Here is a 57,671-nt window from a genome sequence, read left to right on the forward strand (position 1 = left end):
TCCAGTTCGCGAATCCGGCGAACAGCGGCGTCGCGAACATCAGCAGCATGATCGTGCCATGCATCGTGAACGCCTGGTTGAACTGCTCGTTCGTCGTGATCTGCAGGCCGGGACGGGCCAGCTCGGCGCGCATCAGCAGCGCCATCAGGCCGCCGACACAGAAGAACGCGAACGACGTGACCAGGTACATCGTGCCGATGGTCTTGTGGTCAGTGGTGGTGAGCCACTTCACCACGGCGATGCCGGGTTGCTTCTTGCGGACGGGCGGTGCTGCCGGAGCCTTGTCGGCGGCGGCACCCTGAGGTTCGTTGAGGATGCTCACTGGTTCTTGGTCTCCGCATTCCTGGCGTGATCCGTCTGCTTGATGCCCGACGGCAGGTATCCGGTCTGGCCCTTCTTCGCCAGTTCCTTCAGGTGCTCCCGGTACTTGGCCGGGGAGACCACCTTGACGTTGAAGAGCATCCGGGAGTGGTCGACGCCGCACAGCTCGGCGCACTTGCCCATGAAGGTGCCCTCCTTGTTGGGAGTCACCTCGAAGACATTGGTGTGACCCGGAATCACGTCCTGCTTCATCAGGAACGGCACCACCCAGAAGGAGTGGATGACGTCACGCGACGTGAGGACGAACTGAACGCTCTCGCCCTTCGGCAGCCACAGGGTCGGACCCGGGTTGCCGGTCTGCGGGTTCCGTTCGCCCGGAGTGCCGGCGTCGTAGACGCCGTCGGCGCCGGCCGGAGCGGACTTCTTCCACTTGTCCGGGATCGCGGAGAGTTCGCTGGAGTTGATGTTGGACTTCTTGCCCTCGACGTTCTCCAGGTAGTTGAACGCCCAGCTCCACTGGAAGCCCACCACGTTGATGACGTGGTCCGGCTTCTTGGAAGTCTTGAGAACAGCGCTCTCATCGCGCGCGGTGAAGTAGAACAGCACCGCGATGATGATGAACGGGACGATCGTGTACAACGCCTCGATGGGCATGTTGTAACGCGTCTGAGTGGGGACCTCCACCTTGGTCCTGCTGCGGCGGTGGAAGATCACGCTCCAGATGATCAGGCCCCACACCAACACGCCCGTTGCGAGGGCGGCGGCCCAGGAGCCCTGCCAAAGAGAGAGGATCCGCGGCGCCTCGTCGGTGACGGGCGTTGGCATGCCGAGGCGGGGGAAGTCCTTATATGTGCAACCAGTAGCGGTCGCCAGGACCAGGCCCGCAGCAAGCACCTGCGGCAGCTTCCGCCGCATCGGGCGCCGCGACGAGCGGTCGGAGCCGTTGGGACTCACGTAGCGCCTTCCCGAGAGTCTCGCCCGCGCGGTCGGCTGCGGCCTTACTCGCTGGTCGGTCGCCGCCCTGCGTCGGGCAGGGGTTTGGATGTTTATGCGGACCAAACCCTACTGGACGCTATTTGGGGTCGCGCGGGGAGGGTGCCCAACGCGCCGCGAGCCACCCCGATGGGGTGGACGCGCCCTTCCGGGGGCGGGCGCCCGGACCCCGATTACCCGCCACCACCAGGCATCTGACGCCGCGCCGAGCGTCCGGTGCGGCGTGGTGTTCTAACGTCTCGTCCGTGCCCTACTTCGACGCCGCGTCCGCCGCCCCGCTGCATCCCGTCGCCCGCGAGGCCCTGGTCGCCTCACTGGACGAGGGCTGGGCCGATCCGTCCCGCCTCTACCGCGAGGGGCGGCGGGCGAGGATGCTGCTGGACGCGGCGCGGGAGGCCGCGGCGGAGGCCGTGGGCTGCCGTCCCGACGAGCTGGTTTTCACTCCTTCGGGGACGCAGGCGGTGCATTCCGGGATTTTCGGGGCGCTGGCCGGTCGTCGGCGCGTCGGCCGCCGCCTGGTGCACTCCGCCGTCGAGCACTCCGCCGTCCTGCACGCCGCCGAGGCCCACGAGGCGGCCGGGGGCGCGGTCTCCGAGGTCGGTGTGGACCGTAGCGGCCGGGTCGCGGCCGGGGAAGTCGCCGCGGCGCTGCGCCCGGACACCGCGCTCGTCTGTCTTCAGTCCGCGAATCACGAGGTGGGAACCGAACAACCGGTCGAGGAGGTAGCGGCGCTGTGCCGGGAGGCGGGGGTGCCCCTCCTGGTGGATGCGGCGCAGTCGCTGGCCTGGGGGCCGGTGCCGGGCGCGTGGTCGCTGGCGGCGGCGAGCGCCCACAAGTGGGGCGGTCCGCCCGGTGTCGGATTGCTGGCCGTCCGCAAGGGCACCCGCTTCTCGCCCCAGGGGCCCCTGGACGAACGGGAGTCGGGCCGCGTCCCGGGGTTCGGCAACCTCCCGGCGATCGTCGCGGCCGCCGCGTCGCTGCGCGCCCTGCGCGCCGAGGCGGGGACGGAGGGGGGCGAAGCGGCCCGGCTGCGGGGGCTGGTGGACCGGATCCGCCGCCGGGTACCGGAGCTGGTCCCGGAGGTGGAGGTGGTCGGCGACCCGGAGCGCCGCCTTCCCCACCTCGTCACCTTCTCCTGTCTTTACGTGGACGGCGAGACCCTTCTGCACGAACTCGACCGCGCGGGCTTCTCGGTCTCGTCCGGCTCGTCCTGTACGTCCAGCACCCTGACGCCGAGCCATGTGCTGCGCGCGATGGGGGTGCTCTCGGAGGGGAATGTCCGGGTATCGCTCCCGTACGGAACGCCGGAGGCGGAGGTGGAGCGGTTCCTGGAGGTGCTGCCGGGGATCGTGGGGTCGGTGCGCGAACAGCTGGGGGTGCCGGCTGCCGGGCCGGGACCGGCGTCCGCGGCGGATCCCTCGTCCGCGTCCGTCCCCTCGCCCGCGCCGGAGAAGCCGGAGGACGGGGAGCACGGGGAGGTCGGGGAGGTCGGGGAGGTGGTGGACGCGCTCGGCAGGCGCTGTCCGATTCCGGTCATCGAGCTGGCGAAGGTCATCGACCGGGTGCCGGTCGGCGGCACGGTGACGGTGCTGTCCGACGACGAGGCCGCGCGGCAGGACATCCCCGCCTGGTGCGCGATGCGCGGGCAGGAATACGTGGGTGAGGAGAGCGCGGAACGCGGCGCCGCATATGTGGTGCGGCGCCGCGTCTGAGGCGGAGCGGTTCAGGTCAGGTGCTGCTGGACCTCGGTGGCGGCCTCGTGGCCGTACGCCTTGGTGAAGCGGTCCATGAAGTGGCTGCGGTGCAGCTCGTACTCCTGGGTGCCGACGGTCTCGATGACGAGCGTCGCCAGCATGCAGCCGATCTGGGCGGCGCGCTCCAGGCCGACACCCCAGGCCAGGCCGGCGAGGAAGCCGGCGCGGAAGGCGTCGCCGACGCCGGTCGGGTCGGCCTTGGCGTTCTCCTCCGGGACGCCGACCTCGATGGCCGGCCGGCCGACCCGCTCGATGCGGACGCCGTTGGCGCCGAGGGTGGTGACGCGGGTGCCGACCTTGGCCAGGATCTCGTCGGCGGTCCAGCCGGTCTTGGACTCGATCAGGCCCTTCTCGTACTCGTTGGAGAAGAGGTAGGCCGCGCCCTCCATCAGGGTGCGGATGGCCTCGCCGTCCATCCGGGCGATCTGCTGGGAGAAGTCGGCGGCGAAGGGGATACCGCGGCTGCGGCACTCCTCGGTGTGCCGGATCATCGCCTCGGGGTCGTCCGCGCCGATCAGGACGAGGTCGAGGCCGCCGACCCGCTCGGCCACGTGCTGGAGCTCGATCAGTCGGGCCTCGCTCATGGCGCCGGTGTAGAAGGAGCCGATCTGGTTGTGGTCGGCGTCGGTGGTGCACACGAAGCGGGCGGTGTGCAGGACCTCGGAGATGCGTACGGAGCGGGTGTCGACGCCGTGGCGGTCGAGCCAGGCGCGGTACTCCTCGAAGTCGTTGCCCGCGGCACCGACCAGGACCGGCTTGATGCCGAGCTGGCCCATGCCGAAGCAGATGTTGGGGGCGACGCCGCCACGGCGGACGTCGAGCTGGTCGACGAGGAAGGAGAGGGAGACCGTATGCAGCTGGTCGGCGACCAACTGGTCGGCGAAGCGGCCGGGGAAGGTCATCAGATGGTCGGTGGCGATGGAGCCGGAGACTGCGATACGCACGGCTGGTCTGCTCCTGCGGGAGGCGGAGGGACGGGCGGACGTAAAGCAACGCTACCGGGCACGGTGCCGCGCCACTCGGTCATCCCGGACCTTTGGCCATACAGAAACTACCCAATAGTAGGTCTTTCTTCGTGATACGGGGCTGCGTACGGTGCCCCTATGACCAAGCCTGTGAAAGCCGTCACACCGTCCGCGCCGGCCCGCGCCCTCACCGCTCAGGATCCGGAGTCGCTCGACCAGCTGCGCGGGGACTGCGCACGGATGGCGCCACGCTTCGCGGCCGGGCGCTCCGGCGCCCCCGCTCCGGGTCGGGCGTCTGATCTGCACGGCATCAGGGTCCCCGCGAAGTCGGCCGCGCTCGTGGACGGCATGTCCGACTACGGCGACTGAGCGGCGGCCCGACAGCCCGCTGGGAACCGCGCGCACCCCGGCCCCGTCACATCCGTGTCCAGCCCTCCGGGAGGATGGCCTCCTGGAGGCTGGCACGTCAGATGTTCAGCGGAGCTGAAGGAGCGATGCGGTGAACACCGAGGAGACCGAGGGCACCCCCGAGACCCCGGAGACCACAGAGCGCAGGCGGCGTAGTCCGGTCCTTATCGCCTCGATGGCCGCCGCGGTACTGCTCGCCGGCGGCGGCGCGGCGTACTGGGCCTCGTCCGCTTCCGACCACGAGGGCTCCGGGGCGGGGGCCGCGCCCAAGGGAGACCCGCCACCACTGGCCCTCGACGGCCTCACGGGCGGCGGGATAGCGGCGGGTGAGCCCAATCCGCAGGGCGCCCACTACAAAGCGGTGCACAAGCTGCCGGGCGGGCCGGATTCCGCGCCGGTGTACCGGCCGAAGGGGCAGATCGGCAAGGCGGCCGTCGAACGGCTGGCCAAGGCGTTGGATGTGGCCGGAAAGGTGCGGTCGGAAGGTACGTCGTGGAAGGTCGGCGGGCTGACGCGGGACGCGCGCAGCCCCGTGCTCCAGGTCCGCAAGACCGGTTCGGGCGCCTGGACGTACTCGCAGTACGGCACGCCGGGCGGCACGAACTGCGCACTGCCGTCCTCGCCGAAGGGCGACACCGGGGCGGACAGCTCGGCGTCCGGCCGTCCCGGCTGCCCCTCGTACCGCGGTGGCGGGGACGCGTCGACGGAGGACGACGGCAGCGGCAAGGGCGCGGTCTCGGCGGAGAAGGCCCGACAGGCCGTGCGGCCGGCGCTGAAGGCGCTCGGCCAGGAGGACGCGAAGCTGGACGCGAGCGGGCTGTCCGGCGCGGTCCGGATCGTGACCGCCGACCCGGTGCTCGGCGGGCTGCCGACGTACGGCTGGCAGAGCGATCTGCAGGTCGGCTCGGACGGTCAAGTGGTCGGCGGCAGCGGCCAGTTGGCGCATCCGTTCAAGGGCGCCGACTATCCGGTGCTGAGCGCGGACAAGACCCTGGACCGGCTGAATTCGGGCGATGGGCGCAAGCCGGCCGGCTGCCCCTCGACGCCCCCCGCGAAGAAGGGCGACGCCCCCGTCGCGCCGTGTGAGCCCGCGCCGACGAAGGGCCAGCGGCCGACCGAGGTGACCGGCGCGGTCTTCGGGCTCGCGGTGCAGTACGTGGACGGCCGCCAGGCGCTCGTTCCGTCCTGGCTGTACAAGGTGCGCCAGCCCGGCGCCGGCGAGGGGCCGGACGCGGCGTCGACGGTCGCGCACCCGGCGGTGAACCCGAAGTACCTGGCGCACTCCCCCGGCGGCTCGTCGCAGGGTCCGGGCAAGCCGCCGCACAAGCCGTCCGGCAAGCCCGGCGCGATGGCGCTGGAGTCGTACGCCGTGTCCGGGGGCGGCAAGAAGCTGACCCTGCACTTCTGGGGCGGGGTGTGCAGCACGTACACGGTGAGCGCCGAGGAGTCGGGGACGACGGTGAAGACCAAGGTCACCGGCAAGGACAAGCGGCCGCACCAGGTCTGCGTGAAGATCGCCAAGGAGTTCACCCGGTCGGTGACGCTGGACAAGCCGCTGGACGGTCGCAAGGTGGTCGATGTCTCGACCGGTGAGTCGGTGCCGAAACAGTAGCGGCGCCGAAGCAGTAGCGGCGGGCCATGAGGCGGCGGCCGCGGGAGCCGGACTCCCGCGGCCGCCGCCTCATGTCCGGTAGAACTCCTGGGTGCGGGCCGGGTCGACGGGAGCCGCGCCGATGTCCAGGAAGTGGTCCAGCTGCCAGGTCTGAGTGGCGCGGGCCTGGCGGCCGGTGGTGCAGGCCCACGGCGGGTAGACGCGGAAGGCGCGCTTGCCGCCGGTGCCGTCGGCCGACACGATGCCCCGCCGGCGGAGGACCTCCCACGGAAAGACGAACTGCCCGAAGCGGCCGGCGTCCCGGGTGCTGATGACGAAGAGGTCGATGCCGTCACCGGAGTCGAAGGGCGCGATCGGTCCGTCGGGCGATCTCTTCCAGACGGTGACGAACTGGCCGGTCTTCGTCGGGGTGATGCGGGCCGCACGGAAGCGAACGGAGCGGCCGTCCAGGGTGAAGGAGTACGCGCCGTACGCGGCGCTCTCCGGTTCGGGCCGCGGGGTCGAGCAGACGAATCCGCTCGGGTCGTAGACCAGCGTCCTCGCCGCCAGCAGGTCGGCGTGGACCGGTTCCCCGCCGTGCCAGGGCCCGGCGGCGGCCCGGCCGGAAGTCTCGTGCTCCGTCGTCATGGCGCCATCCTGACAGCCCCGCGCCCGGCGCCCTGCGGGGGCGGCATCCCGGGACGCAGTGAAGGCGGTGCACCCCGGCCGGGGTGCACCGCCTTCATCCTGCCCGCTGCTCCTCTTAGCTGAAGGAGTCGCCGCAGGCGCAGGAGCCCGTGGCGTTGGGGTTGTCGATCGTGAAGCCCTGCTTCTCGATGGTGTCGACGAAGTCGATGGAGGCGCCGCCGAGGTACGGGGCGCTCATCCGGTCGGTGACGACCTTGACACCGTCGAAGTCCTTGACCACATCGCCGTCGAGCGAGCGCTCGTCGAAGAAGAGCTGGTAACGCAGTCCGGAGCAGCCGCCGGGCTGGACCGCCACCCGCAGCGCGAGGTCGTCCCGGCCCTCCTGCTCCAGCAGGGTCTTGACCTTCGACGCGGCCGCGTCGGACAGGATGATGCCGTCGCTGACGGTGGCCTGCTCGTCCTGAACGCTCATCTACATCTCTCCCGGGTTGTACGGACCGCTTGCCCTCGGCTGTAACCGAAGGGCCCCCGGATCTATTCCGGCAGCGCGCTACTTGTCCTTGGTCTTCCTTCTTCATGCTCGCACACGCCCGCGCGGACGACGGTGGCTGCCCGGTTTTTCGGAGGGGCGCACCGGCGAGGCGGATGCGTCACATCGACATGATGGCCATCGTCAAAGTGACGTGAAGCGGCTATGATAGATAATGTCAAATAGACGAAAAGGCTGTGCCAAGAGCCGTTCGCAGAAAAGAGAGGGTGCGTGTCGTGACCACCGCCCAGCCCCTGGACGTCCAGCCGAGCCCGCTGGCGCTGCTCCTCCTCGGCCGCGAGGCCGACCCGAAGAGCGAGCGTGGCGTGGAGTGCCCCGGCGATCTGCCGGCGCCATCCGACCCCGACCTCGTCGAGCGGGCCCGCGCGGCCAAGGAGAAGCTCGGCGACAAGGTCTTTGTCCTCGGGCACCACTACCAGCGCGACGAGGTGATCGAGTTCGCCGATGTGACGGGCGACTCCTTCAAGCTCGCGCGGGATGCGGCCGCCCGGCCCGACGCGGAGTACATCGTCTTCTGCGGCGTGCACTTCATGGCCGAGTCGGCGGACATCCTCACCGGCGACGACCAGCAGGTCATCCTCCCCGACCTGGCCGCCGGCTGCTCGATGGCCGACATGGCCACCGCCGAGCAGGTCGCCGAGTGCTGGGACGTCCTGACCGAGGCCGGCGTCGCCGACCAGGTGGTCCCCGTCTCGTACATGAACTCCTCCGCCGACATCAAGGCCTTCACCGGCAAGCACGGCGGCACCATCTGCACCTCCTCCAACGCCAAGCGGGCGCTGGACTGGGCCTTCGAGCAGGGAGAGAAGGTCCTCTTCCTGCCCGACCAGCACCTGGGGCGCAACACCGCCGTCCGCGACATGGGCATGTCTCTGGACGACTGCGTGCTCTACAACCCCCACAAGCCCAACGGCGGCCTCACCGCCGAGCAGCTGCGGGACGCGAAGATGATCCTGTGGCGCGGTCACTGCTCCGTCCACGGCCGCTTCTCCCTGGACTCGGTCGACGACGTCCGCGCCCGCATCCCCGGCGTGAACGTCCTCGTCCACCCCGAGTGCAAGAACGAGGTCGTGGCCGCGGCGGACTACGTCGGCTCGACGGAATACATCATCAAGGCGCTGGAGGCGGCCCCGCGCGGCTCGAAGTGGGCCATCGGTACGGAACTGAACCTGGTCCGCCGCCTCGCCAACCGCTTCGCGGCGGAGGACAAGGAGATCGTCTTCCTCGACAAGACGGTCTGCTTCTGCTCGACCATGAACCGCATCGACCTCCCCCACCTGGTGTGGACCCTGGAATCGCTGGCGTCCGGCAAGGTCGTCAACCGCATCCAGGTCGACAGGGAGACCGAGAGCTTCGCGAAGCTGGCGCTGGAGCGGATGCTGGCGCTGCCGTAGCCGCCGGCGGCTGGCCCGCTGTCGTGGGGCGCCCCTTCTTCGGAGGGGCGCCCCACCGCCGTTCCGGCACCGCCCGTCCTTGCCGGGGAGACGACCGGCGACCTCCCGGGACGAACCGATCATCCGTGGCCCTCAGTAGTCCTCCACATAGCGCCGCATCCAGGCGTCGAACGTGCCCCCCGACTCCTCGTGGGCCGCGTCGATGACGGCGTCGGGATCGGCCACGGGGTCCAGGCCGAGCTCCTCCTTCAGCCACGCCACGTAGTCCTCGTGGCGCTCACTGGGCTCGTCGTCGTCATCGGGGTAGAAGTAGGCGCTGTCGATCGTGGCCCACATCCAGGCATCGCAGGCGAGCAGTTGGAACAGCTCACGCAGACTCCGGGCGACGACGTGGACACCGCCCTCGTCCCCGAACACCACGACCGGCAGCGCGGCCAGGTCGGTACGGTCGTCCACCCGCCAGAGAGCGTAGATCGATCCGCTCCCGTTGGCCTGGGCGAAGGCGATGAAGCACCGGAGGAACTCCGGTTCGTCCGACCATGTGCGGATGCCGGCGGTGTCGCCGTAGTCGGCGGGCGGGTGCAGCTCGAAGCCGTTCGCGTACCACTCCCCCGGAACGCGTTGCTCGAACTGCCGGAGCCGTTCCAGCTCGGGTATGGGCAGGGGGGTGGGGTCGTTCAACGGTCTCTCCGTACAGGGCGGGGCAGCGCAGGGCAGGGCAGGGAGTGTCCCCGTCGGGCGTCAGGCTACCTATCGGCCTGCCGGCGTGTACCCAAAAGCTGCTTGCGGCGGGGGAGTTGCCCCGGCCGACGGGAGCGTGGACGACGGCAGGAACCCCAACGGCCCGGCGCTGCCCCTCCCACGCCCAAGGGATGTCGCAGACCGCCCCGGTGCCGATGATGCGGTCGGAGCGCCGACGCTCGCCCTAGTACGGCCCCACGAGTTCCCGGTACGCGGCCGCGATGTCCTCGCCGAGGACCGTGGTGATGTGTTCGCGGGTCAGGGTGCCGCCCTGCTCGTACACGGCAGCGAGGCGCAGATCGCGTTGGGCCGTGGCCTTCTGGCAGAGTTCGCGGGCGAATCGGCCGTTGCCGAGTTTGTCGGTCAGGTCGCTCTCCGCGGCTGCGGTGAAGCATTCTTCGAGTGCCGCGTTGCCGTCCGGGGAGAGGGTGTCGCCCTGACCTACGAGCATCGACTCGGCGATGGCGACGAGTTCCGGAACGGAATAGGACGGAAAGTTGACCCAGGTGGTGAATCGGGAAGCCAGGCCGGGGTTTGCCGCGATCAGCTCGCCCATTTCGTCCCGATAGCCGGCCAGGACGACCATCAGCCGGTCGCGGTCGTCCTCGGCGCGCTTGAGGAGTACCTGGAGTGCTTCGTCTCCGAAGGCGTCACCGCCGGAATATCCGCTGTTGGAGAGTGCGTATGCCTCGTCGATGAACAGGACGCCGTCCAGGGCCGAATCGATCCGCTGTCCCGTTTTGATGGCAGTGGAGCCGAGGTGCTGGCCTACGAGGTCGACCCGCTGCGATTCCACCACATGGCCGCGGTCGAGCAGGTCCAGCCCGGCGAATACCTTGCCGATGATGCGGGCGACGGTGGTCTTTCCCGTACCCGGCGGGCCCGCGAAGACGAAATGCTGGGGACGAGCGGCGGACGGCAGGCCCTGTTCTGCGCGAAGTGCCGCCATGCGCAATTGGGCGATAAGGGTGCGGACCTGGCGTTTCACCGGTTCCAGGCCGATCATGCCGTCGAGGGACTGCTGGGCTTCCGCGAGGAGGTCGGCCCGCTGTTCGGCGGAGAGGCTGCCCGCTGTTCCTTCCTCGCGGGCGGGTGGTGCGTCCGGGACCGGGGCCGGATCGGCTTCGGCGGTTGCCGCGGTCGTGGTCGCGGTCGTGGTCGTCGCAACCCGGGCCTGTGCGCGTTCCGCCACATCCAGTAATCCCGGGACGAGACGGTAGGCGTATTGGTAGTGCTCCAGGGCGTCGTCGGCATTTCCGAATTCTTCGAGGACCCGTCCCCTGAAATACGCGACCTCGGCCTCGAAGCGACCGCCGGCCTCGAGGCGTTGCGGCAGCGGGGCGAGCACGTTCAATGCCTCGCGGAATACCCGCTGGTTGATGAGCGCGATGGCCACGTACAGCTGTGACTCGTCACGGAAGAAGGCGTCTTGGATGTCCCGGGCGAAGGTCAGCACCGACGACCAGTCGCGCTTGAGGAAGGCATAGCGTGTGCAGACGAACCGGGTTTCGTCGCAGTCCAGCATGGCCTCGGACAGGTTCGCCCAGGCCACGTCGAGTTTCTGGGTATCGAGCAATTCGGTCATGGTCGCCAGCCACAGGTCGCGGGCGTTCTCCAGTCGGAAGGTGACGTAGTAGCCGATCTGGAAGCGCGACTTCACCGGCATGCCGAATTTATTGCGGAGGACCCCGAAATTCGCCGCATTGCGGTTCATTCCTTCGAGGGCTTCTTTCTGGCGCCGACCCGTCGCGTGCAGACCCAGCCAGGCGTCCGCGGCGGTGGGGTCGTGCCGCACCGCCTCCTCGAAGTACCGGGCGGCGGCATCGTTCTGCCCCTGTTGCAGCGCCCTCACCGCGCAGATCCACGCGTCTTCGGCCTTCTTCGCGGCGCGCCGCGGCACGGAAGCTGCCGGCACAGTGCCTCCCCCTCGATCAGCAACTGAGCGCAGGATAGTCGTCACGGTGGGCATGACACACGCCGGAGCCCCCGCGGCCATGTGACATGGCCGCGGGGGCTCCGGGTCGGGAGGCCCGTGGGTCAGACCCCGGCGGGCTCCGGGGTGCGCTCGGTTTCGTCGGCCGGTGTGCCGTCCTTCTTCGCGCGCTTGGCCGCCTTCTTCTTCGTCCGGCGTTCCTTGCGGAGCTCGATGATCGCGTAGAGCGTCGGGACGAGGAGGAGGGTGAGCAGGGTGGAGCTGATCAGACCGCCGATCACGACGACGGCGAGCGGCTGGGATATGAAGCCGCTGTTGCCGGTGAGGGACAGCGCCATCGGGAGCAGCGCCATGATCGTCGCCAGGGCCGTCATCAGGATGGGGCGGAGGCGGTGGCGGCCGCCCTCGATGACGGCCTCGACGACCGAGTAACCCTGCGAGCGGTACTGGTTGATCAGGTCGATCAGCACGATGGCGTTGGTGACCACGATGCCGATCAGCATCAGCATGCCGATCATCGCCGGGACGCCCAGCGGGGTGCCGGTGGCGACCAGCAGGCCGATCGCGCCGGTCGCCGCGAAGGGGATGGAGACCAGGAGGATCAGCGGCTGGACGAGGGACCGGAAGGTGCCCACCAGGAGCATGAAGACGATGGCGATGGCCGCGAGCATGGCCAGGCCGAGCGACGCGAACGCGTCGGTCTGGTCCTGGGAGACGCCGCCGATCTCAGCGGTGGCGCCGTCGGGCAGCTTGAGGCCGTCGATCCTGCTCTGCAGCTTGGTGCTGACCGCGCCGGTGTTGTCGCCGGTCGGCTTGGCGCTGATGGTCGCCGAGCGGGCGCCGTCGATCCGGGTCATCCGGACCGGGCCGGGGACCGTCTTGACGGTGGCGATGGTGCCGAGTTTGACGGTGCCCGACGGGGTCGGCACGGCGAGGTTCTTCAGCTGCGCCTCGGTGGTGGCCGAGTGGGCCGCCTTGATCACGACATCGCGCTCGGTGTCGTCCAGGACCGCCTTGCTCTGGCTGGTGGTGCCGCGGACCGCCTGGGCGACCACGCCGCCGAGGGTGGTCTGGTGGTAACCGGCCGCCGCCGCCTTGGCGTTGGGGGTGACGGAGATGCGCGGCACGCTCTGGGCGAGGTCGCTCTGGACGTCCGTGACGTCGTCCAGCGAGGCGACGGCCTTGCGGACCTGTTCGCTCGCCCGGTCGAGGACAGCGGCGTCGCCGGCCTTGACGACCACGCTCAGGTCCTGGTTGCCGAAGCCGCCGCCGCCCGCGGTGACGGTCGTGTCGCCGATGGATGCGCCGAGCTTGTCCAGGCCGGTGCGCAGATCGGTGGTGACCTTGTCGGAGTCGTCGGAGTTCTTCAGCTTCACCTGGTACGTGGCTTCGTTGGCGCCGCTGCCGCCGCCGAAGGCGGCCATGAAGCCGGAGGAGCCGACGGTGACCTGGTAGTCCGCGATCAGGTCGTTGCCCGCGAGGAGCTTTTCGACCTTCTTCGCCTGGGCGTCGGAGGCGCCGAGGCTCGTCCCGGGCTCGAGCTCCTGCTTGATGCTCAGGGTGTCCTGTTCGCCCTGGTCGAAGAAGTTGGTCTTCAGCAGCGGGCCCATGCCGAAGGTGCCGACGAGGATGACGGCGGCGATGAGCAGGCTGGTGAACCGGCGGCGGGTGGCGAAGCGCAGGACCGGGACGTAGAGGCGCTGCAGCGGGCTGCGGCTCTCCTTCTCCTCGGCCGCGCGGCGCAGCTCGTCCACGGTGGTGCCCTCGGGGATCTTCGGGGCACGCAGGAACCAGTACGAGAGGACCGGGACGACGGTGAGCGAGACGATCAGGGAGGAGAGCAGCGCGACCGTCACCGTGATCGAGAAGGAGCCGAAGAGCGCGCCCACCATGCCGCCGACCACACCGATCGGGAGGAAGACCGCGACCGTGGTGAGGGTGGAGGACGTGATCGCTCCGGAGACCTCCTTGACGGCGGTGAGGATGGCCTCGCGGCGTTCCTCGCCGTAGCCCAGGTGCCGCTTGATGTTCTCCAGGACGACGATGGAGTCGTCGACGACGCGGCCGATCGCGATGGTCAGCGCGCCGAGGGTGAGCATGTTGAGGGAGAGGTCGCCGGTCCACAGGACGATCAGGGTGATGACGACCGAGAGGGGGATGGAGACCGCGGTGACGAGGGTCGAGCGGAGGCTGAGCAGGAAGAGCAGGATCACCACCACGGCCATGATCAGGCCGAGCAGCCCCTCCGTGGTCAGCGACTCGATCGACTTCGAGACGGCCGGGCCCTGGTCGGAGGCGACGGTCACCTCGGCGCCCTTGCCAAGGTCCTGACGGATCTTGGGCAGCTTGTCCTTGACCGCGTCGGATATGGCGACCGCGCTGCCGTCCTGGTCCATCGTCATGGTGATGGCGAGGCTCGGCCTGCCGTTGGTGCGGGTGAGGGAGGTCGGGGTGGCCGACTCCTCCTTGACGGTGGCGACGTCACCGAGGCGGACCGGCTTGGCACCGGCGGCCGCACCAGGGGCACCCGCGCCGCCCGCCGCTCCCGCTCCCGCGGTCGGCGCGATGCGCAGGTCCCGGATCTGCTTGACGGAGGTGTAGCCGGCCCCGACCTGGACGGTCCGGCTCTTGCCGCCCTCCGAGAACGCGCCGGCCGGCACGGACGTACCGCCGGCGTCCAGGGCCTGGCTGAGCGCCGAGGCGTTCAGTCCGGCGGCGGCGAGCTTCCTGTCGTCCGGCGTGACCGCGACGATCCGGTCCGTGACGCCGCTGACGCTGACCTGGCCGACCCCGTCGATGTTCTTCAGGCCCGGTACGACGCTGCGGTTCAGCTGGTCGGCGAGGGTCTGCTGGTCCTTGGTGGTGGAGGACACGGCGAGGACGACGGCGGGCAGGTCGTCCGTGCCACCGGCCACCACCTGCGGGTCGACGTCCTTGGGCAGCTTCGCGCGGGCGCGGTTGACCGCCTGCTGGACGTCGGCGACGAGGGTCTTGGAGTCGTTGCCGTAGTCGAACTGCGCCATGATGACGCCCGAGCCCTCGCTGGAGGTCGAGGTGACGCTCTTGATGCCGTCGACGGCCTGGATTCCGTCCTCGAGCGGCTCGATCACCTGCTTCTCGACGACATCGGGCGAGGCTCCCTGGTAGGGCGCCATCACGGACACCATCGGAAGGTCGATGGACGGCAGGAGCTGCTGCTTGAGCTGTGGGATCGCAATGGCACCGAAGGCGATCGCGACGATCGACATCAGCGCTATCAAGCCCCGTTGTACGAGGCTGAGTCGGGACAGCCAGGCCATGGGTGGGGTCTCTCTTCTGTTCAGAAACATCCGGAGGGTCGGCGGGGCCTGCACAGGCCCACCTACACTTTCGGCCATGCTCGGAGCGGTTTTCCTCGCTCGCAGGTCGGTTTCGGGACCCCGGCCGTACCGCGTTCGGAGTACGGCGCCCTCCACCTCCCCTGCACCCCTGGGGGTACGGGTCCTTACTGCGCCCGCAGGTCGCTCACTGCACCCGGGGGCGCACGAGTCCGGACTCGTAGGCGATGACCACCAGCTGGGCCCGGTCGCGGGCGCCGAGTTTGGCCATCGCACGGTTGACGTGCGTCTTGACGGTGAGCGGGCTGACCGTCAGCCGCTCGGCGATCTCGTCGTTGGACAGGCCGCCGGCCACCAGGACCAGCACCTCTCGCTCGCGGCCGGTGAGCGCCGCCAGCCGCTCGGCGCTCCGGCCGGCCGGCCCGCCCTCGTCCGAACTTCCGCCCTGGGCGAGGAACTTGGCGATCAGCCCCTTGGTCGCGACGGGCGACAGCAGCGCCTCCCCGGCGGCCGCGATGCGGATGGCGTTGAGCAGGTCGTCCGGTTCGGCGCCCTTGCCGAGGAAGCCGCTGGCGCCCGCCCGCAGCGACTGGACCACGTAGTCGTCGACCTCGAACGTGGTCAGGATGACCACCTTGACGTCGCTGAGCTCCGGGTCCTGGCTGATCATGCGGGTGCCGGCGAGGCCGTCCACGCCGGGCATCCGGATGTCCATCAGCACGACGTCGGCGCCGCTGCTGCGGGTCAGCTCGTAGGCCTGGGCGCCGTCGGAAGCCTCCCCGACCACCTGCATGTCGGGCTCGGAGTCGACCAGGATCCGGAACGCGCTGCGCAGCAGCATCTGGTCGTCGGCGAGCAGCACCTTGATCGTCACGTCGTCTCCCCCGTCATGCCCGTCTCCCCCGTCTCCCCCGTCAAACCCGTCTCCTCCGTCATACCGTCTCCCCCGTGCGGGCGGTGTGCAGCGGGAGGGTGACCCGCACCTGGAAGCCGCCGGTCGCGCGGGGGCCCGTCACGACCGTGCCGCGCAGGGCGAAGACCCGCTCGCGCATGCCGATCAGGCCGTGGCCGCCGCCGGTGTCCTCGGCCCCGTCCGCCCGCTGCGCCGGCACCTGGGCCGCCCGGCCGCCGTCGTCCAGGACGGTCAGCGTCAGCGCGGTCTCGGAGCGGATGATGCGGACCGTGGCGCGGGCGCCGTCGCCGGCGTGCTTGTGGACGTTGGTCAGCGCCTCCTGGACCACGCGGTAGGCGGTGAGGTCGATCGAGGCGGGCAGGGACTGCGGCGCGGGTGGGATCTCCAGCTCGACGGGCAGGCCCGCGCGGACGAAGCCGTCGACGAGCTGGTCCAGGACGCCGAGGCCGGGGGCGGGTTCGGTGGGCGCCCTGGGGTCGTCGGACTGGCGCAACAGGCCGACGGTGGCGCGGAGTTCGTCGAGCGCGGAGCGGGACGCCTCGCGGACGTGGGCGAGGGCCTGCTTGGCCTGGTCGGGCCGGTTGTCCATGACGTGCGAGGCGACCCCGGCCTGGACGTTGACCAGGGCGATGTGGTGGGCGACGACGTCGTGCAGCTCGCGGGCGATCCGCATGCGCTCCTCGGCGACCCGGCGGCGGGCCTCCTCCTCGCGGGTGCGTTCGGCGCGTTCGGCGCGTTCGCGGATGGCGTCGACGTACGCCCGGCGGCTGCGCACGGCGTCGCCCGCGGCCGCGGCCATGCCCGTCCAGGCGAAGATCGCCAGGTTCTGCTGGGCGTACCAGGGGTGTTCGCCGAAGAGCATCGCGGCGGCGGTGAGCACGACGATGGTCAGCGCACCGACCCGCCAGGTGGTGGGCCGGTCCGTGCGCGAGGCCAGCGTGAAGAGCGCGAGGACGGCGGAGAAGGCCACCGGGGCGCGCGGGTCGCTGGAGCGGACGACCAGCTCGACGACGGTCAGCGACCCGGTGACGGCCAGCACACTGCGCGGGAACCGGCGGCGGGCGACCAGGGCGGTGCAGGCGAGTGCGGCCAGCACCACGGTGGTGGCGGACAGCTCGCGGACGCCGAAGCGGGGGCCGTGCGGACCGTGCGGGTCGGCGACCGCGCCGCACAGGGTCGCCACGAAGAAGACCGCGGCCAGTGCGGCGTCGAACGCGAGCGGGTGCGTCCGGTGCCACTGGAAGCGGCCGGCGCGCCGAGCGTCCGGTACGGCATCCGATGCCGCGTCGAGGGAGGTCACAAGAGGAAACGGTAACGCCCCGGACCCTGTGGGGCCGGGGCGCTGTCCGTTGTGCGCTGGAGTGGTGGTGCGGTGGAGCGGCCGGGTGCGGGTGTCAGCCCGGGATCAGACCGTCGTCGCTGAGCATCTCGCGGACTTCGTCGAGGGTCGCGTCCGGGGATGGCAGGATCAGCTCGGAGGGCTCCAGGGATTCGTCCGGAAGGGGGCTGCCGAGGCGGCGCACCGCGTCCAGGAGCGCTCCGAGGGTGCGCCGGAAGCCGTCCGCATCGCCGCTCTCCATCTCGTCGAGCAGCTCGTCGTCCAGCTTGTTGAGCTCGGTGAAGTGGGCGTCATCCAGCTTCACCTGGCCCTCCCCCATGATCCGTACGATCACGACGGTCTCCCTTGGTCCGGTCCGACGGTCCCGCGGCGGCTGCTGCACCGACCCCGTACTGCGGGTCTCTGCGAGGCTAACCGCCGCCGGACCTCACTGCTTGTCGAAACGCGGCTGGTCCTGCTGCGGGGCCTGCTGGCCCTCGCCGCCCTGGCCGCCTTCGATGGCCTGCTTGCCGGCGGACGGACCACCCGCGAGCTCGGCCTTCATCCGCTGCAGCTCCAGCTCGACATCGGTGCCGCCGGACAGCCGGTCCAGCTCGGCGGTGATGTCGTCCTTGGCCATGCCGGTCGGGTCGTCCAGCGCACCCGAGGCCAGCAGTTCGTCGATCGCACCGGCCCGCGCCTGCATCTGCGCGGTCTTGTCCTCGGCGCGCTCGATGGCCATGCCGACGTCGCCCATCTCCTCGGAGATGCCGGAGAAGGCCTCGCCGATCCGGGTCTGGGCCTGGGCCGCGGTGTACGTGGCCTTGATGGTCTCCTTCTTCGTACGGAAGGCGTCGACCTTGGCCTGCAGCCGCTGCGCCGCGAGGGTGAGCTTCTCCTCCTCGCCCTGCAGCGTCTGGTGCTGGCTCTCCAGGTCGGTGACCTGCTGCTGCAGCGCGGAACGGCGGGAGAGCGCCTCGCGGGCGAGGTCCTCCCGGCCGAGCGCGAGGGCCTTGCGGCCCTGGTCCTCCAGCTTGGAGGACTGGCCCTGGAGCTGGTTGAGCTGCAGTTCCAGGCGTTTACGGGAGGTCGCCACGTCGGCGACGCCACGGCGCACCTTCTGCAGCAGCTCCAGCTGCTTCTGGTACGAGTAATCGAGGGTCTCGCGCGGATCCTCGGCCCGGTCCAGGGCCTTGTTGGCCTTCGCGCGGAAGATCATCCCCATCCGCTTCATGACACCGCTCATGGGCCTCGCGCGCCCCCTTCTGACCGAGTTACATCGGGCTTAGGCTCCAGCACATCTACAGACCCCACAGTACGGGCCTCGGTTCCATTACCGCACTGTTCGGGCCCGGATGCGCTCCTCCTGCAGGACGATCAATGAGCCCACGTCTCCCGCCCAAGGAGTAGGGAAGGCGCAGAAAGGACCCCGGTCCGGCCGTTTGAGGGCTCCGTTGCCGGATCGTTCCCCGTCCGACCCTGGCCCACACCCCGCCAGCACGTACCCTGGGGACTGTGTTCCGAAGCCGTTCGAAGGATGAGCAGGCCGCGACCGCCAAGGTGACCGCGGACCAGCCCCAGCAGCCCCGCGACCCGCAGGCCCCCAAAGGCCGCCCGACGCCGAAGCGCAGCGACTCCCAGTCGCAGCGCCGGTCCCGCGCGCAGACGCCCAGCAACCGCAAGGACGCGGCGAAGGCGCAGCGCGAGGCCCGGCGTGCGGACATGACCCGCCAGCGCGAGGCCATGGCCAGCGGTGACGAGCGCTACCTGCCGGTGCGCGACAAGGGTCCGGTGCGCCGGTTCGCCCGTGACTACATCGACTCACGCTGGTGCGTGGCGGAGTTCTTCCTGCCGATGGCGGTGATCATCCTGGTGCTCACCATGATCAGGGTGCCGCAGATCCAGAACATCGCGCTGCTGCTCTGGCTCGTGATCATCGTGCTGATCGTGCTGGACTCGGTCGTCATCTGGATCCGCCTGGGCAAGCTGCTGCCGGCGCGTTTCCCCAACGAAAGCCTCAAGGGCGTCAAGGCGTACGCGATCATGCGGACCCTGCAGATGCGGCGGCTGCGGCTGCCCAAGCCCCAGGTCAAGCGCGGCCAGCGGCCGTAAGCGACACACACAGCACAACGCCCGCCGGCCCGGAGGCCGGCGGGCGCCGCGCTGTCGGGGCTCAGCCCTCGTCGGCGTGCAGGCTCATCGGTCCCGCGTAGATCTCGCTGCCGTCCTCGAAGAGCCGGACCTGGTCCACGCCGCCGTCGAGCAGCGCCTTCCACTCCTCGCCGATCCAGGACTCCGCGTCCCCCTGCGTGGTGAACTCCTCCGGTTCCACGGCGGGCGCCGTCTCGCTACCGTCCGCCTTCTCGAACCGCCACGTCCACGCCATGTGCGCCTCCTGGATCCCGCCGGGTACGTGTCTGTCCGCGGCCGAGCGCCCACTGGCACGCCCCGCCGCATCGTGCTTCCGTGCTGATCCGCAGCCTAGTAGTGGCGTCGGGAGCATGCCCCGGACAACCAGCGAAACCACCGACGGCCGCTGCCCGGCCCGCCCCGACGCACGGGAATGGCCGCGTCCGGGGTCCCCCCGCGCGCTGAGCGCGCCCGGACGCGAGAAAATCGCCGGGTGGAACTCACTCTCCTCGGCACCGGCGCCCCGCAGGGGCTGCCCCGTCCCGACTGTCCGTGTGCCGCCTGCGCGTGTGCCGTCGGCGACGAGGCGCGGGCGGCCACCGCGCTGCTCATCGACGGTGCGCTGCTCATCGACCTCACACCGGGCCCCGCCTTCGCGGCCGCGCGCGCGGGCACGTCGCTGGCCGGGGTGCGGCAGGTGCTGCTCTCCCATCCGCACGACGGCCCCACGCTGGAGGTGCCGGCCGGGCTGCCCACGCCGGGCCGGGTCGCGGACGGGCGGGAGCTGGCGCTGCTGGACGGGCACCGGGTCAAGGCCGTCGCCGTCGACATCCCCGGTACGGGGTACGAGATCACCGGGACCGACGGCGAGCGGCTGCTGTACCTGCCGCCGGGCGCGGCACCGGCGGGACTGGACAACGGGTCCGGGCCGGGCGCGGGCGGCGGGCCGTTCGACATGGTGCTGCTCGACGTCCTGGAGCGGCCGGACGGGCTGGCGCGGCTGCGGGCCGGCGGCGCGGTGGACGCGGCGACCGATGTGGTCGCGGTGCACATCGACCACGGCACGCCGCCGGGGCCCGAGCTGCACCGCCGGCTGGCGGCTGTGGGGGCGCGCACCGTGCCGGACGGGGGGTCGCTGGTGGTCGGCGAGTACCACGCGGTGCCGGATCTGCCGCGTCGCACGCTGGTGCTGGGCGGGGCGCGCAGCGGGAAGTCGGCGGAGGCGGAGCGGCGGCTGGCCGCGTTCCCGGATGTGGTCTATGTGGCCACCGGGGGGACGCGGGAGGGCGATCGGGAGTGGGCGGAGCGGATCTCGCTGCACCGGGAGCGGCGGCCGACCGGCTGGCGGACGGTGGAGACCTGCAATCTGGTGCCGCTCCTGGAGGCCGCAGGGCCGGGCAGAGAGGCCGCAGGGCCGGGCGGCGAAGCGGCGGCGGCGGGCGAGGAGGGGGCGCCCGGAGCGGGGCGGGCCGTCGACGGCTCGCCGCTGCTGATCGACTGTCTGGCGCTGTGGCTGACGCATGCCATGGACGAGGTCGGGGCCTGGGACGACGAGACGTGGGAGGCGCGCGGCCGGCACGAGCTGCGGGAGCGGACGGATGCGCTGGTCGCGGCGGTCCGGGCGACGCGGCGGCGGGTGGTGGCGGTCAGCAACGAGGTCGGTTCCGGCATCGTCCCGGCGAGCGCGGGGAGCCGCCGGTTCCGGGACGAACTCGGGCGCCTGAACGCCGCGTTCGGAGCCGAGTGCGAGCAGGTGCTGCTGGTGGTCGCGGGGCAGGCGCTTGCGCTGCGCGGATGACGTGAGCCGCGCGCGGCCCGTGTCCGCTTGCCCAATGGCGCGGCGGCGGGTGCTCTTGGGGCGTGACCGAATCCGAGCGGAGCGAGGCCGGCGTGCGGGGCGTCTTCGACGCGGTCGTGCGGGCCTATCTGAAGCGGCACCCGCAGGCGACGGTGGTGGCGCTGGGTGAGGGGCTGGGCACCGGGTTCTGGCGGCTGGACAACGGGCGGCTGAACTGGCTGACGGTGCAGCCGCCGGAGTCCGCGGCGGTGCGCCGGATGCTGCTGCCGGACGGCCCTCGGCGCCGGACGGTCGCCCGTGCCACCGCCGACCACGGTTGGCTGGACGCGGTGACGGATCCGGATCTGGGGGTCATCGTCACGGCGCCCGGCGTGCTGATGCGGCTGTCGCCGTCCGCGGTACGGGCGCTGCTGGCAGCCTGCGCGGAGCGCTTCCCCGGTGGGGCACTGGTCTTCGACGTGCTGCCGCGGCGGGTGACCGCGCTGGCCCGGCGGGGTGCCGCGCTGGCCGGCCGGCGGCCCGGGCCGCCACGCTGGGGACCGGACCGCGCGCAGCTGCCGCGGGTGGCGGGCGCGCACCCGGGCATCGCGGCGGTGCGGGAGGTCCCGGTGTCCGGGGCACGGGTGTGGGGGCTGCGGGGGCCGGCACCGGTGGTGTACGAGGTGCGGTTCGCCGCGCGGCGGTGTCCGGCCTGGCGCGCGGGCTGCGCCCGGCCCTGAGCGGGCGTCGCATCCCCGGCACACGCCGAACGTATAGCCGGTAATCTGCGGCCAATGAGCGCCCTGAACCTCGATGACTTCGCCCACCTGATCGAGCGCCCCGACGGCGGCGCGCGCCGTGACGCCGAGGACCGGCGGGCGCGGCGGACCGTCCCGGCCGGAGCGCTCGGCCGGCTCGACGAGCTGGGTGACTGGCTGGCCTCCGTACAACAGCAGGTACCGGTGCGGCCCCTTCAGCGGCCCCGGGTGCTGCTGTTCGCGGGCGATCACGGCGTGGCGGAGCTGGGGGTCTCGGCCCGGCCGGCGGGCGGCACCCGGGATCTCGTGCGGGCCGTGCTGGACGGTGCGAGCCCGGCCGCCGTGCTGGCACGGGCCGCCGGGGCGCAGCTGCGGGTCGTCGACATGGCGGTGGACTGCGCTCCGCAGGAACTGCCCAAGGAGGTCACCGGGCACCGGGTGCGGCGCGGTTCGGGGCGGATCGACATCGAGGACGCGCTGAGCGCCGAGGAGGCCGAGGCGGCGTTCCGGGCCGGGATGGCGATCGCGGACGAAGAGGCGGACGCCGGCTGCGACGTGGTGGTACTGGGCGATCTGAGCGTCGGCGGCACGACGGCCGCGAGCACCCTGATCGGGGCGCTGTGCGGGACGGACGCCTCGGTGGTCACGGGGCGCGGCGGTGCCCGGATCGACGATCTGGCGTGGATGCGCAAGTGCGCCGCGATCCGGGACGCGCTGCGGCGGGCCCGGCCGGTGCTCGGCGACCAGTTGGAGCTGCTGGCGGCGGTCGGCGGCGCGGATCTGACGGCGATGACCGGTTTCCTGTTGCAGAGTGCGGTGCGCCGGACGCCGGTGATCCTGGACGGGGTGGTCTCGGCGGCCTGCGCGCTGGTGGCGCAGCGGGTGGCGTTCCGGGCGCCGGACTGGTGGATCGCCGGGCAGGCGAGCGGCGAGCCGGCGCAGGCGAAGGCGCTGGACCGGATCGCGCTCAACCCTCTGCTCGACCACGGCGTCACAGCGGGTGAGGGGACGGGGGCGCTGCTCGCCCTGCCATTGGTGCAGGCGGCGGCGGCTCTGGCGGCGGAGTTGCCGGTACGCGACTGAACGGCGCCGGCCGGTGGCGGCCGGGCCGGCGGCGTCCCCGGGCCATCGGGTGTCGGGCGCTGCAGCGGGAGATGTCGCTTGAGTCGGGAAGAGGTCGGCCACGGCGGCCGGGGAGCGTGGGGTGCGGGCTCCCCCGCCGGCCCGCCGGGCGGACGAGGTGAGGATCACTCGGTGCGTGCCGAACGCCGCGCCGGTCTGCTCCGTCTTGTGGCGTGGCACGCGGCACGGCGCGGGCCCGGCGTCGCGAAGTGTCGCGCGCCGGTCGGCTTCTCCTCCCGGCGGTGGCAGATCGAATCCCGGTGGTGGCAGATCGAATCGCTCTCCCGCGCTCGGGCGAAATACCGCCCTATAGGCGACGTGCGGTACATGCTCGTCGACGAGAGCGCCGATGTGCTGTCCGTGCGCCCCGCCCCCCGGGCTGCCGGACCTGCGCAGCCGCAAGCACCTGGAGAACAGCAGATGACCGAGCCGGTCCTGCGCCGCGCCGCGCGTGCCGAGTGGGGACCGCTGCTGCGGACCGGGTGGTCCGTGCTGGCCGTGAAGAGGCTCCGGGCGATCCCGCTGACGCTCGCCGCGGTGTGCCTGACCCTGGTGCTCCATCTCGTGCAGACCCAGCCCTGGGGCTACCGGCCGGTGCAGGACATCGGGTCCGTGCAGGCGTACGAGCACCTGTGGTTGGCGCTGCTGCGCACTCCCCTGTCGCTGTTCGTGCCCGCCCTGGACCTGCCGGTGTGGGGCGCGCTGGCGCAGATCCTGGTCGTCTTCGGGCTCGCCGAGATCTGTGTGGGCCGGCGGCTGACGCTCGTGGTCGCGTATGTCGCCACGCTCGCCGGGACGATGTACGCCCGGCTCGGCCTCTGGATAGGCCCGGATTTCCCCGTCGGGCTGCCGGACGCGGACAAGTACGTGGTCGACACGGGCCCGTCGGCGGCGGTGGTGGGCCTGGCGGTCTTCGTGTGCTGGCGCTACCGGGCCTGGTTCACCTGCGCGGTGGTGGCGGCCGCGATGGTCGTCGAGGTGGTGTTCATCAAGACGAACCTCGCGGGCAAGGAACACGTCGCGGCGGTGGCGGCGGTGCTGGTGCTGTGTGTGGCGGCGGAGCTGTGGCGGCCGGGCAAGCCGCGCGGCGCGCAGCACGTCACCGGCTGGGAGCGCCCCCGATGACGTGCTCGACCTTGCGGCGCAGGGCCGACCAGCGCCGGTCGTGGCGGTAGGCGCGGACCGTGGCACGGGCCCGCGCCTTGGCGCGGTTGCGGTAGAAGCGTCTGGCCCAGGGCGAGTTGGGTCGGGCCAGCCGGACGGCGGCGAAGAGCGCGACGAACGGCACGAACACCCCGACGACGGCGAGCCGGCCCTTCCCCTTGACCAGGGCGATCAAGGCGAAGAGGAAGTTGACGCCGACGGTGCGTACGACCTGGAAGCGGTCCTGGGCCTCGGCGGGGCTCAGTTCGTTGACGCCGAACGGCAGGAAGCCGCCGAGGATCAGGGCGACGAGGGCGACGGTGAGGATGACGATCTCGACGCTCTTGGCGCCCTCCTCGGTCCAGTACACGTCGTCCAGGTGCAGGATCAGCGCGAACTCGTCCAGGACCAGTCCCACTCCCATGCCGAAGAGCACCGCGGCGACGCCGGAGCCGAAGCCGGCGCGGCCGCCCGCGAGGGCGATGAAGCCGCCGACGACCATCAGGACGACGCCGGGCACGACGTGGTGGACATGCACCCCGCCGGGGGCGATGTTGTGGAACGGGCCCCGGCCGGCGCGGATGAGACGGGTGATGACACGGGTCACCACGAAGGTCAGCACGAAGGAGGCGAGGGAGAGCAGCAGCGGCAACTTCCCCGGCTCGGTGATGTTGCGGTACCACCAGTGACCCATCCCACGCTCCCCTTTGTCGCGTAAGAGCAATTTACGGGGTTTTGATGAGGATTGATGCTCTCCGGGGCCCGGAGCAGCCGGGATAGCCTGCCGCGATGAGCGACACCCCCGGCCGACCCACCCCCCTCGACGCCCTGCGCTTCGCCTTCGGCACGCTGACCGTCCTCCCGGTACGCGTCACCCGCTGGGACCGGGAGACCGCCCGCGGCGGAATGCTCTGCGCGCCGCTGGCGGGACTGACGGCCGGGCTGGCCGCGGCCGCGCTCGGCGGAGCGGTGCTCCTGCTCGGCGGCGGCCCGCTGCTGGCCGCGGTCGGCGCCGCCGCCGTACCGGCCGCACTCACCCGCGGGCTCCACCTGGACGGGCTCGCCGACACCGCCGACGGCCTGGGCAGCGCCCGGCCCGCCGAGGACGCGCTGCGCATCATGAAGCAGTCCGACATCGGCCCGTTCGGTGTCATCACGCTGGTGTTCGCCCTGCTCGCCCAGGTGGCGGCGCTGTACGAACTGTTCGGCCTGGGCTGGGCGCAGGGCGCGGTGGCGGCGGCCGTCTCGGGGACCGTCGGCCGCTGCGCGCTGACCCTGGCCTCCCGCGCGGGGGTGCCCGCGGCGCGGCCGGAGGGGCTGGGCGCGGCGGTCGCGGGCACCGTGCCGGTGCGCGCCGCGCTGTGGTGCACGGCGCTGGTGACCGTCCTGTGTGCGGCCGCGGGCGGCGCGCTGGGCGGGTGGGACTCCGGCGGGTGGGGTGCGCTGCACACCGCCCTCGCGGCGCTGTCCGGGCTGGGGACCGGCGAACTGGTGCTGCGTCACTGCCGGCGGCGGTTCGGCGGGGTGACCGGCGACGTCTTCGGCGCCCTCGCCGAGAGCGCGGGTCTGGCCGCGCTGGTGGTGCTCGCACTGGGCTGAACGGGCGGTCCCGGCACGGCCCAACTTCCTCGTAGTGGGCGGCGGTTCACCGGCCCCGCGGCCCGGTGCCGACGCACCGTTACCGGCCGGGTCGGCAACAGGCCGGGCCTCACGGCGCCGCCGAGCGTAGGCTCGGCCGCAGCAGCGCCCAGGGCGCACAACGGATTCCCGGACGGAACAGGACCCTCATCACCGTGACTGCACTGACCCTCAGTACTTCTTCCGCCGCAACGCTGCGTGCGGACGCCGTCGTCGTCGGCGTGGCCAAAGGCGCCAAGGGCGTCGTGGTCGCCCCCGGCGCCGAGGCCGTGGACAAGGCCTTCGGCGGCAAGCTCGCCGCCGTGCTGGAGACCCTCGGCGCGAGTGGTGCCGAGGGCGAGGTGACCAAGCTGCCCGCCGCGGACGGCCTCAAGTCGCCGGTCGTGCTGGCGGTCGGCCTGGGCGAGGCCCCGGCCAAGGACGACGGCTACGCCACCGAGGCACTGCGCCGCGCCGCGGGCAGCGCCGCCCGCGCGCTGACCGGCACCAAGAAGGCCGGCTTCGCGCTGCCCGTCGAGGACGCCGAGGCGGCCGCGGCGGTCTCGGAGGGCGCGCTGCTCGGCGCGTACACCTTCACCGCGTACCGCACCAACAGCAACGGCAACGGCAAGATCAAGGGCGGGAAGAACGACGACCGGTCGGCGCCGCTCGCGGAGGCCGCGATCCTCGGCGCCAAGCCGCGCGACAAGGAGTTCAAGGCCGCCGCCGAGCGCGCCCAGGCCCTGGCCGCGGAGATCAACCGCGCCCGCGACCTGATCAACATGCCCCCCAACGACCTCGACCCGAAGTCCTTCGCCGCCCAGGCGCAGGCCGCGGCCAAGGAGTTCGGCCTCAAGGTCGAGGTGCTGGACGAGAAGGCGCTCAAGAAGGGCGGCTACGGCGGTCTGCTGGGCGTCGGCCAGGGTGCCGACACCCCGCCGCGCCTCGTCCGGATCGCGCACACGCACGCCAAGGCCACCAGGACCCTCGCGCTGGTCGGCAAGGGCATCACGTACGACTCGGGCGGCATCTCGCTCAAGCCGGCCGGCCACAACGAGACCATGAAGTGCGACATGAGCGGCGCCGCCGCCGTCTTCGCCGCGGTCGTCACCGCCGCCCGGCTGGGCCTGGAGGTGAATGTCACCGGCTGGCTGGCGCTCGCCGAGAACATGCCCTCCGGCAACGCCACCCGCCCCGGTGACGTGCTGACCATGTACAGCGGCAAGACCGTCGAGGTGCTCAACACGGACGCCGAGGGCCGCCTGGTCCTGGCCGACGCGCTGACCCGCGCCTGCGAGGAGGCCCCGGACGCGATCGTGGACGTGGCCACGCTGACCGGCGCGATGGTGCTGGCGCTGGGCAACCGCACGTTCGGGATCATGGCCAACGACGACGCCTTCCGCGCCTCGATCCACGAGATCGCCGAGGAGGTCGGCGAGCAGGCCTGGCCGATGCCGATGCCCGCCGAGCTGCGCAAGGGCATGGACTCGCCGATCGCCGACATCGCCAACATGGGCGAGCGGATGGGCGGCGGCCTGGTCGCCGGTCTCTTCCTGAAGGAGTTCATCGGCGAGGGCATCACCTGGGCGCACCTGGACATCGCGGGCCCGGCCTTCCACGAGGGCGCGCCGTGGGGCTACACCCCCAAGGGCGGTACGGGTTCCGCGGTACGCACCCTGGTGCGGCTGGCGGAGCGGACCGCCGCGGGCGACCTGGGCTGACCCCGCACCGTCTCACCCGTTATGTCCGTACGGCCCCGGGCTCACCACCCGGGGCCGTAGGTGTGCGATTCCTCTCATCGCGCGGATCCGTTCGCCCTCAACGAAATCCGTACGTCCGTACGCCTCGGTAACCCCCATGGGGCGGCCCCTCGGCCGCCCCCGAGCCCGGCCCGCCGTCCCGTCCGTGTTCAACAAGTGCGAAGATGGGTTCTCGGCAGGACAGGGCCCCCCTTACCCAGGGCCGAAGTTAAAGCGGCCGAACCACAGCCGCCGCCCGGTCATAGGAGACCGGCTCCGGCGTACCCATGCATGGAGGACGTGACGTGGCGAACGACGCCAGCACCGTTTTCGACCTAGTGATCCTCGGAGGCGGTAGCGGCGGTTACGCGGCTGCCCTGCGCGGGGCGCAGCTGGGCCTGGACGTCGCCCTGATCGAGAAGAACAAGCTCGGCGGCACCTGCCTGCACAACGGCTGCATCCCCACGAAGGCTCTGCTGCACGCCGGAGAGATCGCCGACCAGGCTCGCGAGAGCGAGCAGTTCGGTGTCAAGGCCACCTTCGACGGCATCGACATCGCGGGTGTGCACAAGTACAAGGACGATGTGATCAGCGGCCTCTACAAGGGCCTGCAGGGTCTGGTCGCCTCCCGCAAGATGACCTACATCGAGGGTGAGGGCAAGCTGTCCTCCCCGACGTCCGTCGACGTGAACGGCCAGCGTGTGCAGGGCCGCCACATCCTGCTGGCGACCGGCTCCGTGCCGAAGTCGCTGCCGGGTCTGGAGATCGACGGCGACCGCATCATCTCCTCGGACCACGCGCTGAACCTCGACCGCGTGCCGAAGTCCGCGATCGTGCTGGGCGGCGGCGTGATCGGCGTCGAGTTCGCCTCGGCGTGGAAGTCCTTCGGCACCGACGTGACCATCGTCGAGGGCCTCAAGCACCTCGTCCCCGTCGAGGACGAGAACAGCTCCAAGCTGCTGGAGCGGGCCTTCCGCAAGCGCGGCATCAAGTTCAACCTCGGCACCTTCTTCGACAAGGCCGAGTACACCGCCGACGGCGTCAAGGTCACCCTCGCGGACGGCAAGACCTTCGAGGCCGAGGTGCTCCTGGTCGCGATCGGCCGCGGGCCGGTCTCCTCGGGCCTCGGCTACGAGGAGCAGGGCGTCGCGATGGACCGCGGCTACGTCCTGGTCGACGAGTACATGCAGACCAACGTGCCGACCGTCTCGGCCGTCGGCGACCTCGTCCCCACCCTCCAGCTCGCGCACGTCGGCTTCGCCGAGGGCATGCTGGTGGCGGAGCGGCTGGCCGGTCAGAAGACCGTGCCGATCGACTACGACGGCGTGCCGCGCGTGACGTACTGCCACCCCGAGGTCGCTTCGGTGGGTATCACCGAGGCCAAGGCCAAGGAGCTGTACGGCGCCGACAAGGTCGTCGCTCTCAAGTACAGCCTCGCGGGCAACGGCAAGAGCAAGATCCTCAAGACCTCGGGCGAGATCAAGCTCGTCCAGGTCAAGGATGGTGCCGTGGTCGGCGTCCACATGGTCGGAGACCGTATGGGCGAGCAGGTCGGTGAGGCCCAGCTGATTTACAACTGGGAGGCCCTGCCGGCCGAGGTTGCGCAGCTCGTTCACGCGCACCCCACGCAGAACGAGGCACTCGGTGAGGCCCACCTGGCCCTGGCCGGAAAGCCTCTCCACTCCCACGACTGACCCCAGTCCCGGGCGCGACCACATCCGCACATTCGATAGGAGCAACTGAAACCATGGCGGTTTCCGTAACCCTGCCGGCGCTCGGCGAGAGCGTCACCGAGGGCACCGTCACCCGCTGGCTCAAGGCCGAGGGTGAGCGCGTAGAGGCCGACGAGCCGCTGCTCGAGGTGTCGACCGACAAGGTCGACACCGAGATTCCGGCACCGGCCTCCGGCGTCCTCTCCTCCATCAAGGTGGCCGAGGACGAGACGGTGGAGGTCGGCGCCGAGCTGGCCCTCATCGACGACGGCAGCGGTGCCCCCGCTGCCGAGGCCGCACCGGCCCAGGCCGAGGCTCCGGCCGAGGCCCCCGCCGCCCAGCCGCAGCCCGAGCCCACCCCGGCCCCCGCCGCCGAGGCCCCGGCCGCCGGCGGCGCCGAGGGCACCGACGTCGTGCTCCCCGCCCTGGGTGAGAGCGTCACCGAGGGCACCGTCACCCGCTGGCTGAAGGAGGTCGGCGAGGAGGTCTCGGCCGACGAGCCGCTGCTGGAGGTCTCCACCGACAAGGTCGACACCGAGATCCCCGCGCCGGCCTCCGGCACCCTGCTGGAGATCGTGGTCGGCGAGGACGAGACCGCCGAGGTCGGCGCCAAGCTCGCCGTCATCGGTGCTGCCGGCGCCGCGGCTCCGGCCGCTGCCCCGGCCGCCCCGGCTCCGGCCCCCGCACCGGAGCCCGAGCCCACCCCGGCTCCGGCCGCCGCCGCCCCGGCGCCCGCTCCGGCGGCCCCGGCCCCGGCGCCCGCTCCGGCCCCCGCGCCGGCTCCGGCAGCCGCTCCCGCCCCGGTCACCCCGGCTCCGGCCGCGGGTGAGGAGGCCGCCTACGTCACCCCGCTGGTGCGCAAGCTCGCCGCGGAGACCGGCGTGAACCTCGCCACGGTCAAGGGCACCGGTGTCGGTGGCCGGGTCCGCAAGCAGGACGTCATCGCCGCCGCGGAGGCCGCCAAGGCCGCCGCCCCGGCCGCAGCCGCCCCGGCCGCGTCGAAGGCTCCGGCCCTCGAGGTGTCCCCGCTGCGCGGTCAGACCGTCAAGATGCCGCGGATGCGCAAGGTCATCGGCGACAACATGATGAAGGCCCTGCACGGCCAGGCGCAGCTGACCACCGTGGTCGAGGTGGACATCACCAAGATCATGCGGATGCGCAACAAGGCCAAGGAAGGCTTCGCGCAGCGTGAGGGCGTCAAGCTCTCCCCGATGCCGTTCTTCGTCAAGGCCGCTGTCCAGGCGCTGAAGGCCCACCCGGTCGTCAACGCCCGGATCAACGAGGACGAGGGCACCATCACCTACTTCGACACCGAGAACGTCGGTATCGCGGTGGACGCGGAGAAGGGCCTGATGACCCCGGTCATCAAGGACGCCGGCGACCTCAACATCGCCGGTATCGCCCGCAAGACGGCGGACCTGGCGGGCAAGGTCCGCGCGAACAAGATCACGCCGGACGAGCTGTCCGGTGCGACCTTCACCATCAGCAACACCGGTTCGCGCGGCGCCCTGTTCGACACCGTGATCGTGCCCCCGAACCAGGTCGGCATCCTGGGCATCGGCGCGACCGTCAAGCGCCCGGTGGTCATCAACCACCCGGAGCTCGGCGAGACCATCGCGGTGCGCGACATGACCTACCTCGCGCTCTCCTACGACCACCGTCTGGTGGACGGCGCGGACGCCGCCCGCTACCTGACCACGGTCAAGCAGATCCTGGAGGCCGCCGAGTTCGAGACCGAGATCGGTCTCTGAGTCCGGCAGTCACGCCGTAGGTGTGTCGAAGGGGTCGGCCCCGGTTCGTACGAGCCGGGGTCGGCCCCTTTGCACGTCCCGAACCCGTTGTTGTCTGCCGGATCGCGTCCCGCCTCCCGGATAATGGCCCCTGGCCACCACCCGCTCTGAAGGAGCACGTCATGACCCCGCCCGTCGTCCATTCGCTGCGCGAGCAGATCCGCGAGCACATCCTCGAGGGGATCGTCAGCGGCCGCTGGCAGCCGGGCGAGCGGATCGTGGAGCGCCGGATCGCCGTGGAGCTGGAGGTCAGCCAGACACCGGTCCGCGAGGCGCTGCGCGAGCTGGAGTCGCTGCAGCTGATCGAGTCGGCGCCGAACAAGGGCGTGCGGGTGCGGAATCTGACCGCGGACGACCTCAAGGAGAGCTATCCGGTCCGCGCCGGGCTGGAGCAGGTGGCAGCGGAGCTGGCCGCGGGCCGGCTGGCGGACGACACGGCGGCCCTGGAGCGCGAAGTGGCGGCGCTGCGGGAGGCGGACCGGACGGGTGACGGCGAGGCCCAGGTGCGGCACACGGTGGCCTTCCACCGCGAGATCGTGCAGGCGGCCGGGAACGCCGTGCTGCTGCACACCTGGGAGTCGCTGGGCGTCGAGGTCTGGACGACGCTGTCGATCCGCTGGTTCAGTCCGGAGCCGCGTTCGCATGCCCTGGACCACCAGGAGATCGTGGACGCGTTCCGGCGGCGCGACCCGAAGATCGGCACCCTGCTCAAGGCACACGTGCTGAGCTGCGCACCGAGGGTCTGACGGGCCCGCAAGAGGGGGTCCCGCGAGGCGCGGGACCCCCTCTTTTTTACTGACACCGCGTGCCGAAATGTGCGGCACGCCGTGCCGACCTGCGGTTATTCCTCCGTTGAGCGTTGATCGATCATCGATCAGGGGCGTATCGTCGTCCCTCGGGGCGCGACACCCCTGCCTGCCAGCACCACTCGCACTCCCGACCCACCGTCCGGAAAGGGGCCACCCATGCCCGAACCCGTACGCCTGCCGTACAGCCAGCTCGACCAGCTCCCGGACCGGGACCCCGAGGAGACCGCCGAGTGGCGCGAGTCCCTTGACGCCGTCACCAGGGCCGCGGGCCCGCACCGTGCCGCGTATCTGATGCGCCGGGCCCTGGAGCACAACGGTGCTCGCGGGCTCGCGCCCCTGGAGACGGACTACGTCAACACCATCCCCACCTCCGCCGAGCCCGACTTCCCGGGCGACGAGGCGCTGGAGGCGCGGATCACCGCCTGGAACCGCTGGAACGCCGCCGCGATGGTCACCCGCGGCTCCAAGCTCGGCCTCGGCGGCCACATCGCGACCTTCGCCTCGGCCGCCTGGCTCTACGAGACCGGCTTCCAGCACTTCTTCCGCGGCAAGGAGGACGACGGGTCCGGCGACCAGCTCTACATCCAGGGCCACGCCTCCCCCGGCATCTACGCCCGCGCCTTCCTCGAAGGCCGCCTCACCGAGGACCAGCTCGACCACTTCCGCCAGGAGGCCGGCGGCGAGGGCCTGCCGTCCTACCCGCATCCGCGTCGGCTGCCCTGGCTGTGGGAGTTCCCCACCGTCTCCATGGGCCTGGGCCCGCTCTCCGCGATCTACCAGGCGCGCTTCAACCGCTACCTGGAGCACCGCGGCATCAAGGACACCGCCGGCTCGCACGTCTGGGCGTTCCTGGGCGACGGCGAGATGGACGAGCCCGAGTCGACCGCCGCACTGGCATTGGCCGGCCGCGAGGGCCTGGACAACCTGACCTTCGTCATCAACTGCAACCTGCAGCGCCTGGACGGCCCGGTGCGCCCCAACTTCAAGATCGTGCAGGAGCTGGAGGCCCAGTTCCGCGCGGCCGGCTGGAACGTCGTCAAGTCGCTGTGGGGCCGTGCCTGGGACGAGGTCTTCGCCCTCGACACCGACGGCGCGCTGCTGCGCCGGCTGGCCGAGACCCCCGACGCGCAGTTCCAGACGTACGCCACCCGCGACGCCGCCTACCTGCGCGAGCACTTCTTCGGCGCGAACGACTCGCTGCAGGCCATCGCCCGCACCCTGACCGACGCCAAGCTGCTGGAGCTGTTCCAGACCTCCCGCGCCGGCCACGAGCCGCGCAAGGTGTACGCCGCCTACAAGGCCGCCGTCGAGCACAAGGACGCGCCGACCGTCATCCTGGCGCAGACCGTCAAGGGCTACACCCTCGGCACGGGCTTCGAGTCCCGCAATGCCAACCACCAGATGAAGAAGCTCACGATGGCGGAGTTCCGCACCATGCGGGACCTGCTCGACCTGCCCATCCCGGACAGCGCGCTGGAGGGCGACCTGGTGCCGTACTGGCGCCCGGCCGAGGACTCCCCCGAGATGGCCTACCTGCGCGAGCGCCGCACCGCCCTGGGCGGCCCGGCACCCGCCCGCACGGTGGCCGCCAAGCCGCTGCCGATGCCGGCGGAGAAGAACTTCGACCAGCTCAAGAAGGGCTCGGGCAGCCAGGAGATCGCCACCACCATGGCGTTCGTCCGGCTGGTCAAGGACCTGATGCGGGACAAGGAGACCGGCAGGCGCTGGGTCCCGATCGTCCCCGACGAGGCCCGTACCTTCGGCATGGAGTCGCTGTTCCCGACGGCCGGCCTCTACTCCCCCAAGGGCGCGACGTACGACCCGGTCGACCGCGACCAGCTCCTTTGGTACAAGGAGGCCAAGAACGGCCAGATCCTCAACGAGGGCATCACCGAGGCCGGTTCGCTCGCCGACTTCACCGCGGCGGCGACCTCGTACGCCACCCACGGCGAGCCGATGATCCCGTTCTACATCTTCTACTCGATGTTCGGCTGGCAGCGCACCGCCGACCAGTTCTGGGCGCTGGCCGACCAGTTGGGCCGCGGCTTCGTCGTCGGCGCCACCGCGGGCCGGACGACGATGACCGGCGAGGGCCTCCAGCACGCCGACGGCCACTCGCACCTGATCGCCTCCACCAACCCGGCGGCGCTCTCCTACGACCCGGCGTTCGCCTACGAAGTGGCCGTCATCGTCAAGGAGGGCCTGCGCCGGATGTACGGCCCGGACTCCGAGGACGTCTTCTACTACCTGACGGTCTACAACGAGACCAAGGTGCAGCCGGCCATGCCCGCCGGCGTCGAGGAAGAGGCCGTGCTGCGCGGTCTGTACCGCTTCCGGGAGGCGGCTGCCGACGGGCCCGTCGCCTCCGACGCCCCCCGGCTCCAGCTGCTGGCCTCCGGTACGGCCATCCACTGGGCGCTGGACGCACAGCGGCTGCTGGCGGACGACTGGGGCGTGGCGGCGGACGTGTGGTCGGCGCCGTCCTGGACCGAGCTGCGCCGCGACGCCCTGGCGTGCGACGCCGCCCGTCTGGAGGGCGAGGACCGGGTTCCGTACGTCACCCGTGCGCTGGCCGGTGCGCCCGGCCCGGTGGTCGCGGTCAGCGACTGGATGCGGGCGGTCCCGGACCAGATCGCGCCGTGGGTCGAGCAGGACTGGACCTCCATCGGCACCGACGGCTTCGGCCTCTCGGACACCCGCGACGCGGCCCGCCGGCACTTCGGTGTCGACCCGCAGTCCGTGGTCGTCCAGGCGCTGGCCGCGCTCGCCCGCCGCGGCGAGGTCAAGCCGGAGACGGTCAAGGAGGCGCGGCAGCACTACGGGCTGTGAGGCCCGGGGCGCACCGCCGCCCGTGAGACGCGGGCGGGGCCCGGCCGACACCGGGTGCCGCCCGCCCAAGGGCCCGTGAGGGCCCGCCCCCCACTCCCGTGCGGAGGTCACCTTCCCGCGCCCGGGGCCTTCGCACGGGAACCCACCGGCCCGGCCGGCCATGCCCTGACTCGGCCGGGCCGGTTCTCGGTGCTGCCGGGCCCGGCCGTCGTGCCCGGGCGGTGTCGGTGGCGCCCGGCATGATGAGGGCATGCGTGCCGCCCGGCTGATCAAGATGGTGTTGCTGCTCCAGTCGCGGCCGTCGATGACGGCCGCCGATCTGGCACATGAGCTGGAGGTCTCCGAGCGCACGGTCGGCCGGGACGTGCTCTCGCTCTCCGAGGCCGGAGTGCCCGTCTACGCCGACCGCGGCCGGGCCGGCGGCTACCGCCTGATCGGCGGCTACCGCACCCGGCTGACGGGCCTCGGCCGCAGCGAGGCCGAGGCGCTCTTCCTCTCCGGAGTCCCGACCGCACTGCGCGAGATGGGCCTCGCGGACGCCTCCTCCGCCGCCCGCCTCAAGGTCTCCGCGGCCCTGCTGCCCGAGCTGCGCGACGCCGCGACGGGCGTCGCCCAGCGCTTCCACCTCGACGCACCGGCCTGGTATCAGGAGCCGGAGCCCCCCGCCCTGCTGCCCGCCGTCGCCGAAGCGGTCTGGGACGACCGCCGGATCACGGCCCGCTATCGGCGCAAGGACACCGAGGTGCAGCGGGAGTTGGAGCCGTACGGGCTCGTGCTGAAGGCGGGGGTGTGGTATTTGGCGGCGCGGGTCGAGGACACCTTCCGGGTCTACCGGATCGATCGCTTCGCCGCCGTCGAGGCCGCCGGGAGCCACTTCACGCGGGACACGGAGTTCGACCTCCCCGCGTTCTGGGCCGAGCGGGCGGCGGAGTTCGCCCGCTCCCTCCTGCGCGAGCAGGTGGTGCTCCGGCTCTCGCCGCTCGGTGTAGGCCGGCTGCCGTACGTCACCGAGCCCGCCGCGGCCCGGGCGGCGACGGCCGAGGCCCGGGAGGCGGGCGGGCCGGACGGCGAGGGGTGGCTGACCGTCACCCTGGCCGTGGAGTCCGCCGAGGTCGCCTACTCCCAGCTGCTGGCGCTCGGCCCGGAGGGCGAGGTGCTGGCACCCCCCGGGCTGCGCGAGCGGTTCGCGGCGGCCGCCCGGCGGACGGCCGCGCTCTACGCGTAGGGCGGTGCTCCGCCCACGACGGGCTCCGCCCTACCGGTAGTCCGCGGCCGTCGCGTCCTTCCCACCGAAGACCACGTCCTCGAAGTAGCCGAAGGCGTCCGGCCGGGAGCCGTCGGTGTCCGTGAAGTCGTACTCCTTCGCCAGCCGGCCGCTGGAGAGCGACTGCCCGCTCCAGCGCTCCTTGTCGGGGTCGGCGGCCAGCGCCCGTACGGCGCGGGCGACGAGTGCCGGCGATTCGGCGACGGCGAAGTGCGGCTCCTTGGCCACCGCGTCGCGCCAGGTCTCCTCCGTCACCCCGAAGTGGTCGAGCATCTCCTCGGACCGCAGGAACCCGGGGGTGAGCGAGACGGCCGTGCCGCCGTACTCCTCGAGCTCGGCGGCGAGGCCGAAGGCGATGCGGTGCGGGGCGCTCTTGGTGAGGTCGAAGCAGAGGCTGCCGCGGTAGACGCGGTTGAAGGCGTCGGTGCCGTCGGTCATCTCGACCACCAGTCCGCCGGGCCGACGGATCAGCAGCGGCAGCGCGAAATGGCCGGTGATGACATGGCTGTCGATGCCGAGGCGGAACATCCGCAGCCCGTTCGCCAGGTCGAGGTCCCAGAGCTTGGTGTCGAACTCCAGGAGGTGGTCGCCGCCCCAGACGCTGTTGACCAGGACGTCCAGCCGCCCCTGCTCGCGGTCGATGCGTTCGGTCAGCGCCTTGACCTGCGACGGATCGAGATGGTCGGTGGGTACGGCGATCCCGGTGCCGGCCACCCGTCGCCCACCGCTCTCGGTCGAGGTCCTACGGGCCGCCGCTCCTGCCGCGGTCACCAGTTCCGCGGTCTCCTCGATGGTCTCCGAGGGACGCCCCACCTCGCTGACCCGCTCCCTGGTCGTGCGCCCCGTCACGTACACCAGCGCGCCCGCCCGGCCCAGCTCCACGGCCATCGCCCGCCCCGCGCCCCGGGTCGCCCCGGCGACCAGCGCCACCTTTCCGGTCAGATCCCCCGTCACGGTCCGGTCGTCATGTCCCGTCACTGCGCCACGCTCCTCGTCGTCGGCCGGTTGCTGCCTTCGTCGCGACCCTGACACCGAAACCCGACACCTTCTGTCGGGTTTTCCGGCGCGCTCACGGACTTCCGGTCCTACGGACGCACCGCCCGCACACTCCTGCCGTCCGCCCACCGCCCCGACACCTCGGCCGACGCGCCCCGCGGAGCCGGCACGGCGAGCGTGGCCCCCTTGCCGACGGCCCGCACACCGCCCGTGACGTCGATCCCGCCGACCCCCCTGCTCCCCGCGGCGAGCAGATACCACTTCCCGGACTTCGCCTGCCAGTGGGCGGCGCCGACCACCTGGCGCCCGAAGCGGCCGCAGGCGCCGGTGTCGGCGGCCCGTCCGGCGATCTGCCCGGGGTCGGCCGGGCGGGCCGCGGGTGGCTGGAACTGCACGGTGATCCGCCCGGGGCCGCGCCAGGTGTCGGCCCGGGTGCAGACCCAGGTGGCGCTGCCACCGCCCTCCGGGAGGCGCTGCCCGGCATACGCCCAGTTGTTGACGGACCGTACGCCCGCGCCGCGCAGCGACCGCAGCGAGCAGGCGGTGCGGGCCCAGCCGAGCAGCCCGGGGGAACCGGTCGCCTCGCGCGGACCGGCGCCGGAGGGCTGCGGCGGCAGATACGTCAGGTGGGCGGGGGCGAGATCACCGAGGTCCGTCACCAGGAAGGCGTGGTCCTCGACGATCCGTGCCGAGGAGCGCAGCTGCGCCACCGGCCAGCCGCCGCAGCCGCCGGCCGCCGCGGGCGGGGTGGGAATCCGGCCGGTGACACCGTCCGGGGCGACGTGCAGCCCCCGCTCCGGGGCGTCGGGCACGAGCAGGTCCCGGGTGGCGATCTGGGAGATCCACGGGGCGAGCAGATAGCGCATCCAACCGTTGCCGCGGCCGATCACCAGCGCGGCGCCGGTCGTCAGGTCCGCGCCGTCGACCCGTGCGAAGTGCAGCGTGGGCGTGGCGTCGGCCGGTTCGGCGTAGCGGACCAGCCGGTCGCCGTCGTGGAAGACCACGACCATGACGTTGTCGATCAGGCCCGCGTACAGGAGCCGCGGCGGCTGGTCCGGCGGCCTGGTGGAGGTCTGGGCGGCGGCGGTGATCCGGGTGCCGGCGGGCGGGTCCGCCCAGACCCGCAGCGCCCGCCCCAGCAGATCCCCGTCGCCGGCCTGGTGGCCGCGGGGCGGCCAGGCGGTGAAGTCCACCCGGGAGGTGTCGGCCCACTGCTCGTTGGGGGTGCGCAGCAGCCGGTCCGGGTCCAGGGCCTGCTGCGCAACGGTCTCGTGCCGCGGGCCGGCCGCGTCGCCGCCGGCCACACCCGCCACGCCCGCTGCGGCCACCAGGGCGACCGCCAGAGCGACCGCCGTCCGCACCCGCTGGCGGCGGCGCAGCAGGTCCGTCGGCCGGGTCTGGACCGTGCACGGGTCGAACTCCCCCGAGCCCAGCAGCGCCGGGGCGCCCGCCCCGGCCGCGCTGTCCAGCTGTCCGGCCGCCCGCTGTGCCGCGTCCGGGTCCGCGACGCCGGCCGCCGTCAGGACGGCGCGGGCCGCGTCCTTGTCGAGCCCTTCCAGGTGCCACAGTCCGACGGCGGCCCGGACGGGGGCGGGAACGGCGGACAGCGCCCGGTCCAGGGCGAGTTCATCGGCGCCGCCGGCCCGGGGGAAGAGCCGCAGGCCCCAGACGATGGGCACGGCGGGCAGCGGCCGGGCGGGCCGGTCCTCGTACGCCAGGGCCAGCCGCAGGGTGCGCAGCCGCACCAGGTCGTAGCCGGATCCGGCCTCCGGGGCACGCGGGGAGGGCAGCGCGCGCCGGTCCGGCCGGCGCCGGCCGGACCGGGGCAGTGCCCGCTGGACCAGGCCGTGGGCGGCCAGGACCCGGCGGTGACGGCCCATCGACGGCGGCAGGACGAGGTAGCCGAGGCGGACCAGCCGCGGATAGTGCTCGACGATGGCCGCCTCCGCCCGCTCGACGTCGGCCGGAGTTCTTGCGTCCATGGGCATGGCCTGGAACAGCCCTTCGCATAGGGGAGGAGACGCCGCGGATGGTCGTTGCACGCCTTCCAACGAGTGATTCTTGGGGCGGTCACACGACGGCACACGGGCGAGCCGCGGCCACCGGCTCGCGGACGCGGCACCGCCCCCACGCCCCGTCAACGGCCCGGACAGCGGCCGCGCAGCGGGGGGATTCCGCGTGCGGGGCGCGGCGGCAGGGCCGATGCTGGAGCGGTGATGGACGAGATGGAGTTCTGGCAGCTCATCGACACCTCCCGCGAGGTCGCCGGGGGCGATCCCGAGGAGCAGGCCGACGTCCTGGTCGAGCGGCTGGTCGGGCTGGACCCGGACGCGGTCACGGACTTCGCCCGCCACTTCGAGTCCCGTTACAACCGGGCATACGCCTGGGAGCTGTGGGCCGCGGCCGCGGTCCTGCTGGACGGCGCCGCCGACGACGTCTTCGACTACTTCCGCTGCTGGCTGATCGGCCAGGGCCGGGAGGTCTTCGAGGGCGCGCTGCACGATCCGGACCACCTCGCCGATCTGCTGGACGAGTTCGACGAGGAGGTCGACGGCGACGCGGAGGAATTGGGCTACGCGGCCGACGAGGCGTACGAGCGGCTGACCGGCGCCGTGATGCCCGACCTCGGCCTGCCCCCGGCGCCCCGCGAACCGCTCGGCACCTACCTCGACTTCGACGACGACGAGGTCCTGGCGGAGCGCTTCCCCCGGCTCTGGGACCGCTTCCGTCCCTGAGGGCCGTCCGCAACGGGGGCACACCGCCCCCGCGTACGGCCCGCCGGCCGCCGGGGCGGGCAGTATGGGCCCATGCGGATCGCGATCACCGGCTCGACCGGTCTCATCGGCACGGAACTCGTTCGCTCGCTCCGGGCGGACGGCCACGACGTCGTCCGGCTCGTCCGTCGCCCGCCCGCGGCCGCCGACGAAGTGCGCTGGGACCCCGCGCGCCAGGAGGTCGACACGGCCGGTCTGCGGGGCTGTGCGGCGATGGTCCACCTCGCGGGCGCGGGCGTCGGCGACCACCGCTGGACGGCGGCGTACAAGCGCGAGATCCGCGACAGCCGGGTGAAGGGCACCAAGGCCGTCGCCACCGCCCTCGCCTCGATGGACGCCCCGCCGCGGGTCTTCGTGTGCGGCAGCGCGATCGGCTACTACGGCGACACCGGTGACCGGCGCACGGACGAGACCGGGGCGGCCGGCACCGGCTTCCTCCCGGACGTCTGCGTCGCCTGGGAGCACGCCGCCGGGCCCGCCCAGGAGGCGGGCATCCGCACGGCCTTCGCGCGCACCGGACTGGTCGTGGCGCGCTCGGGCGGCGCCTGGGGGAAGCTGTTCCCGATCTTCCGTATGGGGCTGGGCGGCCGGCTCGGCGACGGCAGCCAGTACTGGAGCTTCATCTCTCTGGCGGACCACATCGCGGCGCTGCGCCACCTCATCGACACCGACGGCCTCAGCGGCCCGGTCAACCTCACCGCCCCGGAGCCGGTCACCAACCGGGAGGCGACGGCGGTGATGGGCAAGTACCTGAACCGCCCCACGCTCGCCACGGTCCCCGCGCCCGTGTTGCGGGCCGCCCTCGGGGAGTTCGCCGGCGATGTGCTCGCCAGCCAGCGCGTCATCCCCCGGCGCCTGCTGGACTCCGGCTTCAGCTTCAGCCACCCCCACGTCATGGACGCGGTACGCGCCGCCTGACCCCGGGCCGCCGCCGCGCCCCCGGCGGCGCGGCGGCAACGCTACGGCGCGCCCCCGAGTGCCCCTGTCGTGTCCCCCGCCGCCCTCCCTACCGTCCTGGTACAGACCACTGGGCATCCTTTGCGGCGCCACCGTGCCCGACCACGGTGTGCCGCGGGAGCCGACCTCGGGAGGGGCACGTGCTGCGCACCGCATCGACCGTGGACGTCGTCATCGTGGGAGCCGGCCCGGCCGGTCTCGCCGCGGCCCGCCATCTGACCGGCGCCGGGGTGTCGGTCAGCGTGCTGGAGGCCGCGCCACGGATCGGCGGCCGGGCCACGACCGACGACGTCGACGGCTTCCGGCTGGACCGGACCGGCCGCCCGCTGGCGGTCTCCATCGCCGAGCTGCGTCGCACGCCCGGGCTGGGGGCGCTGGCGTTGCGGCCGTTCGCACCCGGCCTGTGTCTTCACAACGGCCGGCGGGCGCAGCGCATCAGCTCGCCCCGGAGCACGAGGGGCGCATTGAGTGCGGCGCGCGCCCTCTCACGCGCCGACCGCCGTACGGAACGCCGCACGGACCGCAACGGGGACCGCACCATCACCTCGACCCCCGTCGACCGCACGGTGGTTGAGGCCCTGACAGGCCGCCCCGGCTTCCCGTCGCGCCCCCAGGACGCGTTCCTGCGGCCGCTGCTCACCGCGCTGCTGGGCGACCCCGGGCTGAGCGGCTCCAGCCGCGGCGCCGCCCGGGTGCTGCGCGACTTCGCCGAGGGCCGCCTCTGCCTGCCGGCCGGCGGCGCCTCGGCCGTCCCCGAACTCCTCGCCGCCGCGCTGCCCCCCGGCACGGTCCGTACGTCCGTACGCGCCACCGCCGTCTCCGCCAACGGCGTGTGCACCGCCGAGCACGGCCCCATCCCCTGCCGTGCCGTCCTGGTGGCGACCGGTGCGCACGACGCGGCCGAACTGCTGCCGGGGCTGCGGGTACCCGCCTTCCACCCGATGACCGTGCTGCACCACACGACCGGGACCGCCCCGGGCCCACGCAACGGCATGGCACCGTCTCGGGACACCGCGCTGATCCTGGCGACCGACGGCCCGGTGGCGCACACCTACGCCGCCGGAGCCGTCGACCCGTCCCGTACACCGCCGGGCCACTCCCTGATCACCACGACCGTGCTGGGCAGCGCCGCGTCACTGCCGCCGTCCGTCCTGGACAAGACCGTCCGGCCCCAGCTGGAGAGGCTCTACGGGACGGTGGCCGACGGCTGGCGGCTGCTGAGCGCCCACCACGACCCGTACGCGGTACCCGCGATGTCCGCGCCGCACGATCCGCTGCGGTCGGTGCGGATGCTGTCGGGGCTGTACGTGTGCGGCGACCACCGGGACACCGGCACCCTCCAGGGCGCGCTGCACTCGGGCCGCCGGGCCGCCCGTGCCCTGCTGCGGGACTTCGGCCTGCCGGCCCTCGCCGAGCCGCGCGCCCTGCGCCCGGCGGCCTGAACGCGGCCGCCGGCCTCACCCCAGGGCGGCCACCCGGTCGCGGTACCCGCGCACCGCCGCGGCGTCGCGGTACGGCTCCAGCCGGCGTTCGAAGTCCCGGACGTACTCGTGGGCGCGTGCCGACCGCATCTCGGAGGCCTGCAGCGCCGCCTCGGCGCCCAGCGTGCAGGCCTGCTCCAGCTCGCCCAGGCCCAGCCGGGCGGTCGCCAGGACCACCCGGCAGAACAGCCGGCTGCGGGCGAAGGAGGCCGAGCGCAGCTGGAGCGAGCGCTCGGCGTGCTGGGAGGCCGTGCGGTACTGCTGGAGATCGCGGTGGCAGTGCGCCAGCTCGTCGGCCAGCTGGGCCTCGTCGAAGAACCGCGCCCAGTACGGCGTCTCGTCACCGGGCCGGGCGGCCTCCAGCGCCCGCTCCGCCCGGACCAGCGCGGCCGTGCACGCCCGGGCCTCGCTCATCAGGCCGTGCCCGCGTGCCTCGGCGGCGTGCAGCAGCGCCGCCACCACCGGCGGCGCACTGCTGCCGACCCCCTGCTGGGCGACGCGCGCCAGCTGGACCGCCTCCCGCCCGTGCCCCAGGTACACGGCCTGCCGGCTCATGGTCACCAGGACGTAGGCCCCGTACGCCCGGTCGCCGGCCGCCTGGGCCAGCCGCAGCGCCTGCACGAAGTAGCGCTGCGCCAGACCGTGCGCGGCGATGTCGTACGAGGTCCAGCCGGCCAGCCGGGTCAGGTCGGCGGCGGCCGCGAACAGCCGGCGGCCGGTGCCCTCGCCGTAGGTGCCGCGCAGCATCGGCTCGGCCTCGTGTTCCAGATAGCGCACCAGGGCCTGTCGGGCGTGGCCGCCGCCGTAGGCGTGGTCCAGCGCCCGGAAGAGCTCGCCGACCGAGCGCAGCGCCGCGATGTCGCCGGAGGTGACCCGGCCGCCGGGGGTCCGGTCGATGCGGTCGGTGCGCCGCTGCCGCGGCACCCCGAGGCGGCTGCCCTGGACCGGGATGCGGCCCGCTCCGTCGGGGCCCGCCTCGCCGCGGGCCACCCGCTCGTCGGGGCGGCCGATCAGCCAATCCCGGCTGGGTACCACGAGCCCGGCCGGGGTGAAGGCGATCTTGCGGAGCTCGGCGTGGCTGCCGGAGTCCTTGCGCCACAGGCCGCTGACGATGTCCACCGCCTCGGTGGGACTCGCGGCGAATTCGAGCCCGGCGTACACCGGCGCACAGGCGTCGAGGCCGAGATCCTGCGCCGAGAGCCGGCGCCCCAGCCGGCGGGTGAACACCTCCGCGATCAGCGCGGGGGTGGTGCCCCGGGGCTGCTGGCCGCGGAGCCAGCGCGTCACCGAGGTCTTGTCGTAGCGCAGGTCGAGGCCGTGCTCGATGCCGAGCTGATCGACCCTTCTGGCCAGTCCTGCGTTGGAGAACCCCGCCTCGGCGATGAGCGCGGCGAGCTGGCGGTTGGGGATGTGTTGCGGGGGTCGTTCCGTCATCGGCTTTACCGGTCTCCTGCCTTCCGGGCCTTGCCGCCGGGCTCGGCTCACCCTGACCGGCACGCTCCTTTGCCCTTGTGGGACGGCGTGAATGTAACGGCCTTCGGCGCCGTTCTGACGGCCTGCGCCCCGCGTTCATCCGATCGTGTGAGCAGGCACGCTCCGGTCCCGGGGGTGGGCAGCACCGCCCGGAACCGGCCGCCTGCAACGGGCGCGACGGGCGGTCGTACAGTGGCATGGGCGCGAAGTGGCTCTCCCGGTGCCGCACACAAGTGCAACGGGAGACAGAAGTTGAGGAGCTGCCGTGACTGCGATCTCTCGGGGGGCGACCCCCGAACCCGAGGGGCTGCGCTTTGTGCATCTGGGCTTCGGTGCGGACGCCGTGGACTACGAATCCGCGTGGCAGGAGCAGCGCCGGGTGCACGCCGCCCGGTTCGCCGACGAGGTGCCGGACACCTGCCTGCTCCTGGAGCACCCGCCCGTATACACCGCCGGACGGCGCACGTCCGATGACGAGCGCCCCCTGGACGGCACCCCCGTCATCGACGTCGACCGCGGCGGCAAGATCACCTGGCACGGCCCCGGCCAGCTGGTCGGCTATCCCATCCAGAAGCTGCCGCGCCCGGTCGACGTCGTCGCCCATGTCCGGCGCCTGGAGGAGGCCCTGATCCGGGTCTGTGACGCATTCGGCGTGGCGGGCACCAGGATCGAGGGCCGCAGCGGGGTGTGGGTGCTGGGCGACCCGGTCGAGCAGCGGGCGGCCCTGGGCGGCCTGAACCTCGACTTCGACCCGCGGGCGGCGGACGAGATGTTCGACCCGCGACTGAACGGCCCCGAGTACGCCCCCTCCAACGCCGGCCAGCGCCGCGAGGACCGCAAACTCGCCGCGATCGGGATCCGCGTCGCCAAGGGCGTCACGATGCACGGGTTCTCGTTCAACGTGAATCCGGACAACACCTCGTTCGACAAGATCGTGCCGTGCGGCATCCGCGACGCCGGCGTCGCCTCGCTCGCGGGCGAGCTGGGCCGCGAGATCACCATCGCCGAGGTGCTGCCCGTCGTCGAGAAGCATCTGCGCGCCGTCCTGGAGGACGCCGAGCTCCTGCCCCGCGCGATCTGACCGGCCGGCCGCCGGTAGAGCCGCCGAGAAAGCTGCCGGGAATGCGGCCCCCGTCGCGGGGGTTGCCGTGCACGTCGAAGACGTGACGCACGTGACGTAAAAGCGTGCGAATTATCGGGCGTACCCTGGTGGACGCCGAAGAATCGAAGTCGTAGGGAGCCGGACGTGTCCGCAGTCGCACCCGACGGACGCAAGATGCTGCGCCTGGAGGTCCGGAACAGCCAGACCCCCATCGAGCGCAAGCCCGAGTGGATCAAGACCCGGGCGAAAATGGGTCCCGAGTACAACCACCTGCAGAGCCTGGTCAAAAGTGAGGGCCTGCACACGGTCTGCCAGGAGGCGGGCTGTCCCAACATCTTTGAGTGCTGGGAGGACCGCGAGGCGACGTTCCTCATCGGTGGCGACCAGTGCACCCGCCGCTGCGACTTCTGCCAGATCGACACCGGCAAGCCGCAGGAGCTGGACCGCGACGAACCCCGCCGGGTGGCCGAGTCGGTCGAGAAGATGAGCCTGAAGTACGCCACGATCACCGGCGTCGCACGCGACGACCTGGAGGACGGCGGCGCCTGGCTGTACGCCGAGACCGTGCGGCAGATCCACGCGTCGATGCCCGACACCGGCGTCGAACTGCTCATCCCGGACTTCAACGCGGTCCCCGAGCAGCTGGCCGAGGTCTTCTCCTCCCGCCCGGAGGTCCTGGCGCACAACGTCGAGACCGTCCCGCGGATCTTCAAGCGCATCCGCCCCGGCTTCCGCTACGAGCGGTCGCTGGAGGTCATCACCAAGGCCCGCGAGGCCGGCCTGGTCACCAAGTCCAACCTGATCCTGGGCATGGGCGAGGAGCGCGAGGAGATCAGCCAGGCGCTGCAGGACCTGCACGACGCGGGCTGCGAGCTGATCACCATCACGCAGTACCTGCGCCCCTCCGTGCGCCACCACCCCATCGAGCGCTGGGTCAAGCCCGCCGAGTTCGTGGAGCTCCAGGAGGAGGCCGAGGAGATCGGCTACGCGGGTGTCATGTCCGGCCCGCTGGTCCGCTCCTCCTACCGCGCCGGGCGCCTTTACCAGCAGGCGATGGAGCGGCGCGAGGTCGAGGCGTCCAGTCAGGCGGTTTGATCCGCCCGGCATGCCATCTTGTGAATCGTGGCACATGCTGAAGGAACACGGCCCGCACTCCCCCAGGCCGGGGGCGTGCGGGCCGCGTCAATGTTTCATCGGTGTTTGACCAGCAGGTCATCCGTTGGTAACACCGTTCCGTGACGATGGATGTACGCAACGCTTCCGCAGCCATCGCGCCTCCGACCTCTTTGAGGGAGCCCACACCATGCAGGCCGCGCCGCTCCGCGCCACCGCCCGTCCCCTGCCCTCCGTCTCCGGTGCCCTGCGTGCCGTCGAGGCTGTCCTGATGCGTGGCGGGCAGCGCACCGCCCGCCGAAACGCGTGGTCATCGGTCCTCGAGGACCGCCGCCGCGCCAACGACCGACGCGAGGCCCAGTACGTACTGGAGGCCGCGGCGACCCGGCATCCGCAGGCCACGTAAACTTCGCTGTATGGCGAGGAAGGCAAACTCAGACGGCGCTGCCGGCGCTGAGAACACCGGGCGGCTGAAGCAGATCGCCCAGACCTACAAGATGACCCGTCGGGTCGACTCCAAGGTCGGTCTTGTCGTCGCTGGTGTAGGCATCGTCGTATTCGGCGTTCTCCTTGCCATCGGCTTCGCGATCGGCCATCCCATCTATGCGGGCATCCTGGGCTTCGTCCTGGCCTTTCTCGCGATGGCGATCGTCTTCGGGCGGCGCGCCGAGCGGGCTGCCTTCGGGCAGATGGAGGGCCAGCCGGGAGCCGCGGCGGCCGTGCTGGACAACGTCGGCCGCGGCTGGACGACCACCCCTGCGGTGGCGATGAACCGCAGCCAGGACGTGGTGCACCGCGCCGTGGGCAAGGCCGGCATCGTGCTGGTGGGCGAGGGCAACCCGAACCGTCTGCGCGGCCTGCTGGCCGCGGAGAAGAAGCGGATGGCGCGCACCGTCGCCGACGCCCCGGTCCACGACATCATCGTGGGCGACGGCGAGGGCCAGGTACCGCTGAAGAAGCTGCGTACGACCCTGCTCAAGCTGCCGCGGGTACTGCCCGGCGCCCAGGTGACGGCGGTCAACGACCGGCTCAAGGCGCTCGGTGACCTGATGAGCAACATGCCGGTGCCGAAGGGTCCGATGCCCAAGGGCATGCGGATGCCGAAGGGCGGCGGCAAGGGACGCTGACCCGACCGATCACGACGAACGCCCCGGAGCTGCGGCTCCGGGGCGTTCTGTATGTCCGCTCCCCCATATACCCGCTCCCCCATATACCCGCTCCCCCGCATGTCCGCTCCCTCGCATGTCCGTCCCGGCGTCCGGGGCCGGCGCTTCGGGCCGGGCACCGAGCCGCCCGCCGCCCGCCATCCGGCCATCCGGCACCTGCGTCTGTATACGAGGGCCGGGCAGGACCCGAGCGGATCGGGGTCGGGGTCGGGGGCGTGCGGAGCGCCGTGCGGGAGGTAGCCCGGACGCGTCAGATCCGTACCTGCACGGCACGGGCGAGCCGGTCGTGCAGGCCGCGGCCGTCCCGGTCCCAGACCACCGCCGGAATGACGACCACGAGCAGCACGGTGCGCAGCAGGACCCGCGGCAGCGAAAGCCGCCCGCCGTCCTCCGCGATCACCCGCAGCCCCAGCAGCCGCTTGCCCGGCGTGAAGCCGACCGTGCCGACCGTCAGGAGGCTGAGCACCGCGAAGACCGCCAGTGCCCAGTTGCTCGCCGACTGCGCCCGGCCACCGCTCAGCAGCCCGTAGGCGATGAGCATGCACAGTGCCCAGTCGACGAAGAGGGCGGCGAGGCGGCGCCCGAACCGCGCGACCGAGCCCGACCCCTGCTCCGGCAGTCCGAGCCGCTCCCCGCGGTATCCGAAATCGACGCCCATGTCCTCGGCGGTCGCGCGGGGCCCGGAGATCCACGATCCGATTGCTTCCCTGTTGTCCACCCGTCCACGGTACTGCGACCACATACGACCGCTTCGCGGAGGGCCGGTACGGTCCGGGCGGAGGGCCGTCGCGGGCGGCGGGCGGGGCCCGTCCGGAATACGTCTCTTTGGCGCACACTGGGGGATAAAGGCGACCGCGCGGCGGTTAACCTCGACGAAACAAATGGGTCATGCTTGGGAAATCCCGCCTGCCTAAGGTCGGGCGAGCGCGCCACTGCACATGGATGCGCTCCGAGTAGCAAACCCCGGCAACCCCGTGTCCGCCGACCGGTGACCGGGCTAGGAGGAGTTGGATGTTCCAGAACGCCGACGAGGCCAAGAAGTTCATCGCGGACGAGGACGTCAAATTCGTCGACGTCCGGTTCTGTGACCTGCCCGGTGTGATGCAGCACTTCACGATTCCGGCGAAGGCGTTCGACCCGGCCGAGGAGCTTGCCTTCGACGGCTCCTCGATCCGCGGCTTCCAGGCCATCCACGAGTCCGACATGGCGCTGCGCGCCGACCTGTCGACGGCCCGCGTGGACCCGTTCCGCCGCGACAAGACCGTCAACATCAACTTCTTCATCCACGACCCGATCACCGGCGAGCAGTACAGCCGTGACCCGCGCAACATCGCCAAGAAGGCCGAGGCCTACCTCGCCTCCACCGGCATCGCGGACACCGCGTACTTCGGCCCCGAGGCGGAGTTCTACGTCTTCGACTCGGTGCGCTTCGAGACGTCGGCGAACCAGTCCTTCTACCACATCGACTCCGAGGCCGGCGCCTGGAACACCGGTTCGGAGGAGAACAACCGCGGCTACAAGGTCCGCTACAAGGGCGGTTACTTCCCGGCCCCGCCGGTGGACCACTTCGCCGACCTGCGCGCCGAGATCTCCCTCGAGCTGGACGCGGCCGGCCTCCAGGTCGAGCGTCAGCACCACGAGGTCGGCACCGCCGGCCAGGCGGAGATCAACTACAAGTTCAACACGCTGCTCGCCGCCGCCGACGACCTGATGCTGTTCAAGTACATCGTCAAGAACGTCGCCTGGCGCAACGGCAAGACCGCCACCTTCATGCCCAAGCCGATCTTCGGTGACAACGGCTCCGGCATGCACGTCCACCAGTCACTGTGGCAGGGCGGCAACCCCCTCTTCTACGACGAGCAGGGCTACGCGGGCCTCTCGGACACCGCCCGCTACTACATCGGCGGCATCCTCAAGCACGCCCCGTCGCTGCTCGCCTTCACCAACCCGACGGTGAACTCCTACCACCGCCTGGTCCCCGGCTTCGAGGCCCCGGTCAACCTGGTCTACTCCCAGCGCAACCGCTCCGCGGCCATGCGGATCCCGATCACGGGCTCCAACCCGAAGGCCAAGCGCGTCGAGTTCCGCGCCCCGGACCCGTCCTCGAACCCGTACCTGGCCTTCTCCGCGCTCCTCCTGGCGGGCCTGGACGGCGTCAAGAACAAGATCGAGCCCGCCGAGCCGATCGACAAGGACCTCTACGAGCTCGCCCCCGAGGAGCACGCGGGCGTCCCCCAGGTCCCGACCTCCCTCCCGGCCGTCCTCGACGCCCTCGAGGCCGACAACGAGTACCTCCAGCAGGGCGGCGTCTTCACCTCCGACCTGATCGAGACCTGGATCGACTACAAGCGCACCAGCGAGATCGCCCCGATCCAGCTGCGTCCGCACCCGCACGAGTTCGAGCTGTACTTCGACATCTAAAGAGCAGGGTCGGGTGACCCGGGGCCAGACTTCGGAAGACCTGACTGCCAATCAGGCACGAGAGTGAGGGCCGCCGCCTCCGGGAAGGAAGCGGCGGCCCTCACTTGCGTATTGAGTCATCAGCGTCCGCTCAGAAGACTTCCTGGTCTCCTAGTAATGAGCCGGGTCGCCGACCTGGCCTCTGATCGATTGGTGGCGATGGGGTACGACGGTCTTGATCGGGCGTCTTGCGCACCGTGTGCGGACTGCCGGATTGGCCGAGAGGAACGCGACGCAACCCGCTTCCGCTTCCGCGTACCGCCTGCAAGGGCATCGATGTCGCCAAGAGGCCGGGCCGCCACCAGTGGTCCGTAGGGCTACGGTGGCGCGGCTGACCGTCTGCGCACGCGTGCACCGCCGCTACGAGCGCTGCCTGATCGTCGCAGGGGCGCCGCAGTCCAATCTGCTGCCGCCAGTTCTGCATCGGGTGGCACCCGCGTGTGCGTGTCGAGGCGACGGTCGTGGCGTGGTGACGCAGGCCGGGTCCGTGTTGCTGGTGGAGGCAGTCGGCAAGACGGGCCTGGATGCGCCGATAGCGGCGGCGTCGGCACCGTGGCGTAAACAGCGGGCGGTGCACGATCCGGGCAAGATCCTGCTGGATGTTGTGCTCACAGTTGCGCCGCCCAGCGGATGTCGGGGTACTGCGGGCCTAGCCGGCATCATTCCGGCCGGTGGCTTCCGAGCCCACCCCACCTCCTCACGGCCTACCGCGACGGCCGGCCCGTCCACCACGACGTAGCCGACGCCGGCACATCACTCTCGAGCCGAAGCCCAACCCGAAGCCCAACCCGAAGCCCAACTCCTGCGGCAGCCGCTCCCACTGGATCCCCGTGCGCAACACGCACAAGACCCCTGCAGACACGCACGATCGTCCAGTGGCCATCGGCCGGGTTCCTGGTCCGTTGCTGCCGGACCGGCGGCAACGGCGGTGGGCGTGTGAGGCAGCTCACGCCCGGGGACTGCATAGCGGGACGTGGGTCAGTGCCTTTGTAGGGGTGTAGGCGAGTGATCGAGGCGGGGGACGGCGTTGATGAGGCAGTTGCGGACCGATGCGTTCGACCGGTTCGTGGCGGCTCGGTGGTCGGCACTGCTTCACCTGGCGCATCTGCTCACCGGTGGAGATCGGCATCGGGCCGAGGATCTGCTGCAGGAGGCGCTGGTCAAGCTGTGGTTTGCGTGGCCGAGGGTGGCCGAGCAGGCGCCGGAGGCGTATGTGCGCCGGGTGCTGGCACGTGCGGCGGCCCGCTCGGCGCGACGTCGCTGGTGGGGCGAGCGTCCGGTGGAACGGTTGCCTGAGCTTCCCGAGACCGGCGATGTGGCCACCGTCGTGGAGGAACGGACTCGGTTGGAGGCCGCGCTGGCATTGCTGCCGGTGCGGCAGCGCACCGCGGTGGTGCTGCGCTATTACCAGGACCTGTCCGAGGTGCAGGTCGCCGAGGCGCTGGGGTGTCCGGTGGGCACCGCCCGGTCCCTTGCCTCACGGGGCGTGACGCGGTTGCGGCAGCTGCTCAGTGACGCCAGCGAGCCGGTGAAGTGAAAGGAGACATCATGGAAGACTTCGAACACGAACTCGCGCGGATGATGCGCGACACCCAGGCAAACACCCCCTTTGAGGACCAACACCGGCAGCGGTTGCAAGCTGGGGTCCGTGCCCGTCGGCGTGCTCGGACGGTCTGGATGGCCACCGGCTCGGCGCTGACGATCGCGGGGCTCGGCGTCGGGTTGGAAGTCCTGCCGAGCGCGTCCGCTCAAGGCGGGCCCACCGTTCCTCATCACCAACCCACCTCCACGCCCGCGCCGGTCCCCATCCCGAGCCGCACCTGCACGACCGTGCCGGTCCCGATTCCGTCCCACACCTCAACGACCGTGCCGGTCCCGATCCCCACCCGCACCTGCACCACCGCGCCAACGCCGATCCCGACGCACACCTCCACGACCAAGTAGCACCGGCCACGGTTCGGGCCATGGCGGTTGAGGAGCGGACGGTAATGGCAGGAATGTCGAGACCAACGTGCGGGGATCTTGGAGCGGCGGGCATCGACCCGCCGGCGGAACAGCCTGACGCCACACCGACAGCGCGCGCCCGGGATGGAGGAGAGGAAGTGGGACGGCCGTAAGTACGCTTCGAAACTCGCCGCTTACCTGCGCGACTCCGTTTCGGCGGCGGCACCGGGGCGAGGAGCACCTCGCCCGTGCGAGCGCTGCGCCGCGCTGCGCCGCGCTGCTGCTGGAGCTTCGAGTCGACCACCACCGACCGCCCGCCGACCGGCAGATCCGCGCGTCGACACCGGTGATACCGGGTGTCTGCCGCTTCGGTTGCCCACGCCGCGACCAAGCCACCGGGCCGCAGCGGGTCAGGCCGTTCACCCGAACCAACGTGCCGTCGACATCCACGTGCTGGGCACCTACGGCAGCAACTGTCCGACGGAAGATGATCTTCAGGGTCTCCACATCAGCAACAACGACACTGCCACGGTGCCTGTTGGCCCCACCGCCCTCGCGCAGAGCCGTCTAGTTCGCAGGCAATCGGCCACCGAGACGGTCCCGCCGGCGAAGGCGCCACCAAGAGATCGCCATGCGATGCCACTGCCAAAGACATGCCCAGCGCCGCGAACTCCATGACGTCACGTCAGCCCTGGCTGCACTCAGCAGCCTTCTCCTGACCAGCGACAACAGCTGCCTGCAACGGGACTATCGAGGCGTATGCAGACGGGCAGAGGTCATGGGCCATCAGCCCACGAAGACAACTCTGCTCGATCCACATTCTTCCCCATGTGCCTTACGTGACCGACGCCTTCAGGCGCCGAATGACGGCACCCTGGCGAGCCGTCATCAACGGGTTCTCCGATCGCCGAGTGGCAGCAACTCGGCGGGCAAGGACAGTCGGGAATCAGTGCACATGCCTATCAACTTTCGAGACCAAGGGCGATTTGAAAAATGTCTACCGTATTCGTCAGGGTCTTCAAAACACCCGGCCTTCGCAAAAAGATACTCTTCACGCTGGGAATCTTGCTTCTCTATCGGTTGGGGCAGAACGTTCCGGTCCCTGGGGTGGATTATCGAAGCGTGACGCGGTGCGTCGAGGAGGGTGTCGGCAACGGCGGCCTCTTCGGCCTGATCAACACGTTCAGCGGTGGTGCGCTACTGGAGCTCACCATCTTCGCCCTGGGGATCACGCCGTACATCACGGCGAGCATCATCCTTCAACTGCTCACGGTGGTCATTCCGCGCCTGGAGGCGCTGAAGAAGGAGGGCCATGCGGGTACCGCGAAGATCACCCAATACACCCGGTACCTGACGCTGGGCCTCGCGGTGCTCCAGGGCGCCGCCCTGGTGGCCAAAGCCCAAAGCGGTGGGCTCTTCCCCACCTGTCAGGTCCGCGCCCAGATCGTCCCGGACACCTCGATCTTCCAGACCTCCGTCATGGTCATCACCATGACCGCCGGCACCGCCGTAGTGATGTGGCTCGGAGAGCTGATCACCGACCGCGGCATCGGCAACGGCATGTCAATCCTGATGTTCACCTCTCTCGCCGCCAGCTTCCCGACCAACCTGTGGGGGATCAAGAAGTCGGGCAAAATCCTGAGCGGCTGGGGCGAGTTCGCCCTCGTGATCGCGGTCGGCGTCTGCATGGTTTGCCTCGTGGTCTTCGTCGAGCAGGCGCAGCGGCGGATCCCGGTGCAGTACGCAAAACGAATGATCGGCCGCCGTTCCTACAGCGGCACTTCGACCTACATTCCGCTGAAGGTCAACCAGGCCGGTGTAGTTCCCGTCATCTTCGCCTCATCGCTGCTCTCCATTCCCGGTTTGATCGATCTCGGCGGTCACTCGAAGTCAGGATGGGCCCAATGGGTCGCCACCAATCTTGCCAGGGGTGACCAACCGATCCATCTGACGCTCTACTTCCTGCTGATCGTTTTCTTCGCCTTCTTCTACGTCGCCATCTCCTTCACCCCCAAAGATGTTGCCGACAACATGAAGAAGCACGGCGGGTTCATCCCCGGCATCCGGGCCGGCCGACCCACGGCCGACTACCTGGGCTACGTGCTCAACCGGATCACCTGGCCGGGAGCGCTCTACCTGGGGCTGATCGCCCTTGTGCCCACAGCGGCACTGGTGCTGTTCAACGGCAGCAATTTCCCGTTCGGCGGCACGAGCATCCTCATCATCGTGAGCGTCGGACTGGAGACCGTGAAGCAGATCGAGAGTCAGCTCCAGCAGCGCAATTACGAAGGGTTCCTTTCTCGAACGCCATGAGCGTCAGTCCTGTGACATGGATGACCGCGTTCCACTCGTCCTGGGTCAAGTCCGGAAATTCCTCCAGTACGCAGCTGGGGACAGGACAGCCACCAGCGCTCAGCACCACCGTCGCGAAGGCCGACCCCGAGCGGCTGAGGCACAAGCGCGGCCCTTGGTGGGGCTCCCCGGTGTGCAGCACCGCGATGCGCTGAGCGGCGTCCTTGTTGTCGGGTGTCTCCGACGCGAAGTTCAGGAGCGCGGTCCGCAGTTGCGCAGTGAGTTCGTCCTGGTGCAGGTCGGGGCGCTCCGAAAGGGCAGCCAGCGCCTGGCAGAATCGCGCTCTCGCCACCGACCGGGGCGGTCTCCGGGTGACCTGCACATGGTGGCCGGCATCGTCGGGCACAGGCTCGGGCTCCGGCTGAAGCCCCATGAGGACGAGCTTGGAGACCAGCAGTACGGCCTCCCACTCCTCCTGGCTCAGAGTCGGGCAACCCTCCTGCACCTGGGGCGGAAGGTCGCTCCGGTCCGCGTGCAGGAGCACGTCCGAGAGCGCTACGTCGTAGTCCGCAAGCCGAAGATCGAGGGTTCGCCCCCAGGGGTGGTCCTCAGCGCCGATGGTGACCAGTTCGACGCGCGATCGCTCGCCCAGCACCTCCGAAGCCAGTTCGCGCAGCGCGGTGGTGACTGCCGCACTGAGGTCGGCCTCGTGTACGTCACGCCTTGCGCCGACACACAGCAGGGCCTCGCGCAGGCGTCCGCGCGGCGATGACGGATTCATCGTCCCCTCCAGGTGATCCACCGCTTCCATGATGGGCGTACGCACGACGAGGTCGACCCCTTCCTCAGCCGCTGCCCGGTGTCAGCACCCACTTCGGCCGTTTTGTGTGCGGTGTGCGGTGTGCGGTGTGCGGCTCAGGCTGCTGCTGCCGCCGCTGCCGCAAGGACGCGCGGGGTCAGTGGGCGTCCCGCTGGTCGGCGGTCGGGAGGGGCGGCCCCGGGAGTGGGGGGCTCGTCGGGTCGGTGGGCCTGATCAGCAGAGCCGCGGCCAGGCCCGCGAGCAGGGTGATGCCGACCGACCACCACAGGGCATCGGTGCAGCCGTCCAGGGCTGCCTTGTTGATGACGGCCGCCACCTGTGGCGGAACCCCTTGCGCGCCGATGACTTGGCCGTTCCGGACCGCTTCGACGAAGGCCGGCGGCAAGCCGTGCACCGCTTCCAGTCCGGCGGCGACGGCCGAGGCGAGGACGCTGCTGAACAGCGCCGTGCCGAGCACTCCACCGACCTGGTCGGCCGAGCTGGTCATCGCCGCGCCCCCGCCGGAGTCCGGCGCGGCGATGCCGGCCGTCGCGAGGGAGAGGAGTGGCGTCAGGGCCATGCCGAGGCCGAAGCCGGCGAGGAGCATGCCGGGCAGGGCCAGGGTGGCGTACTCGCCGTCGGGCTTGAGGAAGATCAGCAGCAGCAGGCCGAGCGCGGTGAGCAGCAGGCCCGGCACGATCAGGTTGCGGGGCGATACGCGGTGGAGCAGACGGCCGGAGACCTGGGTGGAGCCGATGACGATCGCGGCGGCCATGGGCAGCATGGCCGTGGTGGTGGCGGTCGGCGAGTAGCCGCGGGCGTTCTCCAGGTACACCGTCAGGGTCGGGAAGAGGGCGAGCGTGCCGGCGCCGGCCAGGAGCAGGGTGAGGAGGGAGCCGAGGCGATTGCGGTCCCTGGTGAGGTACGGCGGTAGGAGCGGGTCGGCTGCCCTGATCTGCCACCGTACGAAGGCCAGGAGCAGGAGGATGCCGACCGTGAACAGGGCCAGGACCAGGAGGTCCGTCCAGCCGCGCGGACCCGTCTGGTGGAGGCCGTAGACGAGGGCGGCGATCCCGCCGGAGCCGAGCAGCAGGCCCGGCATGTCGAGGCGGCGGGTGCGGAGCGGGCGGTCGTGCACCAGGGTGGCCGCACCGATCACGGCGATCACGGCGAGGGGAACGCCGGCGTACAGGCACACGCGCCAGCCCAGGTTCTCGAGCAGCCATCCGCCGGTGAGCAGGCCCACCGTCGAGCCGCCGGCTGCGACAGCGGCGTAGACCCCGAATGCCCTGCCGCGTGCCCTGGGGTCGGTGAAGTTGGCCGCCACCAGGGCCAGTGCGGTCGGCGACAGCAGTGCGGCGAAGGCGCCCTGCAGGGCGCGGGCCACGGCCAGCGCGCCGGCGGTGGGGGCCGACCCGCCGATCGCGGCTGCCACCGCGAAGCCGACCAGCCCGATGATCAACATCCGTTTGCGGCCCAGCAGGTCCGCGAGATGCCCGCCGAGCAGCAGCAGCCCGCCGAAAGCCAGTTCATATGCGGTGAACGTCAGGCTCGGGTCGTCGGCGGGTAGGTGCAGGTCCCTCATGACGGACGGCGTCGCCATGTGCAGGGACACCGCGTCGAACAGCACGAACAGCTGCACAAGCGCGAGCACCGCCAGGCCCCACCAGCGCCTGGGATGCGGGGGCGGAGCGTCCTGGAGGTGGGGCGGGTAAGAGGGTGCGGGCCGGGCGTGGGGACCCTCGCCCGGGGGCGGTCCGAACCCCTGCGGGGGGACCAGGTGATCCGGGGTCGTGGGCACGTACGCAGGCAGCGGGGGTGTCGACGGCTGCGGGCCTCCGGACGGGACGCGCGGGTCCACCGGGGGCACCGGCGCGTCGGCGGGAGCGGCGCCGGGCATGCCGACGGCCGTCGCAGGGGCGTAGTCCAGCAATTGGGCCGCATGGCGGCCGAGTCGGGCCAGTACCGCGCCCGGCAGCCACTCCCCGTCCGTGTCCGCCGCCGTGCGGTCCGCGACCTGCTGGAGGGTGGGCCGCTCGGTCGGGTCCTTGTCGAGGCACTCGCGTACGAGATCGAGCAGCGATTCCGGTACGCCGGCCAGGTCCGCCTCCTCCTCGGCGATCCGGAAGAGGTGGGCGTTCAGCCCGGTCTCCGTGGCGCCGAAGAGCAGGCGCCCGGTGGCGGCGTGGACGAGGACGGCTCCCAAGCAGAACACGTCGCTGGCGGGGGTGAGTTCGAGGCCGCGCACCTGCTCGGGCGACATGAACCCGGGGGAGCCGATCAGCATGCCGGTGCGGGTGTGCAGGCTGTCCCCGGCGAGGGTGTCCATGGCCCGCGCGATACCGAAGTCGATCACGCGCGGCCCGTCCACCGTCACCAGCACATTGGACGGCTTGAGGTCCCGGTGGATCAGGCCCGCCCCGTGCACCGCCTGCAGGGCGAGGGCGAGGCGGTTGGCCAGCACCCGTACGGAGTTCTCGGGCAGCGGCCCGAAGTCCTTCGACACCACGGTGGTCAGGTCGGGCCCTGGGATGTACTGGGTCGCCACCCAGGGCACCGCGGCCTCGGTGTCGGCGTCGAGCACGGCCGCCGTCCAGGAGCCGCCCACCCGCCGGGCGGCCGCCACCTCACGGGCGAAGCGCCTGCGGAACTCCGGGTGCTGTGCGTGCTCGTCCTGGACGACCTTGACCGCGACGGTCCGGCCGGCCTCGGAACGGCCCAGATAGACCAGGCCCATACCGCCGGCGCCCAGGCGGGCGATCAGGCGGTACGGGCCTATGTGCGTCGGGTCCGAGGGGATCAACTGGTCCACGGGGGAAAGGTAATCCACGGTACGGGCCCCGGCACCGGGTTCCGCACTTCCTTTCCGGAAATGCCTGCGGCGATGCCGTGGTTCCCGAGGACGCGTCAGCCCGACGGACCGCTCGTCGCGTCCGTGAGCTGCGGAGTCCCGCACTCCGCACCGCTGCGCCACGCCGTGGGGCGCGATCCGCCGGAAGGGGCGCGCCGCCTCGGGCGGGAGCGGGGTGCTGCTCGCCCGGGGTCGACTGTGGGCCGTCGGCCTGTTCCCGCGCTGCGCATGCCGGGTCGGGGCACACTGGCCACATGCCCGAATTGCCCGAGATCGAAGCCCTCACCCAGTTTCTGGCCGGCCGTCTCGCCGACCGTTCCGTCGCCCGCGTCCACCCGGTCGCCGTCCATGCGCTGAAGACCTACGACCCACCGCTCACCGCCCTCGAAGGACGGGCGTTCGGCGAGGTGGGCCGGTGCGGGAAGTTCCTCGATCTTCCGGTCGGGGAGCTGCATCTGGTGCTGCACCTCGCCAGGGCGGGGTGGGTGCGGTGGAGCGACAGGCTGCCGGCGGGGCCGCCACGGCCGGGCAGGGGGCCGCTGGCGCTTCGGGTACGGCTGGCCGAGCCCGAGGACGGAGCGGGGTTCGACGTGACGGAGGCCGGGAGCCAGAAGCATCTCGCGGTGTATGTCGTACGGGATCCGCGGGAGGTGCCGGGCGTCGCGCGGCTCGGGCCCGATCCGCTGGCCGAGGGGTTCACGCCGGCGGTGTTCCGGGGGCTGCTGGC

General features: G+C 71.6%; 48 protein-coding genes and 2 pseudogenes (1 of these 50 running past the window's edge). 29 read left to right on the plus strand and 21 right to left on the minus strand.

Translation table 11 applies throughout. From position 1 onward, the window contains the following. Positions 1 to 322, minus strand: a 322-nt coding sequence (locus ACGFML_RS31330) for a cbb3-type cytochrome c oxidase subunit I (RefSeq protein ID WP_393549008.1), incomplete at its 3' end; no start/stop codon positions are given. Then, positions 319 to 1,275 carry a cytochrome c oxidase subunit II gene (gene coxB, locus ACGFML_RS31335; protein ID WP_393549009.1) on the minus strand — a complete coding sequence of 319 codons (957 nt, stop codon included), beginning with the start codon at positions 1,273 to 1,275 and terminating at the stop codon, positions 319 to 321. The genes ACGFML_RS31330 and coxB, both read right to left, overlap by 4 nt. Before the next feature lie 284 nt (positions 1,276 to 1,559). On the opposite strand from coxB, the gene ACGFML_RS31340 reads away from it, so the two are divergent. After that, positions 1,560 to 3,026: a cysteine desulfurase/sulfurtransferase TusA family protein gene (locus ACGFML_RS31340; protein WP_393549010.1), complete on the plus strand. Its 1,467-nt coding sequence runs from the start codon at positions 1,560 to 1,562 to the stop codon at positions 3,024 to 3,026. Positions 3,027 to 3,037: 11 nt separating this feature from the next. Here ACGFML_RS31340 and ACGFML_RS31345 read toward each other — a convergent pair whose 3' ends face one another. After that, positions 3,038 to 4,012: a carbohydrate kinase family protein gene (locus ACGFML_RS31345; protein WP_393549011.1), complete on the minus strand. Its 975-nt coding sequence runs from the start codon at positions 4,010 to 4,012 to the stop codon at positions 3,038 to 3,040. Positions 4,013 to 4,171: 159 nt separating this feature from the next. On the opposite strand from ACGFML_RS31345, the gene ACGFML_RS31350 reads away from it, so the two are divergent. Both ACGFML_RS31350 and ACGFML_RS31355 read left to right on the plus strand, forming a co-directional pair. Further along, positions 4,172 to 4,402, plus strand: a complete 231-nt coding sequence (locus tag ACGFML_RS31350) for a hypothetical protein (protein ID WP_393549012.1) — start codon at positions 4,172 to 4,174, stop codon at positions 4,400 to 4,402. Between the two features lie 214 nt (positions 4,403 to 4,616). Further along, entirely contained in the window at positions 4,617 to 6,053 is a 1,437-nt protein-coding gene (locus ACGFML_RS31355) for a hypothetical protein (RefSeq protein WP_393549150.1), read from the plus strand. A 69-nt stretch (positions 6,054 to 6,122) separates the two neighbouring features. Here ACGFML_RS31355 and ACGFML_RS31360 read toward each other — a convergent pair whose 3' ends face one another. Both ACGFML_RS31360 and erpA read right to left on the minus strand, forming a co-directional pair. Beyond that, entirely contained in the window at positions 6,123 to 6,680 is a 558-nt protein-coding gene (locus tag ACGFML_RS31360) for a MepB family protein (RefSeq protein WP_393549013.1), read from the minus strand. A gap of 115 nt (positions 6,681 to 6,795) precedes the next feature. Beyond that, positions 6,796 to 7,152 carry an iron-sulfur cluster insertion protein ErpA gene (erpA, locus tag ACGFML_RS31365; protein ID WP_393549014.1) on the minus strand — a complete coding sequence of 119 codons (357 nt, stop codon included), beginning with the start codon at positions 7,150 to 7,152 and terminating at the stop codon, positions 6,796 to 6,798. Positions 7,153 to 7,436: 284 nt separating this feature from the next. Between erpA and nadA the strand changes: the two genes are divergently transcribed. Beyond that, the gene (gene nadA, locus ACGFML_RS31370) at positions 7,437 to 8,624 is read left to right on the plus strand and encodes a quinolinate synthase NadA (protein ID WP_393549015.1); all 1,188 of its coding nucleotides are present in this window, start codon (positions 7,437 to 7,439) and stop codon (positions 8,622 to 8,624) included. A 132-nt stretch (positions 8,625 to 8,756) separates the two neighbouring features. Here nadA and ACGFML_RS31375 read toward each other — a convergent pair whose 3' ends face one another. From ACGFML_RS31375 to ACGFML_RS31405, 7 genes are all read right to left on the minus strand, one after another. Then, positions 8,757 to 9,305, minus strand: a complete 549-nt coding sequence (locus ACGFML_RS31375; protein ID WP_393549016.1) for a hypothetical protein — start codon at positions 9,303 to 9,305, stop codon at positions 8,757 to 8,759. Between the two features lie 244 nt (positions 9,306 to 9,549). Then, on the minus strand, positions 9,550 to 11,325 hold the full coding sequence (locus ACGFML_RS31380) for an AAA family ATPase (RefSeq protein WP_393549017.1): 1,776 nt from the start codon (positions 11,323 to 11,325) through the stop codon (positions 9,550 to 9,552). A gap of 77 nt (positions 11,326 to 11,402) precedes the next feature. After that, positions 11,403 to 14,597 (minus strand): efflux RND transporter permease subunit, encoded by a 3,195-nt coding sequence (locus ACGFML_RS31385; RefSeq protein ID WP_393549018.1) that lies wholly within the window; start codon positions 14,595 to 14,597, stop codon positions 11,403 to 11,405. Positions 14,598 to 14,802: 205 nt separating this feature from the next. Further along, positions 14,803 to 15,489, minus strand: a complete 687-nt coding sequence (locus tag ACGFML_RS31390; RefSeq protein ID WP_393549019.1) for a response regulator — start codon at positions 15,487 to 15,489, stop codon at positions 14,803 to 14,805. Between the two features lie 58 nt (positions 15,490 to 15,547). Continuing rightward, a complete protein-coding gene (locus tag ACGFML_RS31395; RefSeq protein ID WP_393549020.1) occupies positions 15,548 to 16,828 on the minus strand; it encodes a sensor histidine kinase in 1,281 nt (426 codons plus the stop codon). Between the two features lie 94 nt (positions 16,829 to 16,922). Further along, on the minus strand, positions 16,923 to 17,201 hold the full coding sequence (locus ACGFML_RS31400) for a hypothetical protein (RefSeq protein WP_393549021.1): 279 nt from the start codon (positions 17,199 to 17,201) through the stop codon (positions 16,923 to 16,925). 93 nt (positions 17,202 to 17,294) lie between these two features. Beyond that, complete coding sequence (locus ACGFML_RS31405) at positions 17,295 to 18,092, minus strand: PspA/IM30 family protein (protein WP_393549022.1); 798 nt, start codon at positions 18,090 to 18,092, stop codon at positions 17,295 to 17,297. Positions 18,093 to 18,361: 269 nt separating this feature from the next. On the opposite strand from ACGFML_RS31405, the gene ACGFML_RS31410 reads away from it, so the two are divergent. Beyond that, entirely contained in the window at positions 18,362 to 18,958 is a 597-nt protein-coding gene (locus ACGFML_RS31410; RefSeq protein ID WP_393549023.1) for a DUF3043 domain-containing protein, read from the plus strand. 61 nt (positions 18,959 to 19,019) lie between these two features. Here ACGFML_RS31410 and ACGFML_RS31415 read toward each other — a convergent pair whose 3' ends face one another. Further along, complete coding sequence (locus ACGFML_RS31415; protein ID WP_393549024.1) at positions 19,020 to 19,232, minus strand: hypothetical protein; 213 nt, start codon at positions 19,230 to 19,232, stop codon at positions 19,020 to 19,022. Between the two features lie 237 nt (positions 19,233 to 19,469). Here ACGFML_RS31415 and ACGFML_RS31420 point away from each other — a divergent pair, with 237 nt between their 5' ends. From ACGFML_RS31420 to ACGFML_RS31435, 4 genes are all read left to right on the plus strand, one after another. Then, complete coding sequence (locus tag ACGFML_RS31420; protein ID WP_393549025.1) at positions 19,470 to 20,774, plus strand: bifunctional adenosylcobinamide kinase/adenosylcobinamide-phosphate guanylyltransferase; 1,305 nt, start codon at positions 19,470 to 19,472, stop codon at positions 20,772 to 20,774. 62 nt (positions 20,775 to 20,836) lie between these two features. After that, positions 20,837 to 21,493, plus strand: coding sequence for a class I SAM-dependent methyltransferase (locus ACGFML_RS31425; RefSeq protein WP_393549026.1), 657 nt, complete (start codon positions 20,837 to 20,839; stop codon positions 21,491 to 21,493). A 54-nt stretch (positions 21,494 to 21,547) separates the two neighbouring features. Beyond that, on the plus strand, positions 21,548 to 22,594 hold the full coding sequence (cobT, locus tag ACGFML_RS31430) for a nicotinate-nucleotide--dimethylbenzimidazole phosphoribosyltransferase (RefSeq protein WP_393549027.1): 1,047 nt from the start codon (positions 21,548 to 21,550) through the stop codon (positions 22,592 to 22,594). A 459-nt stretch (positions 22,595 to 23,053) separates the two neighbouring features. After that, positions 23,054 to 23,758, plus strand: a complete 705-nt coding sequence (locus ACGFML_RS31435) for a hypothetical protein (RefSeq protein ID WP_393549028.1) — start codon at positions 23,054 to 23,056, stop codon at positions 23,756 to 23,758. On the opposite strand, the gene ACGFML_RS31440 is transcribed toward ACGFML_RS31435, so the two are convergent. Then, complete coding sequence (locus tag ACGFML_RS31440; protein WP_393549029.1) at positions 23,733 to 24,470, minus strand: hypothetical protein; 738 nt, start codon at positions 24,468 to 24,470, stop codon at positions 23,733 to 23,735. The two genes, ACGFML_RS31435 and ACGFML_RS31440, sit on opposite strands and share 26 nt — an antisense overlap. A 95-nt stretch (positions 24,471 to 24,565) precedes the next feature. Here ACGFML_RS31440 and ACGFML_RS31445 point away from each other — a divergent pair, with 95 nt between their 5' ends. The 7 genes from ACGFML_RS31445 (at position 24,566) to ACGFML_RS31475 (ending at position 35,497) form a co-directional block, all read left to right on the plus strand. Further along, entirely contained in the window at positions 24,566 to 25,375 is an 810-nt protein-coding gene (locus tag ACGFML_RS31445) for an adenosylcobinamide-GDP ribazoletransferase (RefSeq protein ID WP_393549030.1), read from the plus strand. A 194-nt stretch (positions 25,376 to 25,569) separates the two neighbouring features. Then, a complete protein-coding gene (locus ACGFML_RS31450; protein WP_393549031.1) occupies positions 25,570 to 27,114 on the plus strand; it encodes a leucyl aminopeptidase in 1,545 nt (514 codons plus the stop codon). A gap of 323 nt (positions 27,115 to 27,437) precedes the next feature. Then, entirely contained in the window at positions 27,438 to 28,826 is a 1,389-nt protein-coding gene (gene lpdA, locus ACGFML_RS31455; RefSeq protein WP_393549032.1) for a dihydrolipoyl dehydrogenase, read from the plus strand. Between the two features lie 53 nt (positions 28,827 to 28,879). Next, a complete protein-coding gene (gene sucB / locus ACGFML_RS31460) occupies positions 28,880 to 30,595 on the plus strand; it encodes a 2-oxoglutarate dehydrogenase, E2 component, dihydrolipoamide succinyltransferase (protein WP_393549033.1) in 1,716 nt (571 codons plus the stop codon). 161 nt (positions 30,596 to 30,756) lie between these two features. Further along, on the plus strand, positions 30,757 to 31,380 hold the full coding sequence (locus ACGFML_RS31465) for a GntR family transcriptional regulator (RefSeq protein WP_393549034.1): 624 nt from the start codon (positions 30,757 to 30,759) through the stop codon (positions 31,378 to 31,380). Between the two features lie 219 nt (positions 31,381 to 31,599). Next, the gene (gene aceE / locus ACGFML_RS31470; protein WP_393549035.1) at positions 31,600 to 34,272 is read left to right on the plus strand and encodes a pyruvate dehydrogenase (acetyl-transferring), homodimeric type; all 2,673 of its coding nucleotides are present in this window, start codon (positions 31,600 to 31,602) and stop codon (positions 34,270 to 34,272) included. A 250-nt stretch (positions 34,273 to 34,522) separates the two neighbouring features. Next, positions 34,523 to 35,497 carry a helix-turn-helix transcriptional regulator gene (locus tag ACGFML_RS31475; protein ID WP_393549036.1) on the plus strand — a complete coding sequence of 325 codons (975 nt, stop codon included), beginning with the start codon at positions 34,523 to 34,525 and terminating at the stop codon, positions 35,495 to 35,497. A 30-nt stretch (positions 35,498 to 35,527) separates the two neighbouring features. Here ACGFML_RS31475 and ACGFML_RS31480 read toward each other — a convergent pair whose 3' ends face one another. After that, positions 35,528 to 36,514 (minus strand): SDR family oxidoreductase, encoded by a 987-nt coding sequence (locus ACGFML_RS31480; protein ID WP_393549037.1) that lies wholly within the window; start codon positions 36,512 to 36,514, stop codon positions 35,528 to 35,530. Between the two features lie 107 nt (positions 36,515 to 36,621). Beyond that, positions 36,622 to 38,514, minus strand: a complete 1,893-nt coding sequence (locus tag ACGFML_RS31485) for a hypothetical protein (RefSeq protein WP_393549038.1) — start codon at positions 38,512 to 38,514, stop codon at positions 36,622 to 36,624. A 234-nt stretch (positions 38,515 to 38,748) separates the two neighbouring features. Between ACGFML_RS31485 and ACGFML_RS31490 the strand changes: the two genes are divergently transcribed. The 3 genes from ACGFML_RS31490 to ACGFML_RS31500 all read left to right on the plus strand — a co-directional run bounded on the left by ACGFML_RS31490 (position 38,749) and on the right by ACGFML_RS31500 (position 41,705). Continuing rightward, positions 38,749 to 39,267 (plus strand): DUF4240 domain-containing protein, encoded by a 519-nt coding sequence (locus tag ACGFML_RS31490; protein ID WP_393549039.1) that lies wholly within the window; start codon positions 38,749 to 38,751, stop codon positions 39,265 to 39,267. Between the two features lie 72 nt (positions 39,268 to 39,339). Then, complete coding sequence (locus tag ACGFML_RS31495) at positions 39,340 to 40,224, plus strand: TIGR01777 family oxidoreductase (protein ID WP_393549040.1); 885 nt, start codon at positions 39,340 to 39,342, stop codon at positions 40,222 to 40,224. Positions 40,225 to 40,403: 179 nt separating this feature from the next. Next, positions 40,404 to 41,705, plus strand: coding sequence for an FAD-dependent oxidoreductase (locus ACGFML_RS31500; RefSeq protein ID WP_393549041.1), 1,302 nt, complete (start codon positions 40,404 to 40,406; stop codon positions 41,703 to 41,705). A 15-nt stretch (positions 41,706 to 41,720) separates the two neighbouring features. Here ACGFML_RS31500 and ACGFML_RS31505 read toward each other — a convergent pair whose 3' ends face one another. Next, positions 41,721 to 43,178: a regulator gene (locus ACGFML_RS31505; protein WP_393549042.1), complete on the minus strand. Its 1,458-nt coding sequence runs from the start codon at positions 43,176 to 43,178 to the stop codon at positions 41,721 to 41,723. Positions 43,179 to 43,482: 304 nt separating this feature from the next. On the opposite strand from ACGFML_RS31505, the gene lipB reads away from it, so the two are divergent. The 4 genes from lipB to ACGFML_RS31525 all read left to right on the plus strand — a co-directional run bounded on the left by lipB (position 43,483) and on the right by ACGFML_RS31525 (position 46,559). Beyond that, positions 43,483 to 44,298 carry a lipoyl(octanoyl) transferase LipB gene (lipB, locus tag ACGFML_RS31510; RefSeq protein ID WP_393549043.1) on the plus strand — a complete coding sequence of 272 codons (816 nt, stop codon included), beginning with the start codon at positions 43,483 to 43,485 and terminating at the stop codon, positions 44,296 to 44,298. 165 nt (positions 44,299 to 44,463) lie between these two features. Next, the gene (gene lipA, locus ACGFML_RS31515) at positions 44,464 to 45,414 is read left to right on the plus strand and encodes a lipoyl synthase (protein WP_393549044.1); all 951 of its coding nucleotides are present in this window, start codon (positions 44,464 to 44,466) and stop codon (positions 45,412 to 45,414) included. Between the two features lie 208 nt (positions 45,415 to 45,622). Further along, complete coding sequence (locus tag ACGFML_RS31520; protein WP_393549045.1) at positions 45,623 to 45,838, plus strand: hypothetical protein; 216 nt, start codon at positions 45,623 to 45,625, stop codon at positions 45,836 to 45,838. 10 nt (positions 45,839 to 45,848) lie between these two features. After that, entirely contained in the window at positions 45,849 to 46,559 is a 711-nt protein-coding gene (locus tag ACGFML_RS31525) for a DUF4191 domain-containing protein (RefSeq protein WP_393549046.1), read from the plus strand. Positions 46,560 to 46,848: 289 nt separating this feature from the next. Here ACGFML_RS31525 and ACGFML_RS31530 read toward each other — a convergent pair whose 3' ends face one another. Continuing rightward, positions 46,849 to 47,316 (minus strand): RDD family protein, encoded by a 468-nt coding sequence (locus tag ACGFML_RS31530; RefSeq protein ID WP_393549047.1) that lies wholly within the window; start codon positions 47,314 to 47,316, stop codon positions 46,849 to 46,851. Positions 47,317 to 47,609: 293 nt separating this feature from the next. Between ACGFML_RS31530 and glnA the strand changes: the two genes are divergently transcribed. Together glnA and ACGFML_RS31540 are read left to right on the plus strand one after the other, a co-directional pair. After that, positions 47,610 to 49,019 carry a type I glutamate--ammonia ligase gene (gene glnA / locus ACGFML_RS31535; RefSeq protein WP_393549048.1) on the plus strand — a complete coding sequence of 470 codons (1,410 nt, stop codon included), beginning with the start codon at positions 47,610 to 47,612 and terminating at the stop codon, positions 49,017 to 49,019. A 461-nt stretch (positions 49,020 to 49,480) separates the two neighbouring features. Next, positions 49,481 to 49,708: pseudogene (locus ACGFML_RS31540) on the plus strand (IS1380 family transposase); the annotation flags it as partial. A gap of 131 nt (positions 49,709 to 49,839) precedes the next feature. Here the strand turns inward: ACGFML_RS31540 and ACGFML_RS31545 are convergent. After that, positions 49,840 to 50,023, minus strand: a pseudogene (locus tag ACGFML_RS31545) (hypothetical protein); the annotation flags it as partial. 65 nt (positions 50,024 to 50,088) lie between these two features. Here ACGFML_RS31545 and ACGFML_RS31550 point away from each other — a divergent pair. The 3 genes from ACGFML_RS31550 (at position 50,089) to secY (ending at position 53,315) form a co-directional block, all read left to right on the plus strand. Next, on the plus strand, positions 50,089 to 50,595 hold the full coding sequence (locus ACGFML_RS31550; RefSeq protein WP_393549049.1) for a SigE family RNA polymerase sigma factor: 507 nt from the start codon (positions 50,089 to 50,091) through the stop codon (positions 50,593 to 50,595). A gap of 11 nt (positions 50,596 to 50,606) precedes the next feature. After that, a complete protein-coding gene (locus tag ACGFML_RS31555; protein WP_393549050.1) occupies positions 50,607 to 51,002 on the plus strand; it encodes a cellulase in 396 nt (131 codons plus the stop codon). 993 nt (positions 51,003 to 51,995) lie between these two features. After that, positions 51,996 to 53,315: a preprotein translocase subunit SecY gene (gene secY / locus ACGFML_RS31560; protein ID WP_393549051.1), complete on the plus strand. Its 1,320-nt coding sequence runs from the start codon at positions 51,996 to 51,998 to the stop codon at positions 53,313 to 53,315. Here the strand turns inward: secY and ACGFML_RS31565 are convergent. Then, positions 53,224 to 54,120 (minus strand): hypothetical protein, encoded by an 897-nt coding sequence (locus ACGFML_RS31565; protein WP_393549052.1) that lies wholly within the window; start codon positions 54,118 to 54,120, stop codon positions 53,224 to 53,226. The two genes, secY and ACGFML_RS31565, sit on opposite strands and share 92 nt — an antisense overlap. A 130-nt stretch (positions 54,121 to 54,250) precedes the next feature. Further along, the gene (locus ACGFML_RS31570) at positions 54,251 to 56,905 is read right to left on the minus strand and encodes an MFS transporter (RefSeq protein WP_393549053.1); all 2,655 of its coding nucleotides are present in this window, start codon (positions 56,903 to 56,905) and stop codon (positions 54,251 to 54,253) included. 293 nt (positions 56,906 to 57,198) lie between these two features. Here ACGFML_RS31570 and ACGFML_RS31575 point away from each other — a divergent pair, with 293 nt between their 5' ends. Continuing rightward, positions 57,199 to 57,671 carry the 5' portion of an Fpg/Nei family DNA glycosylase gene (locus ACGFML_RS31575; protein ID WP_393549054.1) on the plus strand. 397 nt of this gene lie beyond the right edge of the window, so 473 of the gene's 870 nt are visible here — the first part of the coding sequence; the start codon lies at positions 57,199 to 57,201; the stop codon falls past the right edge of the window.

The organism is Streptomyces sp. NPDC048650 (genome assembly GCF_043199095.1).
GTDB lineage: Bacteria > Actinomycetota > Actinomycetes > Streptomycetales > Streptomycetaceae > Streptomyces.

What these genes read in the sequence shown, in the direction of transcription:
- ACGFML_RS31350 (WP_393549012.1), top strand. Translation starts at nt 4,172, where the DNA reads ATGACCAAGCCTGTGAAAGCCGTCACACCGTCCGCGCCGGCCCGCGCC.
- ACGFML_RS31355 (WP_393549150.1), top strand. Translation starts at nt 4,617, where the DNA reads ATGGCCGCCGCGGTACTGCTCGCCGGCGGCGGCGCGGCGTACTGGGCC.
- ACGFML_RS31360 (WP_393549013.1), bottom strand. Translation starts at nt 6,680, where the DNA reads ATGACGACGGAGCACGAGACTTCCGGCCGGGCCGCCGCCGGGCCCTGG.
- erpA (WP_393549014.1), bottom strand. Translation starts at nt 7,152, where the DNA reads ATGAGCGTTCAGGACGAGCAGGCCACCGTCAGCGACGGCATCATCCTG.
- ACGFML_RS31385 (WP_393549018.1), bottom strand. Translation starts at nt 14,597, where the DNA reads ATGGCCTGGCTGTCCCGACTCAGCCTCGTACAACGGGGCTTGATAGCG.
- ACGFML_RS31405 (WP_393549022.1), bottom strand. Translation starts at nt 18,092, where the DNA reads ATGAGCGGTGTCATGAAGCGGATGGGGATGATCTTCCGCGCGAAGGCC.
- ACGFML_RS31415 (WP_393549024.1), bottom strand. Translation starts at nt 19,232, where the DNA reads ATGGCGTGGACGTGGCGGTTCGAGAAGGCGGACGGTAGCGAGACGGCG.
- cobT (WP_393549027.1), top strand. Translation starts at nt 21,548, where the DNA reads ATGAGCGCCCTGAACCTCGATGACTTCGCCCACCTGATCGAGCGCCCC.
- ACGFML_RS31435 (WP_393549028.1), top strand. Translation starts at nt 23,054, where the DNA reads ATGACCGAGCCGGTCCTGCGCCGCGCCGCGCGTGCCGAGTGGGGACCG.
- ACGFML_RS31440 (WP_393549029.1), bottom strand. Translation starts at nt 24,470, where the DNA reads ATGGGTCACTGGTGGTACCGCAACATCACCGAGCCGGGGAAGTTGCCG.
- ACGFML_RS31445 (WP_393549030.1), top strand. Translation starts at nt 24,566, where the DNA reads ATGAGCGACACCCCCGGCCGACCCACCCCCCTCGACGCCCTGCGCTTC.
- sucB (WP_393549033.1), top strand. Translation starts at nt 28,880, where the DNA reads ATGGCGGTTTCCGTAACCCTGCCGGCGCTCGGCGAGAGCGTCACCGAG.
- ACGFML_RS31465 (WP_393549034.1), top strand. Translation starts at nt 30,757, where the DNA reads ATGACCCCGCCCGTCGTCCATTCGCTGCGCGAGCAGATCCGCGAGCAC.
- aceE (WP_393549035.1), top strand. Translation starts at nt 31,600, where the DNA reads ATGCCCGAACCCGTACGCCTGCCGTACAGCCAGCTCGACCAGCTCCCG.
- ACGFML_RS31475 (WP_393549036.1), top strand. Translation starts at nt 34,523, where the DNA reads ATGCGTGCCGCCCGGCTGATCAAGATGGTGTTGCTGCTCCAGTCGCGG.
- ACGFML_RS31485 (WP_393549038.1), bottom strand. Translation starts at nt 38,514, where the DNA reads ATGGACGCAAGAACTCCGGCCGACGTCGAGCGGGCGGAGGCGGCCATC.
- ACGFML_RS31490 (WP_393549039.1), top strand. Translation starts at nt 38,749, where the DNA reads ATGGACGAGATGGAGTTCTGGCAGCTCATCGACACCTCCCGCGAGGTC.
- ACGFML_RS31495 (WP_393549040.1), top strand. Translation starts at nt 39,340, where the DNA reads ATGCGGATCGCGATCACCGGCTCGACCGGTCTCATCGGCACGGAACTC.
- ACGFML_RS31505 (WP_393549042.1), bottom strand. Translation starts at nt 43,178, where the DNA reads ATGACGGAACGACCCCCGCAACACATCCCCAACCGCCAGCTCGCCGCG.
- ACGFML_RS31520 (WP_393549045.1), top strand. Translation starts at nt 45,623, where the DNA reads ATGCAGGCCGCGCCGCTCCGCGCCACCGCCCGTCCCCTGCCCTCCGTC.
- ACGFML_RS31525 (WP_393549046.1), top strand. Translation starts at nt 45,849, where the DNA reads ATGGCGAGGAAGGCAAACTCAGACGGCGCTGCCGGCGCTGAGAACACC.
- glnA (WP_393549048.1), top strand. Translation starts at nt 47,610, where the DNA reads ATGTTCCAGAACGCCGACGAGGCCAAGAAGTTCATCGCGGACGAGGAC.
- ACGFML_RS31550 (WP_393549049.1), top strand. Translation starts at nt 50,089, where the DNA reads ATGAGGCAGTTGCGGACCGATGCGTTCGACCGGTTCGTGGCGGCTCGG.
- ACGFML_RS31555 (WP_393549050.1), top strand. Translation starts at nt 50,607, where the DNA reads ATGGAAGACTTCGAACACGAACTCGCGCGGATGATGCGCGACACCCAG.
- secY (WP_393549051.1), top strand. Translation starts at nt 51,996, where the DNA reads ATGTCTACCGTATTCGTCAGGGTCTTCAAAACACCCGGCCTTCGCAAA.